Here is a 55,099-nt window from a genome sequence, read left to right as displayed (position 1 = left end):
AGCGCGCAACTCGGCGCTGTTCTACGGCGCCTCGACCCTGTTCAAGCCGGCCGGCACCGCGCTGCTGGCGCGCGAAATGTTCGCCCGTCGTGGCCGCCCGCTGCGGCTGAGCATCGGCGAGCCGATGCAGCTGGGCAAGGGCGGTGACCCGGGCGCACAGCTGCTGGCGGTGCGCCGCGCGCTGTACGCGCTGGGCCGCAACGGCGCGGCCGGCAATGCCGCTGCGTGCGCAGGCCCCGAGCCATTGGCGTCTCCGGTGCCGCCTTCGCAGGTCGCCGCCGGCATTGCCGCGGCCACCCAGCTGGGCCAGACCGCCGATGGCAAGCAGATCCTGTTGGCGACCTGTACCGCCGATTCACCGCTGCTGCTGGAACTGGGCCGCCTGCGCGAGCTGACCTTCCGCCAGGTGGGCGAGGGCACCGGGCGCAGCCGCGACCTGGACGACTACGATCCACAGTACGAGCACATCGTGATCTGGGACCCGGCGGCGCAGCGCATTGCCGGTGCCTACCGCATCATGCGCGGCGCCCAGGCCCTGGCCCGGCACGGCCTGTCCGGGCTCTACAGCGCGTCGCTGTTCCGCTATTCCGACGATGCCATCACCCACATTGCCGAGGGCCTGGAGCTGGGCCGCAGCTTCGTGGTGCCCGATTACTGGGGCAGCCGCAGCCTGGACTACCTGTGGCAGGGCATCGGCGCCTACCTGCAGTGCCGGCCGGGCATCCGCTACCTGTTCGGCGCGGTCTCGATCAGCGCAGCGCTGCCGCGCGATGCGCGCGAGCAGCTGGTGGCCTACTACCAGCGCTACTACGGCGGAACCGCCGGGCTGGCCGAATCGAACCGCCCCTTCCAGTACTTCGCCGCACCGCCAAGTTTCGGCGAGCTGGATGCGGGTGCCGCGTTCGATGTGCTCAAGGCCAACCTGGCCGCACTGGGTACCGGCGTGCCGACGCTGTACCGCCAGTACACCGATCTGTGCGAACCCGGCGGCGCGCGCTTCCTCGCCTTCGGTATGGACCCGGACTTCAGCGATTCGATCGACGGCCTGATCGAAGTGGACCTGTGCGCGATCCGGCCGAACAAGCGCAAACGCTATCTGCGCGACGCGGGTGCGCCGGCATGAGCACGCTGGCGAACCTGTCGCCGCACCGGCGCGCAGTGTTCGTCTCCGACGTGCACCTGGGCTCACGTCATTGCCACGCCACCGAACTGGCGCGGTTCCTCTCGCAGCTGCGCTGCGAGCGGTTGTACCTGGTCGGCGACATCATCGACCTGTGGTGGATGGCGCATCGCCGCGCCAACTGGCGGCAGTCGCACAGCGAAGTCATCCAGGCCCTGCACGCGCTGCGCCGTGCAGGGACCGAGATCATCTACATTCCCGGCAACCACGATGCCTCGCTGCGCCAGGTGTGCGGGCTGATGTTGCCGGCCATGCAGGTGCGCCGCCGTGCCATCCACGTGACCGCCGATGGCCGCCGGCTGCTGGTCGCGCATGGCGACGACTACGACGGCGTGACCCATTTCGGTGGCCTGCAGGAAAAGTTCGGCGACTGGCTGTACTACCGCATCCTGACCGGCAACCAGGCGCTGAACGCGGTACGGCGCCGGCTTGGCATGCGCTACTGGTCGCTGTCGGAGTTCCTGAAGAAGCGCAGCGGGGCCGCCGAACGCTACATCGAGCGCTTCGTGCAGGCCGGGCTGGACGACGTGCGCCGGCGCGGCCTGGATGGCATCGTCTGCGGCCACATCCACCGCGCGGCGCTGGTCGAACGCGATGGCCTGGTCTACGCCAACGACGGCGACTGGGTGGAGAGCCTGACCGCACTGGCCGAGGACCATGATGGTGCGCTGCGCCTGCTCGACCACAACGGCCAGACCCTGGTGGAACTGCCAGGCGCGCGGTTGTCGCAGGCGGCGTAACCCGCGTCTGTCCTACTGCAGAGCCGAGCCCATGCTCGGCTGACGTGGCGCAGAACGAAGCGCAGCCGAGCATGGGCTCGGCTCTACATGCACCGCCCGCAAGCCGCTAGCATCGGCCCATGGACTCCCTGACCCAGATCGTGCTCGGTGGCGCCGTCGCCGCTGCCATCGCCCCGCCCGGACATCGCCGCGCGGCCCTGCTCGCTGGTGCCGCGCTTGGCACCCTGCCGGACCTCGACGCGCTGTGGCTCGGTTTCACCGCAGCCGATCCGGTGGCGAACATGATCGAGCACCGCAGTTTCAGTCATTCGCTGCTGGTACTGCCATGGGTGGCGGCATTGATCTGGTGGCTGTTCAAGCGCTTCGGCAATGGCCGCGTCGCGCAGTCACCGCTGCGCTGGTTCTGGGCGATCCAGCTGGCGCTGGTCACCCATCCGGTGCTGGATGCGTTCACCGTGTATGGCACCCAGTTGTGGTGGCCGCTGCGCCCGCATCCGACCATGGGATCCAGTGTCTTCATCATCGACCCGGGGTATACGGTGTGGCTTCTGCTGGGCTGCGTGCTGGCCTGGTTCGGCCGCGCCCGGCCCTGGGCGGGCAAGGTGCTGGGCGTGGCCCTGCTGCTCAGCAGTGGCTACCTGGGCTGGGGCCTGATCGCCAAGTCACAGGTCGACCGTGCCGCACAGCAGAGCCTGGCCGCGATGGGCCTGGGCGATGCGCCGCGCTTCTCGGTACCGATGCCGTTCAACACCCTGCTGTGGCGGGTGGTGGCGATGACGCCCAATGGCTACGTGGTGGGTGACCGCTCGCTGGTGGCCGACCACCGGCCGATGCGGTTCGAAGGCCATGCGTCCAACGTACAGGCCTTGCGCGAAGCGCAGGCCATCCCGGCGGTGCAGCAGCTGACGTGGTTCAACCGCGGTTTCATGCGTGCGCAGGTGGTTGACGGCCGGTTGGTGCTGAGTGACCTGCGCATGGGGCTGGAGCCGGACTACACCTTCAACTTCGTCGTGGCCGGGCAGGCCGACGGGCAGTGGCGGGCGATCGTTCCCGAGCAGGTGCGGGTGGACTACAGCAGTCCCGCCGCGCGTGCCGACGCCGGTCGCCGCCTGGCGGCGATGTGGCAGCGGATCTGGCAGGAGCCGGCGGCGGCGCCGGGCGCGGCCGACCACACCGCTGTGCATTGATCAGTGGATCCACGCATGGCGTGGCTCTACGGCCCCGATCGGCAGCAGAACACCGGATCAATACACCGTGGCGCGGCCCTGGACGAACGAGTAGAAGAACACGGCGTTCGGGTCGTTCTGCACCAGGCGGAACTCGCGGCGCATGCCTTCCACGGTTTCCACGTCCACCGAGCCGGCCTGCAGCAGCTGGTCGGCGGCCGACAGCAGGAGCTGTTCCCAGAACGCGATCATCGTCTTTCGACGCGCCGGTTCGCGGTTGTCCAGGTGGATGGTCTTGATCTCGGTGTGCACGTCGCGGAAGCCGCCGGCCAGCAGCAGGTTGCCCAGCTTTGCACCGACGAACGGGTCACCGCCATGGTCGTACTGGAAGTCGTTGAAGGCCATCCAGTAGCGCCAGATGTGCGGCGAGTACGGGTCGAGCAGGAACGAGGCATTCATCACTTCGGTGATGTAGACCGGCGAACCCGGAGCCAGCACGCGGCGCACTTCGCTCAGCACCCGCGCCGGTGAAGGCACGTGTTCCAGCACCCAGCACAGGAACGCCGAGTCGAAGCTGCGTGCCTCGAACGGCAGCTCGCCGGCGTCGGCCTGCTGCAGGGTGTATCGGTCGCTGCACCACGGCGTGCGCGCCAGGTTCTCGCGCGCGGTGGCCAGCTGCGTTTCACTCAGGTCCACGCCGGTCACGTGCAGCTCGGGGAAGCGGCGTAGCAGGATCTCGGTCTGCGCACCGACGCCACTGCCGACTTCCAGCAGGCGCCGCGCGCCGCCGTAGTCGATCTGGCCGAAGATGCTCGATTCCAGCAGCCGGGCCTGGGTCATCAGGCGCTGCTGTTCGGTGCCGGAAAATCCGTGCAGATAGGTCGGGGAGGAAATCGGCGGGGTCATGGGGCGGGCTCTTGTAGCGTCGAGCGTGCTCGACGGCTCTGGAAATTCAGTCGAGCAAGCTCGACTCGACGGCATGGCAGTACGCTCAGGCAGCAGATGACAACGCGGGTTCCCCGGCGATCAGGCGGTCGAAGTATTCCGTGGTCAGCGCGATCTGGCCCTGCGGGTCTTCGGCACGGTTGACCACGGCGCGGAAGGCGGCGTTCTCCGGCCGGTCCTTGGCATACCAGCCTAGGTGCTTGCGCGCGATGCGCACGCCCTGCGGCTCGCCATAGAACGCATGCAGCGCATGCAGGTGGCCGAGCAGGATGTCGCGCACTTCCGCCAGCGACGGCGGTGGCAGTTCCTCGCCGGTGGCAAGGTAGTGCGCCACTTCGCGGAAGATCCACGGCCGGCCCTGCGCGGAGCGGCCGATCATCACTGCATCCACCCCGGTCTGCTGCAGCACGTGGGCGGCCTTCTGCGGTGAATCGATGTCACCGTTGGCGATCACCGGGATGCGCAGCGCAGCCTTGATCTCGCCGATGGTGGCGTACTCGGCCTGGCCGGTGTAATGCTGGTCGCGGGTGCGGCCATGCACGGCCAGTGCGGCGATGCCGCTGGCCTCGGCGATGCGGGCGATCACCGGGCCATTGCGATGGTCGCAGTCCCAACCGGTGCGGATCTTCAGCGTGACCGGCACGTCCACTGCGTTGACCACGGCTTCGAGGATGCGCGCCACCAGCTGCTCGTCGCGCATCAGCGCCGAGCCCGCCCACGCGTTGCACACCTTCTTGGCCGGGCAGCCCATGTTGATGTCGATGATCTGCGCGCCGTGGTCGACGTTGTAGCGCGCGGCCTCGGCCAGCTGCTGCGGCTCGGTGCCGGCGATCTGCACGCTGATCGGGGCCGGCTCGCCGTCATGGTCCATGCGGTGGATCGACTTTCGCGTGTTCCAGAAGCGCGGGTCGCTGATGGTCATTTCCGAGGCGGCCAGTCCCGCACCCAGCCGTTTGCACAGCAGGCGGAAGGGCTTGTCGGTGACGCCGGCCATGGGTGCCAGCACGACGTTGGGGGCAATGGTGTACGGGCCGATCTGCATGCGCCCATTGTAGGGCGCGGGCGGCGGTACGGCCGTGCCGGGCGCGGTCCGGTTCAGGCCGATCGGCACCGACCTCATGCCGTACCGGCATCAGCAGATGCTTGACGGTTGCTTCCGCCGCCCCCACGGGCGGGCGATGGTGGGCGGCTACCCCAGGCTCTGCCAGGCCTGGCGGGTACCCAGCGCGAAGGCCAGCCCCAGGCCCAGGCAGACCAGCGAGCTGACCGCCCAGAAGCGCGTGCCGTTGTACCCCGGCCGGAACAGCGCCAGGCCGAAGCCCATCGCGGCACGCAGCAACAGCAGCGCGGCGATGCCGGGCAGGACCAGGCGGCTGGCCGGCAGCGGCGAATGCCAGCCCGCGGCGGCCAGTGCGTACAGGGTCCAGGCCACCAGCACGGCAGTGATGCCGGCGGTCATCAGCGGTGGCCACCAGTGCCCCGCATGCGCCAGCCGGACCACGCGCTGGCCGGCACCGAAGTACCTGTACCACGCGGCGCCGAAGGCGATGCAGCCGATATGCAGCAGCGCCGCCACGGCACTGCCGGCGGCCGCGACCAGCAGCCAGGGGAATCCGTCCATGTCCTGCCCGTGCGAGGAAGCTGCGCGGATGGTGGGCGAGGGGCAGGATGTGGGCAATGCGACAGGCGGTCGCAGGGGCTGGGCAATGGGCAAAAGAATGGCCCGGGTGTCTGCACACCCGGGCCTTGTCATCCACGCGTGGCGTGGAATTACCTGGCTTCAGCGTCGGCCGGGGTGAAGCGCGGCATCGCCGCAGCGGCGCCTTCCTTCTCGGTCGAACGGCCGGCGAACTGGTTGGCGAAGCGCACGTGGCGGGCGAACGGGGCGTCGGCCACCTGCGCCAGCGACGCGGCCAGCGCACCGTTGAAGGCGTCACCGGCACCGGTGGTGTCGATCGCCTGCACCTGTTCGGCACCCACGCGGTAGTACGGCTGGGTATCGCCGCGCAGGTTCTCGTCGGCATGCGACACGAACACGCCCACCGAACCCAGGGTCACCACCACGGTGCCGTTGCCGACCAGCTTGCGGCACAGCGCGTGCAGGCTGGCGCCATCCAGCGCGGCGACGTCGTTGGCATCCACGCGCTCACCGACATGGCGGCCGAGCAGGGCAGCGAACTCGGTTTCGTTCGGGGTGATCACATCGGCCAGCTTGAGCAGGCCGATGGTCGAGGGCGCATCGGCCGGTGCGGTATTGAGCACGGTGGTGACACCGGCCTCGCGGGCCGTGGCCAGCGCCGCTTCGATGGTCTGCACCGGCGATTCCAGCTGCACCAGCACCACCTTGGCGCGGGTCAGCAGGGCCTGCTGCTGTTGCAGGAAATCGGTGCCCAGCGCGGCGTTGGCACCCGGGCCGATCACGATGGTGTTGCGGCCACGCGCGTCCACGTAGATGCCCGCGGTGCCGGTCGGTTCGCTGCTGGCCTCGGCGATCAGCGCGAAGCCATCCTGCGCAGCCAGTTCACGCGCGGTGGCGCCACCGGCGTCATCGCCCAACGCGCACACGAAGTGCGTGTCGGCACCGGCGCGGCAGGCCGCCACCGCCTGGTTGAAGCCCTTGCCCCCGGGGCCGGTGCTGTAGCGGCCGGCAATGGTCGCACCCGGTGCCGGCAGCGACTCACACCGCCACACGTGATCGACATTGAAGGAACCGACGACAACGACACTGCTGCTCATAGGGAATCTTTTCTCAACCAAGGGTTCAACTGAAGTGCGTCAGCACGCCGGCGATGGTCGCCGTCATGAAGGTGGCAATGGTACCGCCCAACACCGCGCGCAGGCCGAACTTGGCCAGGTCGTGGCGACGTTCCGGGGCCAGGCCGCCGATGCCGCCGATCTGGATCGCGATCGAGCTGAAGTTGGCAAAGCCGCACAGCGCGTAGGTGGCGATCAGGCGACCTTCCTCGGACAGGCTCACGCCGGCCACCTGGCCGTTCACGATCTGCGACAGTTCGGTGTAGGCGACGAATTCGTTGATCACGACCTTCTGGCCGATCAGCGAACCGACGGTGGTGGCATCAGCCCACGGGGTACCGATCACCCAGGCGATCGGGGCCAGCACGTAACCGAAGATGGTCGACAGGTTGGTCGGCTTGCCGATGGCAGCGGCCAGGCCGGTCACCTCGCCGATCCAGGTCAACGGGGCGTTCAGCAGCGCGATCAGGGCGATGAAGGCCAGCAGCATCGCGCCGATGTTCAGCGCCAGCTTCAGGCCGTCACCGGCACCGGCAGCGGCCGCGTCGATGATGTTGCTGGAGGTCTTTTCGACTTCCATCTTCACCGTGCCGCGGGTCAGCGGGGTGCCGGTTTCCGGAATCAGCAGCTTGGCCACGACCAGGGTGGCCGGTGCGGCCATGATGCTCGCTGCCAGCAAGTGCTTGGCGTAGAAGGCCTGCTGCGCCGGGTCGCCACCGCCGAGCATGCCCACATAGGCCGCCAGCACGCCGCCGGCGATGTGGGCCATGCCGCCGATCATCATGGTCAGCAGCTCGGACTGGGTCATCCTGGCGATGTACGGGCGCACGGTCAGCGGCGCCTCGGTCTGGCCGATGAAGACGCTGGCGCAGACGCTGGTGGTTTCCGCGCCGGACACGCGCATCACCTTGGTGATCGACCACGCCATCACGCGCACGATCGCCTGCATGACGTTGAGGTGGTACATCACCCCCATCAGCGCCGAGAAGAAGATGATGGTCGGCAGCACCTGGAAGGCGAAGATGAAGCCGTAGTTCTTGGTGTCCATCAACGAGCCGAAGATGAAGCCCGAGCCTTCATTGACGAAGCTGAGAACCCTGACGAAGCCCTTGCCCAGCGCATCGAACACGTCGCGGCCGCCCGGCACCAGGATCACCAGCGCCGCGAACGCGATCTGCAGGGTGATACCGGTGGCAACCAGCTTCCAGTCAACCGCACGCTTGTTGTTGGAAAACAACCAGGTGATGCCGATCAGCACCGCCAACCCGAACAGGCCGAAGCCGATCCTGCCCAAACCTTCGACCATGTGAGTGACTCCCCTGGGGCGTCGCGAAAAACGGGAAGCCTAGTGCAGGGCAGGGGCCGGGGCAAGAAAAAGCAGCGTGCGCGCATCTATCGGTACCGATCAGGCCAGCAACGGCAAGGGCTTGCGGCCGGCGGCGGCAGGTAGAATGGGGCTCGATCCCGGCCCGGATGCGGGCCCGCAGCAGGAGATTCGCATGCAATACCGTCGCCTGGGCTCCACCGGCCTGCCGATTTCCGCCCTGTCCTTCGGCGCCTGGGTGACCTTCGGTGACCAGATCCCGCGCGACGAGGCCCGCAACCTGGTGGCCGCCGCCTGGGACCACGGCGTCAACTTCTTCGACAACGCCGAGGGCTATGCCAACGGCCGCGCCGAACAGGTGATGGGCGATGTGATCGCCGACCTGCGCCTGCCGCGCGACGGCATCTGCGTCTCCAGCAAGGTGTTCTTCGGCAGCGCCAAGGACCCACGGCCGACCCAGCGCGGCCTGTCGCGCAAGCATGTGACCGACGCCTGCCATGCGGCGCTCAAGCGCCTGCGGGTGGACTACCTGGACCTTTATTACTGCCATCGCCCGGATCCGGACGCGCCGGTCGCCGAGACCGTGCATGCCATGGATACCCTGGTGCGGCAAGGCAAGATCCTCTACTGGGGGACCTCGGAGTGGTCGGCGGTGCAGATCCAGCAGGCGCTGGACATCGCCGAGGCGCGCAACCTGCAGGGCCCGTCGATGGAGCAGCCGCAGTACAACCTGCTGCACCGCGAACGGGTCGAGGTCGAGTACGCGCCGCTGTATGCCGGTGCCGGCCTGGGCACCACCATCTTCTCGCCGCTGGCCTCGGGCCTGCTGAGCGGCAAGTACGACCAGGGCATTCCGGCCGATGCGCGGCTGGGCCGCGAGGGCATGGAATGGCTGCAGGCGCTGGTGCTGGGTGACGACGCCGAGGCCCGCCTGGCCCAGGTGCGCCGCTTCAGCGAGGTGGCGCGTGCGCTGGGGCAGGCGCCGGCCACGCTGGCCATCGCCTGGTGCCTGCGCAACCCGAACGTCTCCAGCGTGATCCTCGGTGCCAGCCGGGTCAGCCAGCTGCTGCAGAACCTGCAGGCGCTGGAGGTGCTGGAGCAGGTCGACGCCGCCGGCTGGGCCGACGTCGAAGCCGCCTTCGCCTGAACCCCGGGGCCGACCGGGCCTCGGGGGCGTCGGGGGCCTCGGTAGAGTCGACTCTACACGGCTGCGTCGCCATTTGATTGACATGATCTATCGAATTTCAGAATTCGATCATTAATCTCATCAATCAAATTGAGAATGGTTGTTGATTGTCAACTGAGAATCATTATCATTTGACTCGTCCCTCGCACGAGTCCAGATGCTCATGAATGCTCAACCTGTACTGCTGCGCCCCGAAACGCTGACCCTCCGCGATCGTCCGGTCCGTGTCGTTCCGCCGGAAGAGGTCATCGACAGCGAAGCCCTGCTCAAGGGCCGTCGTGAAATCCTGATCCAGCACGGCGACCGCTTCTATCGCCTGCGGCACACCAGCAACGACAAGCTGATCCTGACCAAGTAATCGCGGCCTGGTCGCCCGCCCCCCTCCCTCCTGCCGGCCGCGCCGGCAAGGTGGGCGACCCGTCCGCTCCCGCTCTCTCCCCCTCGGTCTACCGCGTGCACCCTCCGGGTGTGCCGGTAACCGGGGGTTCCCCTGCCTGACCGAACGAACCCGATGACCCGCCCTACCGCCCTTTGCCTTGCCGTCTGGATGGCCCTGCCGCTGTCTGCCCATGCTGCTGCCGCGGCCACCGCCGCGCCCGATGCGCGCGAATTCGACCGTGTGCAGGTCACCGCCACCCGCACCGAGCGGGCGGTGAGCGATGTGGCGGCCACCGTGGACGTCATCGACCGCGAGCAGATGGACCGGCACCTGGTGCAGGACATCAAGGATCTGCTGCGCTACGAGCCGGGCCTGTCGGTCAGCCGCAGCGCCCCGCGCTTCGGCCTTGGCAGCATCCGCATCCGTGGCCTGGACGGCAACCGCGTGCGCGTGCAGACCGACGGCATCGCCATGCCCACCAGCTTCAACATCGGCTCGTTCTCCAACGCCAACCGCAATTTCACCGATCTGGATACGCTCAAGCGCGTGGAGATCGTGCGCGGCCCGGCCAGCTCGCTGTATGGGTCCGACGCGCTCGGGGGTGTGGTGGCCTTCGTCACCAAGGATCCGGCCGATTATCTGAAGGATGGCAAGGACAGCTACGTCGGCCTGAAGTTCGGCTACGACGGTGAGTGGAAGGGCCTGCTCGGCGGCGTGACCAGCGCGTTCGGCGGCGAACACTGGAGCGGCATGGTCAACATCAACCATCGCCAGGGCCAGGAAACCGGCAACAAGGGTGATGTACGCAGCCTCGACAATACCCGCACCGCGCCCAACCCGCAGGACCGCGATGGTCGCAGTGGCCTGGCCAAGCTGGTCTATGCGCCGAGCGAGGACCAGCGCTTCCGGCTGACCGTGGAAGGCAACGAAGACAACACCGATACCAACGTGCTGTCCTCGATCGACCGCACCACCACCACCGGCATGAAGGCGCGCGATACGCAGAACCGCACCCGCGTGTCGTTCGCCCATGAAATGGATGCGCTGGACAAGGGCTTCGCCGACAGCCTGTATTGGCAGCTGTATACCCAGCACAGCGAAACCACCCAGATCACGGATGAGGACCGCGCCAACCGCAGCCGCCGCCACCGCGAGTTCAGCTTCGACCAGCGCGTCTACGGCCTGCAGGCGCAGTTCAACAAGGCGTTCAGCACTGGCAGCGTCGAACACGCGCTGACCTACGGTTTCGAGGGCGCGCATACCGAGATCCGCCAGAAGCGCGACGGCTACCAGGTGCTGGCCAATGGCCAGACCAGCACCACCATCCTGCCCGACGCCTTCCCGGTGCGCGATTTCCCGATCAGCAAGACCACCGAGCTGGGCCTGTACGCACAGGACGAAGTGCGCATGGCCAACGGCAAGCTGTCGCTGGTGCCGGGCGTGCGCGTGGACCGCTACGAGCTGAAGCCGGAGGTGGACAGCATCTTCGCCGAAGACAATCCCGGCGTTGCGGTGGCCAGGCTGACCAAGACCAGCGTCTCGCCGAAGCTGGGCATGGTCTATCGCTTCACCGACGAATGGTCGCTGTTTGCCGGCTATTCGCATGGCTTCCGCTCGCCGCCGTACAACGACGTCAACCTGGGCTTCACCAACTTCGCCTTCGGTTACACCGCCATTCCCAATCCGGACCTGAAGCCGGAAACCAGTGACGGCATGGAGCTGGGGCTGCGCTTCCTGTCGCCAGCGGCCTACGTCAGCCTCAGCGGCTACTACAACGAGTACAAGGACTTCATCGAGTCGCAGTCGCTGGTCGGCACCAACGCCCAGGGCCTGATGGTGTTCCAGTCGCGCAACATCGCGGATGCGCGCATCTACGGTGCCGAGATGAAGGCCGGCGTCGACTTTGGCCAGATCAGCCCGGCGTTGCAGGGCTGGGCCCTGCGCAGCTCGGTGGCCTGGTCGCGCGGTGACAACAGGACCGAAGACACCCCGCTGGATTCGGTCGACCCGCTGCGTGGCACCATCGGCCTGATGTACGACACCGACACCTGGGGCGTCGAACTGGCCGGTACCTTCGTCAAGCGCAAGGACCGCGTCACCGCCGCCACGGTGTACCGCCCGGCCGGCTACGGCGTGGCCGACCTGATGGCGCACTGGAACTTCGCCCCGGGCGCCACCTTCAACGTCGGCGTGTTCAACCTAGGCGACAAGCGTTACATCGACTGGTCCAACGTGGGTTCGACGCTGTCGCCGGGCAGCCGCGTGCTGGACCGCTATACCAGCCCGGGCCGCACCCTCTCCGCCAGCCTTGCCGTTTCCTGGTGACCTCATGAGCCGAGCCTTGTCCGCACGCAGGAACGACGCCATCGCCGCGCAGGGCAGCGCGGCCTGGCCGACGCCGGCACAGCTGGCCACGCTCGGCACCGTGTTGTGCCTGTACCGCGCCGACGGCAACGAGCTCGGTGGCTGGCGCCAGGCAGTACGCGTGCATGCCTGCCAGGGCGTGGACAGCGAGGGCGTGCGCGAAAGCCTGTGCTTCCTCGATGCCCGCGGCCGCTGCGTGTGGCGGCTGTACCTGTTGCCCGACAGCGATTTCCTGGCCTGGGACCGGCTGGTCGCGGCGCTGCCGCCGGGCCCGGAGCATGACAGCGAGGGCAGTGTCGGCGAACGCCTGTGGCGGCGCCTGGCCGGCCATCTCGGTGGCCAGCGCTGGCGACTGTGCGCGCTGCGCCTGCATGCCGCCGACGACGGCCGCACCCTGGCTGCAAGCCTGTCGACGTTGTCCTCGCTGGGCGCAGCCACCGCGCGTCGCATCGCGCGGCTGGAAGGTGCCGAAGGCGAGCTGGCGATCGACGATTGCTGCTGCGCCGATGCTGCACGTCGCTCGGCGCCGCGGGTTCCCGGCGACCTGCCGCTGATCCGGCTGTAACCCTTTCCCGATGGAACGCCTGTCGGCCACGGACGGCCTCTCACTGCATCTGCAACCCCGAAGGAAGACCCCGATGAAGCTCCAGACAGCCAGCGTCCTGCTGCTGCTCGCCACCAGCGGCGTGGCCAGCGCGCAGCCCTCCGGCATCGCCCGCGACCACGACAGCATCCTTGCCATGCAGGGCGAGTACACCGTCGATTTCGCATTCGACGAGACCGTGCTGCTGAAGCCCGGCTACGAGCGCGCCCCGGCGATGCGCAGCGGCGGCAACGAACTGGTGATCGTGGTCGAGGACACGCCGAAGCGCATCGTGCTGCAGCACCTGCTGCTGGACGAGAAGAGCGGCCACATCACCAAGCACTGGCGCCAGGACTGGGTCTACGAAGCACCGAACCGTTTCGAGTTCAGCGCCGACCAGACCTGGCAGGTACGCCGCATTCCCGCGGCGGTGAACCAGGGCGCCTGGACCCAGTGCGTGTACGAAGTGAGCGACGCACCGCGCTACTGCGGCACCGGCAAATGGAGCTACACCAACAACGTGCCGAGCTGGACCAGCGACCTCAGCTGGCGCCCGTTGCCGCGCCGTGAGTACACCAAGCGCAGCGACTACAACGCGCTGGCCGTCGTCAACCGCCACACGCTCACGCCCAATGGCTGGACCCACGAGCAGTTCAACACCAAGGTGCAGCGCAACGCCGACGGCAGCCAGGTGGAGATCGCACGCGAGTTCGGCTTCAACGACTACGTGAAGACCACCGAGGTCGACTTCACCCCGGCGCGTGACTACTGGAAGGCCACTGCCGGCTACTGGGCCAAGGTGCGCCAGCGTTGGGACGGCTTCCTCGGCCAGGCCCCGGGCGTGCACCTGAAGACCAAGATCGATGGCATGGCGATGATTATTCCGCTGTTCACCCAGGCCGAAGCGATCCAGTCCGGCAAAAAGGTGAAGGACAAGCAGATCGACGAGGTGTTCGCCAAGTACGTGGAAAAGGCGCCGAAGGAAGGCTGATCGCCGCGATGGAGAGAGGTGCCGGGGGTACCCGGCACCGCATTCACCGGCTGCCGGTGGGGGCCGGGCTTGCTCGGCACGCCATCCGGAGGCGCAACTGATTCAGGCCTCGCGCAGTGCCAATGCCGGCGGCGTATGCAGGATCGCCCGCGTACCCCACCAGCCCGCCAGCAGGCTCAAGCCGATGCCGACCACGCCGCCGATCAGCAGGCCCGGCCACGGCGGCAGCAAGGGCAGCTCGAACACCTTCTGCGACACCGCCACGCCGATCGCTGCGGCCGCGCCCACCGCCAGCAACGCCGCCAGCGTGCCCAGCGCGCCGAACTCCACCAGCACCGCGCCGCGCAGCTGGCGCCGGGTCGCGCCCAGCGTGCGCAGCACCGCGCTGTCGTAGCGGCGCTCGCCGGCGGTGGCCTGCAGCGCCGCCAGCAGCACCAGCACGCCGGCCAGCAGGCTGAACACCATCACCAGCTGCACTGCCTGCGCCACGCGCTCCATCACATCGCGCACCTGCGAGATCACCGCGTCCACGTCCAGCAGCGACAGGTTCGGCTGCGCGCGCACCAGCTCGCCCAGCCCGGCCGCGTTGCCGGACGGCAGATGGAAGGCCGACAGCAGGTTGTGCGGGGTATCGCCCACCGCATTGGGGTTCAACAGCACGAAGAAATTCGGGCGGAACGTGTTCCAGTCCGCCTTGCGGATGCTGGTGACGGTGAACTCGCGCTGCTGCTCGCCTACGGAAATCGTAATGCGATCACCCAGGTGCGCGCCGTAGCGCCGCGCCCAGCCGGTTTCCACCGAGGCTTCCGCCGCGGTGCTGCCGGCCTGCCAGAAGCGGCCCTCCAGCAGCGCATTGGCGGGTGGGAAGCTGCTGCGCCAGCTGAAGTTCAGCGGCCGGTTCTCGTCGTCGTCCTCGCGCGGGCCGTTGTTCGCGCCGTTCCCCTCGGCGGCGGCCTGGTCCACGCGCAGCGGCGGCTTGCCGTTGATCGCGATCAGGCGGCCGGTCGCCATCGGCTCGATACTGGCGTCGCCGGCGCCCAGTCCACGCAATGCGGCCAGCACACCGTCGCGTTGTTCGGGCTGGATGTTGATCAGGAAGTAGTTCGGCGTATCCGCAGGCAGGCGCTCGCGCCACTGCTGCAGCAGGCCGGGTCCGGTCACCGCCAGCAGCAACAACGCGCACAGCGACAGCGACAGCCCCACCAGCTGCATCACCGCCAGCAGCCGGCGCCGGGTCAGCGCGGCCAGGCCCAACCGCCAGTTGCCATGCAGGCGGTGCTGCAGGCCGCGCAGCAGCTGCAGAAGCACGAAGCCGACCGCACCGGCCGCCAGCGCCAGCGCGGCCAGGCCGCCCAGCACCCACAGCGCCAGTTTCAGATCGCCGGTGACCTGCACCGCCAGCAGCAGGCTGGCCGCCAGCGCCGCCACATAGGCCAGCAGCGACGCCGGCGGCAGGGCGGCGAAGGAACGGTTGAGCACCCGCATCGGCGGCACCCCGCGCAGGCGCAGCAGCGGTGGCAGGCCGAAGCCGAACAGCAGCAGCAGGCCGATGCCGGCACCGGTCAGCGCCGGCATCGCTTCCGGCAGCGGCAGGCGCTGCGGCACCAGGCTGCCCAGCACCTGCACCAGGCCTTCCTGCGCGGCCATGCCCAGGCCGATGCCGAGCGCACAGGCTGGCACCGCCAGCATCAGCAGCTGCAGCGCCAGGCCCAGCAGGATGTCGCGCTGGCGTGCGCCCAGGCAGCGCAGGATCGCCACCTGGTCGATGCGACGCAGGGCGAAGCGGTTGGCCGCCAGCGCGGTGGCCACACCGGCCAGCAGTACCGCCAGCAGCGCGCTCAGGCCGAGGAAGCGCCCGGCCAGATCGAATGCCTGGCGCACGCCACGCTGGGTGTCGTCCACGCTCAGCAGGCGCAGGCCTTTCACCTGCGGCAGCAGCCACTGGCGCAGCGCCGCGATCGGCTCCGCTGCGCCGGCGAACATCAGCCGGTAGTTGATACGGCTGCCCGGGCCGAGCAGGCCGGTGCCCTCCACATCAGCGCGGTTGACCAGCAGGGTGGGCGAGAGAGTCAGCAGGTCGCCACCGCTGTCCGGCTCGGCCTCGATGATGCCGGCGATGCGCAGCGTGCCGGCGCCGAACTCGAGGTCATCGCCGGCCTTCAGCCCCAACCCCTGCAGCAGGCGTGGGTCGGCATAGGCCTGGCCCTTGGGCGGCATGCCGGCATCGGCGATCAACGCACCGCCGGGCGTGGCCCGGACCCGCAGCGTGCCGCGCAGCGGATAACCCGCCTGTACCGCCTTGATGCTGGCCATCTGGCTGGCATCGCCGTTGAACAGCACGCTGCCGAAGCTGGCGATGCGGGTATGCGCCAGGCCGCGCTGTTGCGCCTCGTCGGCGAATGCCTGCGGCGGATCATCGCGCCCGGCGATGCCGAGGTCGCCGCCGAGCATTTCCGCCGCGCTGCCGGTCAGCGCCAGGTTGACCCGGTTCACCAGCGTGCCCACCGCAGTCATCACCGCCACGCCCAGCACCAGCGCGGCGAACACGGTCAGCAGGTCGCCGGCCAGCGCCTCGCGGCGCAGCGCGCGCCACGCGTGGCGCAGCACGTTCATGCCTGTGCCCCACGCTCGACCGGCAGCAGGCGGCCGTCATCGATGCGGTGGATGTACTGGCAACGCTGGGCCAGGCGCAGGTCGTGGGTGACCAGGACCAGGGTGGTGCCGCTGCCGGCGTTGAGTTCGAACAGCAGGTCGCTGATGTGCTGGCCGGTGGCATGGTCCAGCGAGCCGGTCGGTTCGTCGGCGAACAGGATGCGCGGGCGGGTGACGAAGGCACGTGCCAGCGCCACGCGCTGCTGCTCGCCGCCGGACAGCTGGCGCGGGTAGTGGCGGGCGCGATGGGCCAGGCCGACCTGCGCCAGCACCTCGTCCACCCGCGCCCGGTCCTCGCGTCCGGCCAGTTCCAACGGCAGCGCGACATTCTCGGCGGCAGTCAGCGCCGGCAGCAGGTGGAAGCTCTGGAACACGAAGCCGACCGCACGCGCGCGCAGCTGGGCCCGTGCTTCTTCATCCAGGTCGCCCAGGTTCTGGCCCGCCAGCGCGACGTGGCCGCGGCTGGGCAGGTCCAGTCCGGCCAGCAGGCCGAGCAGGGTGGTCTTGCCGGACCCCGAAGCGCCGACGATGGCCACACTGGTGCCTTCATGGACGGTCAGGGTGATGTTGTCCAGTATGTGGACTTCACCCTCCGGGCCCTGCACGGACTTGCCGACCTGGTCGACGGCGATGGCGACGGGCGTGCTGCGGGGGGACAGGCTGTCGATGAGGAGACTCCAATGCGCAAGACGGGATGGAGCCGGCGAGCCGGCGCGATGATGGTGCTGCTGCTGGGATTGCTGCTGCCCGGGCTGGCCGGAGCCAAAGACCCGGCAGGTACGGTGCTGGTGCTCGGCGATAGCCTCAGTGCTGCCCACAATATCCCTGCCGACGCCGGCTGGGTCAGCCTGTTGCAGCAGCGGGTCAGGCAACAGTCGAAAACACCGGCGCGCATCGTCAATGCCAGCATGAGCGGGGAAACCACGGCCGGCGCGCTGACCCGCCTGCCGGGCCTGTTGGCGAAGGAAAAGCCGACGGTGGTGGTGATCGCGCTGGGCGGCAACGACGCGCTGCGCGGGCTGACCCCGGCACAGGTGCAGGGCAACCTGGAAAAGATGGTACAGGCCAGCCAGAAGGCCGGCGCCAGGGTGCTGCTGCTGGGCATCGACGTGCCGCCCAACTATGGGCCCGCTTACCGCCAGCGCCTGGCGGCGGCCTACAAGGCGCTGGCCACGCAGTACAAGGTGCCGCTGCTGCCGTTCCTGCTGGAGGGCGTGGCCCTGCAGCCGGGCATGATGCAGGCCGATGGCCTGCACCCCACGGCGCAGGCGCAATCGAGGGTGCTGGACAACGTCTGGCCACTCCTGCGGCCCCTGCTCTGAACGATTTACAACCCTCTTGACGGAACTTCACATCGCGTCCACCGTCGATCCGGCATGTTTCACAAAGCTGAAGTTAGAGGGAATCACATGCGTCAGACGAAGGAGACCTCCGGCTTGGTGCTGGTGGTCGAAGACAACCGCAACATCTCCGAGATGATCGGGGAATACCTGGAAGGTCGCGGCTTCGAAGTCGACTATGCACAGGACGGCCTGGATGGCTACCGCCTTGCGGCGGAGAACAGCTATGACGTCGTGGTGCTCGACCTCATGTTGCCGCGCCTGGATGGCATCGAAGTATGCCGTCGCCTGCGCAACGATGCGCGCAAGTCCACCCCGGTGCTGATGCTCACGGCACGCGACACGCTGGACGACAAGCTCACCGGCCTCGGTTTCGGCGCCGATGACTACCTGACCAAGCCGTTCGCGATCCAGGAGCTGGAAGCCCGCCTGCGCGCGCTGATCCGCCGTGAACGCCGCCAGGTGGGTTCGGAAGTGCTGAAGGTCGCCGACCTGGTGCTCGATCCGGTCAGCATGCGGGCCACCCGTGCCGGTACCGAACTGCAGCTGTCGCCGATCGGCCTGCGCCTGCTGACCATCCTGATGCGCGAATCGCCGCGCGTGGTCACCCGCCAGGAGATCGAACGCGAGATCTGGGGCAATGGCCTGCCGGATTCGGACACCCTGCGCAGCCATCTGTACAACCTGCGCAAGATCATCGACAAGCCGTTCGACCGTCCGCTGCTGCACACCGTGCAGAGCGCCGGTTACCGCATTGCCGATATCGCCCAGCCGATGGCCTGATCGGGGCCAGGCCGGTGCAGCATCAGGCCCGGCCGGGCAACGACCCCCGCACCGGGCACGGATGACCGGCCGGCACTGCCGCCGGTCATCCTCCGTGCACGACTACGGCGCAGCGCGCTGCCTATAATCGCAGCGCTCTGACCGGGACCCCGCAATGCCGCACGGCCTGCCGCGCAAGATCCGTATCGCCTTCATCCTGCAGGCAGTCCTGGCCAGCCTGGGCATCCTGCTCGGTGCCTGGCTGGTTTCGCTGGTGATCAAGCACAGCCTGGTCGGCGCCGCCCTGCGCGAGGAAGCGGCCTATTACTGGACGCTGCACGAGGCCTCGCCGGTGCAGCCACCGCCCAACACCCAGAACATCCGCGGCTACCTGCTGGAAAGCGGGCAGTCGGCGCTGTCGTTGCCGGCCAACCTGCGCAACCTGGAACCCGGTTTCCACGAGCTGCCCAAGGATGACCAGCTGGTACTGGTCGATGTGCGTCCGGCCGGCCGCCTGTACCTGGTGTTCCTGCGTTCGCGTGCGGAGATGCTGGCGTTCTGGTTCGGCATCGTGCCGGTGCTGCTGACCCTGTTGGCGGTGTATGGCGCCAGCTGGGTCACCTACCGGGCCTCCAAGCGCCTGGTGTCGCCGGTGAACTGGCTGGCACGGCGCGTCTCGCGCTGGGACCCGGGTCACCCGGAGGCGGCCGACCTGGAACCGAACAAGCTGCCCGCGGACATGCAGGGCGAGACCCGGCAGCTGGCGGCCGCGCTGCATTCGCTGGCCAACCGGGTCAGCGCGCATGTGGCGCGCGAGCGCAATTTCACCCGCGATGCGAGCCACGAGCTGCGCACGCCGTTGACCGTCATCCGCGTGGCCAGCGACATGGCCCTGGGCGATGAAACCCTGCAGCCGCGCCTGCGCCGCAGCCTGCAGCGCATCCAGCGCGCCGGCCGTGACATGGAAGCGGTGATCGACGCGTTCCTGATCCTGGCCCGCGAGGCCGACGTCGAACCCCAGATCGAGCTGTTCGACGTCAACGACATCGTCCGCTACGAGGTGGACAACGCCAACGAACTGCTGGGTACGCGTCTGGTGTCAGTGCACCTGCACAGCGAAGGCCCGGTGCACCTGCACGCCCCGCCGCGGGTGCTGCAGGTGGTGGTCAGCAACCTGGTGCGCAACGCCTGCAGCTACACCGACGAAGGGCGTATCGACGTGCACGTGCTCAATGACCGGGTGGTGGTGCGCGACACCGGCATCGGCATGTCCGCCGAGGCGCTGTCGCGCGCGTTTGAACCCTTCTACCGCGCCGAGCCGAGCCGCCCGCAGGGCACCGGCCTGGGCCTGTCGATCGTGCGCCGGCTGTGCGACCGCTTCGGCTGGAAGGTCAGCCTGGCCAGCCAGCCGGGCAAGGGCACCGAAGCCACGGTGGTCTTCCGGTAACGCGGCGACCTGCCGGGGTCGGATCCCGTTGCGGCGCAACCGGCTCTGACCCCATCCCGCTGAAATGTCGGTAGATCCACGCCATGCGTGGATGGGGTGCGGTAGCGCCGGGCCATGCCCGACGTCCACAGTGCCTCAATTGCAGTTGACCTTCGGCGCCAGCGCCTTGGTCCAGATCGCATAGCCGGCCGGGGTCATGTGCAGCATGTCCTCGCGGAACAGCGTCGCGTCCGGCTGTCCATCGGCGCCGAGCATCGGCGTGTAGATGTCGGTGAAGCCGGTGTTGGGCAGCCTGGCCAGCGCAGCCTTGATCAGCGCGTTGGCTTCGTTGATCGCCGGCAGCAGGTGCGCGCGCGACGGGCTCGGCTTGATCGACAGGTACTCGACCCTGGTCTTCGGCAGGTCGCGGTGCACGCGCTGCACGAAGGCGACCACGTCATCTCGCACCTGCATGGCGCTGCGGCCGCTGTTGAGGTCGTTGTCACCGGCGTAGAAGAACACCTTGCACGGCGCATACGGCACCACGATCTGGCCGGCATACCAGGTGCTGTCGCGCACTTCCGAACCGCCGAAGCCGCGGTTGAACACCGGCTGGCCGGGGAAGTCGGTGGCCAGGCTCTCCCAGAAGCGGATCGAGGAGCTGCCGATGAACTCGATGCCACCACGGGGCGGCGGGTTGGCCTGGTCGGCGCTGGCGAAGCGGGCCATGTCGCCGGCCCAGGCCACATTGGAGACCTGTTCGGGCACCTGCGGCGGCCTGGCCGGGCTCAGGGCCTGGGCAAGCGGTGCGGCAGTCAGCAGGCCCAGCATCAGCAGGCAGGTACGGCGACGGGACATCAGGCGCTCCAGCAGGCAAGGGGAGCTCCATCATAGAAGCACGGCCCAGCCCGGTGCTTGCCCCTGGCAGGCCGTTCAGCGGGCCGGTGCGGGGTGCGGTTGGCGGCCTTGTGGCAAAATGGCGGCCATCTGCCTATTCCTGTGCACCCATGATTTCCTGCCGTGCGTCTGAGCGGTCGCTGCGCCGCGCCCCTGTTGCTGGATGTTCCACCCGTGGCTGATCAGTTCGGCCACATGCCCCGCGGCCCGCGCCGCATCTTCCAGGCCGCCCGCTGGTCCTGGCAGGGCCTGCGCGCCGCCTGGCTGCACGAGTCCTCGTTCCGGCTGGAGGTATACCTGCTGGTGATGCTGACTCCGGTCGCGATCTGGCTGGGCCAGACCCCGGTCGAACGCGCGCTGCTGATCGGCTCGATGCTGCTGGTGCTGGCGATGGAGCTTGCCAACTCGGCCATCGAAGCGGTGATCGAACGCTACGGCAGCGAGATCCACGAGCTGGCTGGCCGCGCCAAGGACATGGGCTCGGCAGCGGTGTTCGTGCTGATGATGAACGTGCTGCTGTGCTGGGCGCTGGTCGTGGTTCCGCACGCGCTGGCCGGCAGCTACGGCTGAAACCCCATTCCCCCACTGCCTTGAAGAGTTTCCATGTCCTTTGAGTTCCTCGCCGACCCCAATGCCTGGGTGACCCTGTTCACGCTCAGCGCGCTGGAAATCGTGCTCGGCATCGACAACCTGGTGTTCATTTCCATCGCGGTCAGCAAGCTGCCGGAAGAGCGTCGTCCGTTCGCACGCAAGCTGGGCATCGCGGTGGCCTGCATCACCCGCATCGGCCTGCTGGTCTCGCTGGCCTACCTGGCGCACATGGCGGCCAACCTGTTCACCGTGGCCGGCATGGGCATTTCCATCCGCGACCTGGTACTGATCGTTGGTGGCCTGTTCCTGATCATCAAGGGCTGCATGGAGATCAAGGAACTGATCAGCGGTGGCGAGGACGAAGACCCCAGCACCACCAAGGCCTCGGCCGTGTTCGGCTACGTGATCGCCCAGATCGCGGTGATCGACATCGTGTTCTCGCTCGACTCGGTGATCACCGCCGTGGGCATCGCCGACCACATCCCGGTGATGGTGGCGGCCATCCTGCTGTCGGTGCTGGTGATGCTGCTGGCCGCCAACCCGCTGGGCCGCTTCATCGACGCCAACCCGACCGTGAAGATGCTGGCCCTGGCCTTCATCCTGATGATCGGTGCGGTGCTGATCCTGGACGGCCTGGACGTGCACGTGCCCAAGCCCTACATCTACGCCGCGATGGGCTTCTCGGTGCTGGTGGAGTGGCTGAACCTGCTGATGCGCCGCCGCGCCCGCGAACACAACGTGCCGGGCGCCGGCAACTGGTAAGCGCGCCATTGGCACGTGTGTCACCCAGAACCCCCGGCCTGGCCGGGGGTTCTGCGTTGTGGGGCGCGGCTCTACAACGAACGGCGCTGCGGTTTTTGCACTTGCGGCGGCGTTCCGGCCTCCACTTGTGAATCAGGATCAACAGTGTTTTCCCGGGCCGAGGCTTAATCCGGCGCAGCAAAGCGCGCAGGCTACGCACTCCCGATTCCCGCCCCCCAGGAAACCCCCCATGAATTCCAGAGCCGCCTTGCTGGCGCTTGCCGTTGGCGCCTTCGCCATTGGAACCACCGAATTTGCCCCGATGGGCCTGTTGCCGGTCATCGCCGACGGCGTGGGCGTTGGCATCCCCACCGCCGGCATGCTGATCACCGCCTACGCCGTGGGCGTGATGCTGGGCGCGCCGGTGATGACCCTGCTGATGGGCCGTTTCGGCAAGCGCACCGCGCTGATGCTGCTGATGTCCATCTTCGTGGTCGGCAACCTGCTGTCCGCGCTGGCACCGAATTACGGGCTGCTGCTGCTGTCGCGCCTGGTCACCAGCCTCAACCACGGCGCCTTCTTCGGCATCGGTGCGGTGGTCGCCGCCAGCCTGGTGCCGAAGGAAAAGCAGGCTGCGGCCGTGGCCACCATGTTCATGGGCCTGACCATCGCCAACATCGGCGGCGTGCCGCTGGCGACCTGGGTCGGCCAGCAGCTGGGCTGGCGCCTGTCCTTCGCCGGTACTGCGGCGCTGGGCCTGATCGCAATCACCGCGCTGGGCTTCGCGCTGCCGGCATCTGCACCGGGGCCGCGCCCGGACGTGCGCCGCGAACTGAAGGCGATCCTGCAGCCGCCGGTGCTGCTGGCGATGGCCACCACCGTGCTTGGCGCAGGTGCGATGTTCACCCTCTACACCTACGTCGCACCGGTGCTGACCGAATTGACCGGCGCCTCCAATACCTTCATCGCGATCTCGCTGGCGCTGATCGGCATCGGCTTCACCCTCGGCAACGGCATCGGTGGGCGCATGGCCGACTGGTCGCTGGATGGCGCCACACGGATCCTGCTGGCCGTCCTGGCGGTGCTGATGTTCGTGCTGCCGCTGGCCTTCATGAGCCATGCCACCGCCGCCCTCGGTGTGCTGCTGTTCGGCGCGGCGACCTTCGCCCTCGTACCGCCGCTGCAGATCCGGGTGATGCAGGCGGCCAGCGAGGCGCCGGGCCTGGCGTCGTCGATCAACGTCGGTGCGTTCAACCTGGGCAATGCCGTGGGTGCCGCGCTGGGCGGTGCGGTGATCAGCTCGGGCCTGGGCTATGCCGCGATTCCGGTGGCCGGTGGCCTGCTGGCGGCATCGGGCCTGCTGCTGGCATGGCTGGGGCGTCCCCGCACTGCGGTGGCTGAGGCCTGCTGAGGGGAGAGGGTTTACGGCAGGGCTTGCAGCCCTGCACCCGCCGAATCAACGTCAACGGCAAAAGCCTGCATTCCGTGGGTTGGCGGGGTGGGTCCGGTTGAGGGGGACGCTGCAAGTACGTCCATGTAAGCTCGGTCGCCGCATCCATGCGGCTCACGCCCCCTCAACCGGACCCACCCCGCCTTCGACAGATTCCCGCGATCTGTCGTAACGGCGTTCCGCTCTGGTAGGTGTCGACCTTGGTCGACACGAATGCCTGAAGAACCGGCTTTTGCTTTTCATTTTTTCTTTTGATCCTCCCGCGGTGCGCAGGAAATTGTCCGTGGCCGGGAGGGTGGGTTGGCTGGGGGCGTGAGCCGCATGGATGCGGCGACCGAGCTTACATGGACGTACTTGCAGCGCCCCCCAGCCAACCCACCCTCCCGGCCGACCCCGATAACGCTTCCTTGCCACCCACCGCGGAGGGGGCGGCGCCCGATGGCCGGTCTTTCACCCGAACCGTGGCATGCTCGGTGCCCAGTCCACCCGGAACCTCCGCCATGCGCCTGTTCACCCGTGTCCTGCCCCTGATGCTGCTGGCCTCCCTGCTCTCCGGCTGCGGCTACAACGCCATCCAGCAGAAGGATGAGGCGGTCAAGGCCAGCTGGTCCGAAGTGCTCAACCAGTACAAGCGCCGCGCCGATCTGGTGCCCAACCTGGTGCAGACGGTTAAGGGTTTTGCCAGCCAGGAAGAGCGCGTGCTGACCGAAGTCACCAACGCCCGTTCGCGCGTCGGCCAGATCAACGTCAACGCCGACGACGAAGCCTCGCTCAAGCAGTTCCAGCAGGCCCAGGGTGAACTCGGCAGCGCACTGTCGCGGCTGCTGGTGGTCACCGAGAACTACCCGGTGCTGAAGTCCGACCAGAACTTCCGCGACCTGCAGGCCCAGCTGGAAGGCACCGAAAACCGCATCACGGTTGCGCGCGGCCGCTACATCCAGCAGGTGCAGGACTACAACACCTACATCCGTTCGTTCCCCCAGGTGATCACCGCCAAGATCTTCGGCTACAAGACCAAGCCGAACTTCACGGTGGACAACGAAGCGCAGATTTCCAACGCGCCAGCGGTCGATTTCGGCAACGCGCCGCAGCAGCAGCCGGCGCCGCAGCCGGGCCATTGACCGATGCGCCTGGCCACTGCGCTGCTGGCCCTGCTGCTGTGGCTGCCGTTGGCAGCGCAGGCACAGCCGCTGGCGCCGATTCCTGCGCTGGACTCGCCGGTGGTCGATACCACCGGCACGCTGGACGCCACGCAGAAGCAGGCGCTGGTGCAGCAGGCGATCGAGCTGCAGCAGCGCAAAGGCAGCCAGCTGCAGGTGCTGGTGGTGCCCACCACCCAGCCGGAGGACATCGCGCAATACACCACGCGGGTCTTCGACCAATGGCAGATCGGCCGCAAGGGCGTGGATGACGGCGTGCTGCTGGTGGTGGCCAAGGATGACCGGCGCGTGCGCATCGAGCCGGGCTACGGCCTTGAAGGCGCCATTCCCGATGCCATCGCCAACCGGGTGATCCAGGAATACCTGGTCCCGCGCTTCCGCAGCGGCGACTATGCCGGCGGCATCACCGATGCCACGGCGGTGCTGGTCAAGCTGATCGACGGCGAACCGCTGCCGGCACCGGTCAGCGGTCATCGCGGGCGCGAGCCCGGTGGTGGTGGCGATACCTGGTTCCTGGCGCTGTTCATCGGCGTGTTCGCCGGCAGCATCCTGCGCGGCGTGTTCTCGCGCGTGCCGCGTCCGCTGCGCGGCCTGCTCGGCGGCGCGGGTGCGGCGCTGGCAGCATTTTTGTTCACCTCCACGCTGCTGGCCAGTGGCCTGGCCGGCGTGGTCGGCCTGATCGTGGCGATGCTGTCCGGCCACCCGGGTCGCTTTGCCGGCGGTGGCGGTTGGGGCGGTGGCAGCTGGGGTGGCGGAGGCGGTTTCGGCGGGGGCGGTGGATTCGGTGGTGGTGGTGGCTGGGGCGGTGGCGGCGGCCGTTCCGGTGGCGGTGGCGCTTCGGGAGGCTGGTGATGATCCAACGTCTGTTCCGCCATGTATTCTCGCCCTCGGTGCGGCGTGCCTTCCCGCCGGCCACATTGCAGGCGATCACCGAGGCCATCGCGGCCGGTGAGCAGCGCCACGGCGGGCAGGTGATGTTCGCGGTGGAAGCGGATCTGCCGCTGGGGGCGCTGTGGCACAGGGTGACCCCGCGCCAGGCCGCCGAGCATGCCTTTGCGCGCCTGCGAACCTGGGATACCGCCCACAACAACGGCGTACTGATCTACCTGCTGCTGGCCGATCACGCGATCGAGATCGTTGCCGATCGTGGCCTGCACGGCCGGGTCAGCCCGGCGCAGTGGCAGCGGGTCTGCACCCACCTGCGCGAGGGCCTGCGCGGGGCCCATCCGGTCGAGGCATTGCAGGATGCCATCGACGAGGTCTCCAGCCTGATCGAAGGGCACTTTCCGGCCGCCACGCGGTCCGAGCATGACGCGTTGCCTGACGCGCCGCAGATCCTGGACTGAACCCTGATCTGCGGCGTGGTCCTCCGCCCGTGCCGGCCCCGGCCCCGGGCGGGGCAGGGACGCTAAAATACCCGTACTCCCGCCAGGCGTTTTCCATGATCTATTTCCACGACATCGACCCCATCGCCCTTTCGCTGGGGCCGATCAAGGTGCACTGGTACGGCATCATGTACCTGCTCGGCTTCACCGCAGCGTGGCTGCTGGGCCGCACGCGCATTGCCGCGGGGCGCCTGCCGGGCGTCGATGCCAACGGCTTCTCCGACCTGCTGTTCTACGCCATGCTCGGCGTGGTGCTGGGCGGGCGCATCGGCTACATGCTGTTCTACGCGCTGGGCGATTTCCTGCACAACCCGCTGCTGCTGTTCAAGGTGTGGGACGGCGGCATGAGCTTCCACGGTGGCCTGCTCGGCGTGCTGGGCGCCTGCTGGTGGTGGTCGCGCAAGCACAAGCTGCATTTCTTCGACACCATGGATTTCATGGCGCCGCTGGTGCCACTGGGCCTGGGCTTCGGCCGCATCGGCAACTTCATCGGCGCCGAGCTGTGGGGCAAGTACACCGACGGGACCTGGGGCGTGGTGTTCCCGTCCGGCCTGCCGGCCCCGCTGAACCAGCTCGACCACGCGACGCTGCAGGCGCAGTTCGCCACCGGCGCATTGAACCCGTACGCCCGCCATCCGTCGCAGCTGTATGAAGCGTTCCTGGAAGGCCTGGTGATGTTCGTGGTGCTGTGGGCGGTGTCGGCCAAGCCGCGCCACCGCTACCTGGTGGGTGGCCTGTTCGCGTTGATGTACGGCCTGTTCCGCTTCGCGGTGGAGTTCGTGCGCATGCCGGACAACGGCGTCTACGTGGCCTTCGACTGGCTGACCCGTGGCCAGATCCTCAGCCTGCCGCTGATCGCCTTCGGCCTGGTGCTGCTGGTGATGTCGCGCCGCGCGCCGGTATTGCAGCCGCAGTTGCCGGTGGCTGCCGAGGGCAAGCCATGAAGCCCTACCTGGACCTGCTGGCGCACGTGCTCGAGCATGGCGCCGAGAAGAGTGATCGCACCGGTACCGGCACCCGCAGCGTGTTCGGCTGGCAGATGCGCTTCGACCTCACCGAAGGCTTTCCGCTGGTCACCACCAAGAAACTGCACCTGCGCTCGATCATCCACGAGCTGCTGTGGTTCCTGAAGGGCGACACCAACATCGGCTACCTGAAGGACAACCAGGTGCGCATCTGGGACGAGTGGGCCGACGAGAACGGCGACCTCGGCCCGGTCTACGGCAAGCAGTGGCGCAGCTGGGCCACCGCCGACGGCCGCCAGATCGACCAGATGCAGTGGCTTGTGGACGAGATCAAGCGCAACCCCGATTCGCGCCGGCTGGTGGTCAGTGCCTGGAATGTGGGCGAGCTTTCGCAGATGGCGTTGATGCCATGCCATAACCTGTTCCAGTTCTACGTGGTGGACGGCAAGCTCAGCTGCCAGCTGTACCAGCGCAGCGGTGACATCTTCCTTGGCGTTCCGTTCAACATCGCCAGCTACGCGCTGCTGACCCACATGGTGGCGCAGGCCACCGGCCTGGGCGTGGGCGACTTCGTGCACACGCTGGGCGATGCTCACCTGTACTCGAACCACTTCGAGCAGGCCCGCGAGCAGCTGTCGCGCGCGCCGCGCGCGCTGCCGAAGCTGTGGTTGAACGCTGAGGTGACCGACCTGTTCGGCTTCCAGTTCGACGACATCCGCATCGACGGCTACGATCCGCACCCGGCGATCAAGGCGCCGGTGGCGGTATGAGTGCCCTGAAGCTGTCGATGATCGTGGCGCTGGACCGCAACCGTGGCATCGGCCAGGGCAATGCCATGCCCTGGCACCTGCCGGATGACTTCAAGCACTTCAAGGCGCTCACCCTGGGCAAGCCGATCCTGATGGGGCGCAAGACGGCCGAGTCGATCGGCCGCGTGCTGCCGGGGCGGACCAACCTGGTGCTGACCCGCAGCGGCCAGGTGCCGTTCGAGGGCATGCGTGCGGTGGCGTCGCTGGACGAGGCGAAGGCGATTGCCGAAGGCGAGGGCGCCAGCGAGCTGTGCATCATCGGCGGCGGCGAGATCTTCCACCAGTTGCTGGACCAGGCCAGTGACCTGTACCTGACCTGGGTCGATGCCGAAGTCCCCGCCGATACCCATTTCCCCGAAGTGGACGTGCAGGACTGGCAGGAAATGAGCAGCGAGCCGCACCCGGCCGACGAACGCCATGCGTACGCGTTCCGCTTTGTGCACTACGTGCGCCGCTGATCGCAACGCACCTGTAGAGCCGAGCCATGCTCGGCTGCTTTCCGCGGACACATCCCGGAGCCGAGCATGGCTCGGCTCTACAGGATTGCCTACGGCATCCGGTAATGCCCGATGATCGCGTGCTGGAACAGCAGGTTCTCTTCGCGCGTGCCGCGCGCGATGTTGTGCAGCACCAGCGGTGTGCCGTTGGCCAGGCGCCGGTCAGAAACGATGCCCACGTGCAGCAGGCCGTTGCCATTGAGCTTCCAGGCAACGATGTCGCCGGCCGCGTAGTCGGGGGCGAGGGCCGTGACCGGTTGCTGCCAGTCCTGGCGCTCGAACCAGCGCATCAGGTTCGGTACACGACGATGATCGATGTTGCGGTCCGGCCGTGACAGGCCCCAGATCGCCGGATAGGCACTGAAACTGCCGCGCATGTCCTCATGCACGCGTGCCTGCAGGTCCAGGCCCAGATCGCGCAGGGCGCGCACCACCACGTCCGTGCACACGCCGCGATCCAGTGGCACGTCGCCGCCGGGATAGGCCAGTACCTGGTAAGCAGGATCGTAACGGATGGTGACGCCGACCTGCGCGCGGGCTGCGGCCACCAATGGCGGCGAAGGGGCCTGCGGCTGCGTCGGCGCATGTGCGGCACCATCCGCAGCCGTGGTAGCAGGCGGCGAGCCGGGCTGGCAGCCGCTGGCCAGGGCCAGCGTCAGCAGCACCGTCCCTGGTGCCCAGCCGCGCCGCGTCACGCCTGCGGCGGGGGACTGTTGTGGGTGCCGCCACCCGCGCCGCCCCCTCCGCCACCACGACGGCGACGGCGGCGTGGGCCACGGTTGCCCGGGGTGGCAGCGGCGTTGCCGCCCTGTTCCTTGCCCTGCGTCGCAGCGCCGGGGCGCTCGTGCGCCGGTCGCGCCGGCGGGCGGGCGTTGGGCACGGGTGCCGGTACGTCGCGGCCCGGAACCTGCACCACGCGCAGCTCGTCGGTATCAAGCTGGAGCGCGGTCAGCTTGCCGCCCCAGACCGCGCCAGTGTCGATGGCGTGCACGCCCTGGGTGATGGTCAGGCCCAGCGCCGACCAGTGGCCGCAGACGACCTTGAGGTCGCGCTCGACCCGGCCGGGCACTTCGAACCAGGGATACAGCCCCTGTTCCTGCGTGCCCGGCGTGCCCTTGTCCTCGATGCCGATGCGCCCCCGCGGGGTGCAGTAGCGCATGCGGGTGAGCACGTTGATGATCGCGCGCGAGCGGTCGTAACCGGACAGGTTCGGGGCCCAGCTCGGCTTGTCGCCGTACATGTTGCGGAACAGCTTGCGGTAGCCGGCGCCATGCAGTTGCACCTCGACCTCGGCGGCATGCTTCTCGGCCATCTGCGTGGTCCACTTCGGCGCCAGGCCGGCGTGCACCATCATCCAGCCCAGCTCGCGGTCCACGTGCACCAGCTTCTGCAGGCGCAGCCAGTCCAGCAGTTCGTCGCGGTCCTCGGCCTGCACGATGCGCAGCAGGTCCGGGTTGACCTTGCGCTGTTCCTCTTCGGTACGCGAACCGACGGCCAGCAGCGAAAGATCATGGTTGCCCAGCACCACCACGCTGTGCTCGCGCAGCGAGTGCACCAGCCGCAGCGTTTCCAGCGACTGCCCGCCGCGGTTGACCAGGTCGCCGCAGAACCACAGGGTGTCCTGCGCCGGGTCGAAGCGGATCTTCTCCAGCAATCGCTGGGTGACGTCATAGCAGCCCTGCAGGTCGCCGATCGCCCACACACTCATCGTTCGGCCTCCGTGTCAGTGCAGGGTACGCGGCACGGCCAGCACGAAGGGTGCGACCGGCGCGGCAAATTCGGTGCCATCGTCGGCGACCATGTCGTAGTGCCCCTGCATGGTCCCGTGATCGGTCCCCAGCATGACACCGGACGTGTAACGGAAGTCTTCACCGGGGCGCAGCCGCGGCTGCTCGCCGATCACCCCGTCGCCATCGACATGCTCGACACGACCATTGGCATCGGTGATGCGCCAGTGGCGCGCGACCAGGCGTGCCGCGACCCGCCCCTGGTTGTGGATGCGGATCGTGTAGGCGAACGCAAAGCGACCGTCTTCCGGCGCGGATTGATCGTCGAGGAAGCGCGGCGCGACTTCGACGGAGATGGCATAAACGTCAGCGTCTTCCATACCGGCAGTGTAATCAGGAGGCATTGGCCAAAGCGATGAATTCGGCCACGTCCAGCTGTTCGGCGCGGGCATCGGGACGCACGCCGGCGGCGATGAACTGCTCGGCGGACACCACGTTGTTCAGGGCATTGCGCAGGGTCTTGCGGCGCTGCCCGAAGGCGGCCTTGACCACCTCGGCGAAGCGCTTGTGGTCGTTGATGTTGATCGCGGCCGGGTCACGCGGCACCAGACGCACCACGGCCGAATCGACCTTCGGCGGCGGCCGGAACGCGCCCGGCGGCACCACGAACAGCGAGGTCACCTGGCAGTAGGCCTGCAGCATCACGCTGAGGCGGCCATACACCTTGCTGCCGGGGCCGGCCGCCATGCGGTCGACCACTTCCTTCTGCAGCATGAAGTGCATGTCGCGGATGACCGCGGCATGCTCCAGCGCATGGAACAGGATCGGCGAGGAGATGTTGTAGGGCAGGTTGCCGACCAGGCGGATCGGCTGGCCGGCAGCCAGTTCGGTGAAGTCCACGCGCAGCACGTCGCGATGAACGATGGTCAGCTCGCCCAGCGGCTCGGCGGCGGCGGTCAGCGGCGCGATCAGGTCGCGGTCGAACTCGATCACCGTCAGCGTGGGGTGCACGCGCAGCAGCGGCAGGGTGATCGCGCCCTGGCCAGGGCCGATCTCGACCAGGCGGTCGCCGTCTTTCGGGTTGACCGCCATCACGATCTTGTCGATGTAGTGGCGGTCGGCCAGGAAATGCTGGCCAAGCTGCTTCTTGGCCGGTGCGGTGAACACCGGGCCGGAGGGGGAATGCGGGGAATTCATGCGCCCAGTGTACGTTGCCGCGCAAGCTGCGCACACAGCGTCGTTGCCGCCTGCAGGCTGGAGGGATCGGCGATGCCGCGGCCGGCCAGCTCCAGCGCGGTGCCATGGTCCACCGCCACGCGCGGATAGGGCAGGCCCAGGGTCAGGTTCACCGCCTGTTCGAAGCCGGAATACTTCAGTACCGGCAGGCCCTGGTCGTGGTACATCGCCAGCACGGTGTCGAAGCCGGCCAGCTTGGCGGGCAGGAAGGCGGTATCGGCCGGCAGCGGCCCGACCAGGTCCATGCCCTCCGCGCGCAGGCGCTGCAGCAGCGGGATGACCAGATCCAGTTCTTCGCGGCCCAGGTGGCCGTCTTCGCCGGCGTGCGGGTTCAGGCCGAGCACGGCGATGCGCGGCGCAGGCAGACCGAACTCACGGCGCAGTGCGGCGTGCACCGTGCGCAGCGTGTGCTCCAGGCCGGGCGCGGTGATCGCATCGGCCACCTCGCGCAGCGGCAGGTGGGTGGTGGCCAGGGCCACGCGCACGATGTGGTTGGCCAGCATCATCACCACCTTTACCCCGGCCTGGTCGGCCAGCAGTTCAGTGGTGCCGCTGTAGGCGATGCCGCCTTCATTGATGACCGCCTTGTGCACCGGGCCGGTCACAACACCGTGCAGTTCGCCGGACAGGCAGGCCTGGCCGGCGCCGAGCAGCGCGCCGATGACCGCGCCGGCATTGGCCGGATCGGCCTGGCCGAAGCGGCTGGGCGCAGCGTTGCGGACAGCGCGCAGGCGCAGATCGCCGGGGGCGCGTGCTTCGGCGTCCTCGGGCAGCAGCTGCAGGGGCAGGTTCAGCGCGGCCGCGGCCGCGTGCAGGGTGTCCGGATCGGCGAAGGCCAGCAGCCGGCAATCTTCACGCGGCTGCTGGACGAGGCGGACACATAGCTCCGGGCCGATCCCGGCGGGCTCGCCCGGTACCAGAGCGAGCTCGGGGCGCATCGTTCAGGACTGCGGCGGGGTGGCGGTGTTTTCCGCGCGGTCGCCGCTGCGGAAGCTGACGTAGGCTTCGCCACGCAGTTCCTGCAGGAAGCGGTTGTACTCGTCTTCCAGCTTGCGGCGGCCGATGGTCTCGCGGACCTGGGCACGCTGGTTGTCGGTGGTCACGTCGGTCTGGCGGGTCGCCACGCGCTGCACGATGTGCCAACCGGCATCGGTACGGAACGGCTGGCTGACGCCACCGTCCTGGAGGCCTTCCACCTGCTGGCCGAAGGCCGGACCGAACGCGTCGGCCGGGAACCAGCCCAGGTCACCGCCCTGGCCCTTGCTGTTGTTGTCCTCGGAGGATTCCTTGGCAACGGTCTGGAACTCGGCACCACCGGCGATGCGGGCACGCAGGGTGTCGATCTTGGCCTTGGCGGCGGCGTCGGTCTGGTGGTCGTCCACGCGCACCAGGATGTGGCGGCCGTGGAATTCGGTGACCGTATGCTCACCGGCGGCGGCGGAGCTGGCGTCACGCACTTCTACCAGCTTCAGCAGCTGGAAGCCGCTCGGGCCACGGATCGGGCCGACCACTTCGCCGGGCTTCATCTTTTCCATCATCTGGGCAAAGGCCTGCGGGATTTCATCCAGGCTGCGCCAGCCCAGGTCACCGCCTTCCAGTGCATTCGGGCTGTCCGAATAGCGCACGGCTGCAGCGTTGAAGTCCAGCTCGCCCTTGTCCAGCAGGGTCTTCACACCATCGGCCTTCTTCTGGCCGGTGGCGATCTGGTCGGCGTTGGCACCGTCGGGCAGGGCGATCAGGATGTGCGCCAGGTGGTACTGGTTGCCCACCGTGGCCTGCTGCTTCAGCGCGGCGTCGACTTCACCCTCGCTGACGCTGATGCGGCTCTGCGCGAAGCTCTGGCGCAGGCGCTGCACGGTGATCTCGTCACGCACCGAGGCGCGGAAATCGTTGAAGTCGATGCCGTCATGGGCCAGGCGCTGGCGCAGGGCGTCCAGGTTCGAACCGTTCTGCTGGGCGATGGAGTTCATCGCCTGGTTCAGCTCCTGGTCGCTGACCCGGATGCCGCTGCCCTGGGCGCGGGCCACCTGCAGCTTGACCAGCACCAGGCGCTCGAGCACCTGGCGGCTGAGCACGTCTTCCGGCGGCAGCTGGTTTTCGCGGCCGGCGTACTGCGCCTTGATGTTGGCGATCGCACGCTGGAGCTCGCTCTGCAGGATCACGTCCTCATCGACGACGGCGGCGATGCGGTCAAGCGGCTGCGCCTCCTGGGCAAGCACCTGCAGGGGGGCGGACACGCTGGACACCGCCAGCAGCGAGGCGAGAAGAACGGGGAAGCGCTTGGTCATGGGATCAGGTTCGGATCGTAGTCATCCCGGGTCGCCCCGGTGTTGCTCGGCGGCACGAGATAGAGGTCGTCGCGGTTGTAGCCGAGGATAGCACGGCGCAGGGTACGGTCCGTGTCCTGGCCCAGGGAGCTCAGGCCCTTGAGCACGAACTCCAGCTGGATGGCGTTGTTCATCTCGCCTTCGCGGTTGCGGACGTAGCGGCGCGCGACCGCACGCACGGCCAGGCAGCAGCTGTCCCACTGGACGCCGGCGATGATCTCCAGCGGTTCCTTGTCCTGCAGCGAGTAGTAGTAGCGGCCGACCAGGCTCCAGCGCGCATTCAGCGGGTACAGGAACGACAGGTCGGCCTGTTCCAGCAGCGTGCGGTCATGCTTGTTGGCGGTGGCCGGGGCGCCGGAGTTGATGCGGTAACGGTAGCTGAGGTTGATCACGCCATCGTTGGGCATCAGGTAGCGGGCGCGGACGCTGGCCAGATCCTCGCGCTTGTACTTGGGGTCCCACTGGTAGGTGGCACCCAGGGTCCAGCGGTCGTTGATCATGTAGTTGCCGTCAGCGATCCACGCCGACTTGCCCTTCTCCACCGGCGCGCCACCCGGGGTGACGGTCACCCGCGATTCGTCGAAGTACTGGATCTGGCCGATGGAGGCCGAGAAGCGTTCCTTGCCGGTGGTCTGGTCGATGAAGCGGGTGCTCAGCGCCATGGTCAGCTGGTTGGCGTCGTTCTGGCGATCGGCGCCGGTATAGCGAGAATCGCGGAACAGCTGGCCCCAGCTGAAGGTGAAGTCGCGGGTGTCGAAGATCGGCAGCTCGTCCTGATCGCGGTAGGGCGTGCGCAGGTAGAACAGGCGCGGTTCCAGGGTCTGCAGGAAGGACTTGCCACCGATGCGGGTCTCGCGATCGAAGAACAGGCCGGCGTCGATGCTGCCGATCGGCAGGCTGCGGCTGGGCGAGGTGTTGCCGCGCAGCTGTTCCGGTGTGGCGGTGTTCGGGTCGATGCCCTGCGAACGCAGGATCTGGCCGCGGATGCCGTTCACGCCATCAACCAGGCCACGGTCCAGCTGGTAACCGGTATAGCGGTAGGCCAGGGTCGGCGTGACATACCAGGCCGCGCCGCTGATCGGGAACGACACGTAGGGTTTGACATCAAGCCGCGAGCCGCCGCTGACACCGATGCCGTCGGTCTGACGGCTGCCGTTGCGGGTGTACTGCAGGTCGGGTCCCGCATCAGCGCCGTACTTGAAGTTGATGTCGTCGTGGGTGAAACGCACGGCTTCGGCGTAGATGCCGGTTTCCAGCCACGGCAGGACCGGCTTGTCCCAGTTGAAATACAGGCGCGGCTGGCGGTTGTAGGCCAGCGCACCCTCGTTGAGGGTGTAGTCGGTCAGCTGCCAGCGGTCGGCCATGATGCCGGCCGTCCAGTTCCTGCCAGTGCCGTACAGGCCGATGGTGCTCTGCAGGTTCGACGCGGTGACCCCCACCAGGCGGTTGGCGAAGTCTTCCACATAGCGTTCGTCGCTGACCCAGGCCAGGTTGGCGCGGGCCTGCCAGTGGTCGTCGAGGTTGTGGTAGCCGCCGAACATCACCCGGCCGCGGTCGCGGTCGCGCAGTTTGTCGTTGGGCATGAACGCGGTCAGCAGTTCGCCGCGGCCGCCGTTGTAGAGGTAGCGGAATTCGTTGTCGAGCATCAGGCCGCGCCGGCTCATGTAGCGCGGGGTCAACGTGTCGTCGTAGTTCGGCGCCAGGTTGAAGTAGATCGGCTGTGCGTAATCGAAACCGTTGCGGCCGGACATGCCCAGCTGCGGGAACAGCAGGCCGGTCTTGCGGCGGTCGTCGATCGGGAACTTGAAGTACGGCGCCCACAGCACCGGCACCTTGCCGATGCGCAGCACGGCGTTGCGGGCGGTACCGAAGCCTTCGTCGTTGTCCACTTCGATCTGCGGCGCCGACAGCTTCCACACCGGCTGCGACGGGTCGCAGGTGGTGTAGGTGGAGCGGTGCATCTGGCCGACCGCGCCCTGCAGGTCGACCGATTCGGCATCGCCGTTGCCGCGGCGCGACACCAGCTGGTACTTGATGTCGGTGATCTTGTGGGTGTCGCTTTCCTGGTTGCCCTCGGCGCGCTTGGCGACCATGCGGATCGAGGAGTCCTGGTAGCGGACATTGCCGTCGGCGATGTAGTTGCCGGTCTCGGTATCGAAGCTGAGCTTGTCGGTGCCGACGAACTGGTCGCCACGGCGCAGGGCCACGTTGCCTTCGTACTGCGGCACGGTGGTGGTGCCCAGCAGCTGGTCACCCTCGATGTCGGTCGGCTGCTGCTCGCGCGCGGCGCTGGCGGCGGCCTTGTCCTGCCCCGGGACCGGGACAGGGGCATCGGTGAACGCGGGAATCACGTCGGTAGCCGGGCACAGGCCCCAGTTGAGCGGCTTTTCATCGGCCATTGCCGGCAGGCAGATGGCGATGCTCAGAGGCAGGGGAAGCAGGCGGAGGGCTCGGCGCACGCGGTTCGGATTCGGGCGAAAACGGACGGTAGCTTGCCCCATCCCTTGCATAGGGGCAATGAAGGGCGTCGGATCCTGCCGGTTCGGGTTCATCCGGAGACGCTGCCCGGTGGGGGGGGCAGCAGGGCCCGGACATGGGCCACGCTGCACTCGGCAAGGGCCTGCAGGTCATAGCCGCCTTCCAGCATCGAGACCACCCGGCCGGCCGCATGGCGGCGCGCCAGCGCATGCAGTTCGCGGGTGATCCAGGCGAAATCGTCGGTTTCCAGCATCAGGTCGGCCTGCGGATCGCGCAGGTGGGCATCGAAGCCGGCCGAAATCAGCAGCAGCTGCGGCCGGAAGTCGTCGATGGCCGGCAGCATCTCGTCGGCCCACACATTGCGGAAGCGGAAACCGCCGCTGCCGGGGGGCAGCAGGATGTTCATCAGGTTGCCGGCACCGCGGTCGCGGCGCAGGCCGGAGTTGGGGAACAGCCCGGCCTGGTGGGTGCTGTAGTACGAGACCCGGGCGTCGTGCTGGAAGATGTCCTGGGTGCCGTTGCCATGGTGGACATCGAAATCGACCACCGCGATGCGCTCCAGGCCATGACGGTCACGGGCGTAGGCGGCGGCGATGGCGATGTTGTTGAGCAGGCAGAAGCCCATCGCAGTGCTGCTGGTGGCGTGGTGGCCCGGTGGCCGCACCGCGCAGAACGCCAGCGGGTCCTCGCCCAGCATCACCGCATCTACCGCCGCCACGCCGGCGCCGGCGGCATGCACGGCGGCACTGGCCGAGCCGGGCGAGGTCCAGGTGTCCATGTCCAGCTGTCGCAGCGGCGCGGTCTGCGGCTGCAGCACGAAGTCGAGCAGGGCGCTGTCGTGGACCCGGGTCAGTTCGCCGAACTTGGCCGGCGGCGCCTCGCGCCAGTCCAGCTGGCCGGGGAAGGCGGCGTGCAGGGCATCGAGCACATGCTGCAAGCGTTGCGGGCACTCCGGATGGCCAGGGCCGGGGTCATGCAGCAGGCAGGACGGATGGGTGAAGACCAGCATCGTGCCGACTCAGCGCTGGCGCTGCTGTGGCTGCCACAGCGCTTCGCCATGGCCATCGGCACGGGCCAGCACCCGGGCCAGCACGAACAACAGGTCCGACAGCCGGTTGAGGTACTGCAGCGCCTCGCTGCGCACGGCGTCGTGGCGGGCCAGGGTGACCGTCTCGCGCTCGGCCCGGCGGACGATGGTGCGCGCCAGGTGGCAGCGTGCGGCGGCCTCGCCACCGGCTGGCAGGATGAATTCCTTCAACATCGGCAGGCTGGCGTTGTAGTGATCCAGCTGCTGTTCCAGTGCCGACACATCGGCGGCGTGGATCGCGGCGTGGCCGGGGATGCACAGTTCGGCGCCCAGGTCGAACAGCTGGTGCTGCAGATGCACCACCAGCGCGCGCACGTCTTCGGGCAGCGCCGTGGCCAGCAGCAGGCCGAGTGCGGCATTGGCTTCGTCGACAGTGCCGTAGGACGCCACGCGGGCATCATCCTTGGCCACGCGCTGGCCGTCGCCAAGGCCGGTACTGCCGTCGTCGCCGGTGCGGGTATAGATGCGCGAGAGGCGATGACCCATGGCGCGGCTCAGTGCCGGATGTCGCGGCGGGCCTGCTGGAGCTTCAGCACCTGCTCCACGGCCAGCTGCAGGGCGGCGGCCAGCGCCACGTAGATGGCGGTGGTGCGCAGGTACGGCCCGAACCACTGTGCGTAGTTCTGTGCCCAGCCGGCCAGCGTCGGTTCGGCCACGTTGCGGCTGGTCCAGTAGAAGCCGCCCTGCGCGAGCAGGTGACAGACCGCCACCGAGGCCACCAGCAGCAGCGCGCCCTTGGCCAGTACCGGCCAGCGTGCCCCCTGGTAGTTGCGGCCCAGCAGCATGCCGCCGGCCCACAGCGAGAAATACGCCGGCAGCAGCAGCCAGTAGCCCGGCGACACGCAGTAGTGCTGCCAGAAATCCAGGCCGCTGCTGCGGATCACGATCCAGTCCACCAGCACCGCGAACACCATCAGCAGCGGGAACGCCCAGCGGGTCCAGCCAGCCAGGTAGAAGCCGCCGATGAAGAACACCGCCCAGGAGGCATCCGGGATCGCCGCGAAGTGGTTGACCCGGGTCGCCGCCAGCAACAGCACGAGTACGGACAGGACGAAGGCACGGTTGGCGGTGGCGGACATGGCAGCGGGCCCGGAGCGGATTCAGGTTTCATTCTAGCCCGCCGCGCCGGTTGGCGCAGGTCGGGGGCTGTTGGGTGTTCGGGCGGGGCGAGCGCGTATCATGAACACCATGAGTGAACGACATGACGTGCTGATCGTCGGTGGCGGCCTGGTCGGTGCCAGCCTGGCCATTGCCCTGGACCGGTTGGGCCGCGACGTGGGCCTGCTCGAAGCCAGCCCGGCCGGCGAGCTGCCGGCGGTGTTCGACCAGCGCAACCTCAGTTTCGCCGCGGCGACCGTCAACGCGCTGACCGCGTTGGGGGTCATGCAGAAGCTGGCGATGGCGCCGGGCCCGATCCGCCGCATCCATGTCAGCCGCGCCGGCGATTTCGGCCGCGTGCAGCTGGAGGCTTCCGACTACGACCGGCCGTGGTTCGGCCAGGTGGTTGTCGCGCGTGACTTCGGCCAGGCGCTGGAAGCGCGCCTGCAGGAGCTGCCGCAGCTGCGGCGCTACCGGCCGATGCGGTTCCTGGGCCTGGGCGAGGTGGTCGACGGCTACCGCCAGGTGCGGGTGGCCGACGAGACCGGCGAGCGCGTACTGCTGGCACGGCTGGTGGTCGGTGCCGATGGCACGACCAGCGGTGTGCGTGGCGCGCTGGGCATCGAGGTCGACCGGCATGATTTCCAGCAGACCCTGTTCGTGGCCCGCGTGCGCAGCCAGCGTGCGCCGGATGGCACGGCCTGGGAGCGCTTCACCGATACCGGCCCGACCGCCCTGCTGCCGCGCGGTGACCGCCACTTCGGCACCGTGCATGGCGTGGCCCGCGATCAGGCCGATGCGGTGATGGCGCTGGACGATGCGGCCTGGCTGCAGCGCCTGCAGGACGCGATCGGCTGGCGTGCCGGCCGCCTGCTCGAATCCGGTCCACGCAGCGCTTATCCGCTCATCCAGGTGCTGGCGCGCGCATTGGCCGGTGAACGCACGGTGCTGCTGGGCAATGCCGCGCAGACCATCCATCCGCTGGGTGCGCAGGGCTTCAACCTGGGCCTGCGCGATGCGCTGACCCTGGCCGAACTGCTGGAGGATGCGCACGAGGATGCCGGCAGCGATGTGCTGCTGCAGGCCTATGTTGCGCGCCGCCAGGAAGACCGACGGCAGACGGTGGCGTTCTCGGGTGGCTTGGCACGGCTGACCAGCAATCCGGCACCGCTGATGCGGCCGCTGCGCAGCCTCGGCCTGGTGGCCGCGCAACGCGCCTCGGTGCAGTCGATGCTGGTCGGTGGCGCGATGGGCTTCCGCGGCGAAGTGCCGCGCCTGTGCCGCGGAGAAGCCGCATGAGCCGGCGCATGCGCCTTGATGTGGCCATCGTCGGTGGTGGCGTGGTCGGTGCCGCGTGCGCGCTGGCGCTGGCCGATGCCGGCCTGTCGGTTGCGCTGGTGGAAGGTCGTGAGCCCGCGCCGTGGCAGGCCGCACAGCCTGACCTGCGCGTGTTCGCCTTCGCTGCTGACAACGTTCAGCTGCTGAACCGCCTCGGTGTGTGGCCGGCGATCGCGCAGGCCCGTGCCTGGCCCTACCGGCGCATGCAGGTGTGGGATGCGGCCGGTGGCGAAGATCTGCTGTTCGATGCCGATCGCTTCGGCCGTCGTGAACTGGGCTACATCGTCGAGAACGGCCTGCTGCAGGATCGCCTGTGGGCGGCGTTGCCGGCGGCGGGCGTGCAGCTGCACTGCCCGGCACGGGTGGACGCGCTGGAGCAGGACGAGGAGGGCGTGCGCCTGCGCCTGGATGACGGGCGTCGCCTGGAAGCGGCGTTGGCGGTGGCCGCCGACGGCGCCGAATCGACCCTGCGCCAACTGGCCGGGATCGAGGTTGAAAAGCATGACTACCACCAGCGTGGCGTGGTGGCCTACGTGGACAGCGATCTTCCCAACCAGGCCACCGCCTGGCAGCGTTTCCTGCCGGGCGGGCCGCTGGCGCTGCTGCCGGTGGCCGAGCGCCGCAGCTCGATCGTCTGGACCCTGCCCGAGGACGAGGCGGCACGTGTGCTGGCCTTGGACGAGGACGCCTTCAACCGGGAACTGACCCGCGCCTTCGCGGCACGGCTGGGTGAGCTGCGACTGGCGTCACCGCGTGCGGCCTTCCCGCTGCGTCGCCAACTGGCCCGTCACTACGTGGCCGGCCGCGTGCTGGCATTGGGTGATGCCGCGCATGTGGTGCATCCGCTGGCCGGGCAGGGCGTGAACCTGGGCCTGCGCGATGTCGCCGCCCTGCAGCAGTGGCTGGCGCCGTCGGCCGAGCGCCGTGGCCAGCCGCGGCTGTCGCCGCAGCGCCTGCAGCGCTGGGCACGCGAACGGCGCAGCGACAACCAGATCGCCGCCTACAGCTTCGATGCGATCAACCGCCTGTTCTCCAACGACGAGATGCACTTGACCCTGGCCCGTGGCCGCGCGCTGGGCTGTGTCGGCAAATGGCCGCCGCTGGTACAGGCGTTCTGGAAGCGCGCCGCCGGCGTCTGAAGCAAAAAGGGGACGGAGGGGATTAAGTCGTTTGTGCACATACGACTTAATCCCCTCCGTCCCCTTTTTCAATCCACCAGCCAGCCGGCCAGGTCGGTGCGGTCCAGCTTGCCGCGGTGCCTGCGGTCCAGCGAACTGAATTCGTCGGCCAGCGCCGGATTGGCCTGCGCTTCCTCGCGGCTGATGAAGCCGTCGCCATTCACATCCAGCGCGGCGAAATGGATGCGGTACTGGCCGACCACGCTGCTCGGCTCCAGCGAACGCACGGTCACCTGCGCCTCGCCGGCCGGCTGCGGAATCTCGACGCTGCCGCTGACCCGGCCCGCATCCAGCGGTTGCTGGCGGATCGCGCCGCCGGTGGGGCCCAGCGGCTGGCTCTGCGCCGGCGTGGACGGGCCGTGCTGGGCGATGGCCGGTACCGAGGCCATCAGGATGGTCAACAGCAGCGCAGCACGCGGAAGGTTCATGACAGGCTCCTTGCCAGAGGGTACCGGGAGCGTACTCCCGGCAACCTGTGCCGCCGATGACGGATCAGCGCAGCGGCGAAGCCAGCACGGTGATCTCTTCACGATCGTGATAGAGCTGCTTGGCGCGGACCACCAGCGGCTTGCCGGCCTGGTCCTGGAACAGGTCCAGGCACAGCCGGGTTTCGTCCCAGCGCTTCTTCATCGGCAGTTTCAGATTGAAGATCGCATGCCGGCACCAGCCCTCGCGGAACCAGGTGGCCATGCGTTCGGCCACGCGGCGCGGCTGCTCGACCATGTCGCAGACCATCCAGTCCAGCGGCTGTTCCGGGTGCCAGTGGAAGCCATCGGCGCGCAGGTGCTCGACCAGGCCGGTATCCAGCACATGCTGGCGCAACGGGCCGTTGTCGATGCTCAGCACGTGCATGTGCTGGCGCGTCAGCACCCAGGTCCAGCCGCCGGGTGCGGCGCCGAGGTCGGCCGCACGCATGCCGGGCTTGGCCAGCGCCTCGCGTTCTTCCGGCGTCAGCAGGGTCAGCAGCGCCTCGTCCAGCTTCAGCGCCGAACGCGAAGGCGCCTCGGGCAGCAGCTTCAGGCGCGGGATGCCCAGCGCCCACGGTGCGCTGTCGGCCGGGTCGGCCACGCAGACGAAGGCATGGGTGCCATCGACGAACACCACGTGCAGGCGCGGCAGGCGGTTGTTCGGCTTGTCAGTGAGCTTGCCGGCCTTGCGCAGCGCCGGGCGCAGTGCATTGCCGAAGGCACGGGCCAGACCGGACAGTGGCTTGCCGGCGTCCGAATCGGGGTGTTCCACCCACAGGTCGCCGAAGCGCGGCGCATCGGCCAGCACTTCCAGCATCGGGGTGATCCGGTCCGCCGGGTCCAGCTGCGGCAGTTCGGCCAGCACCACCAGCTTCTGCCGCGCGAAGATCAGCTCGCGCCAGCGCAGGCGCGGCGCCAGCGCGGCGGCTTCGTCGCACATGAAAAGCACGTAGCCGTCATTGCGCTGGGTGCGCGCATAGCCGGCGAAACCGGCTTCACCGGCGCGGAACTGCAGCTCGCCGGCCAGCTCGGGCTCGAAGCCCTGCCGGCACAGGCACAGCAGGCCGATGCCGGTTTCAGTAACGGGCGCCATCGCTTTCCCCATAGGCACGCAGCACGCTGCGCGCGGCGTCGCGGTTCAGGCCTTGCACCACTTCGATGCCGCGCTTGTTGAGTTCACCCACCCAGTCGGCCGGCAGCGGGCCTTCATCGAACGGGGTCAGTTCCTCGACGTCGGCCGAGTTGGCACCGATCAGCAGGCGGTCGATGCCGGCCCACACGGTGGCGCCGTAGCACTGGCAGCACGGCTGCGAGCTGGTGGCCAGGGTGACCGGCGACAGCACCGCGTTCAGGCGCGGGGTCTGCAGGCGCTGCTGGGCCAGCATGTAGGCCATGTTCTCGGCGTGCGCCAGCGAGGTCGCGTGCGGCATCACCCGGTTCACGCCGGCGGCGATGACCTTGTCGTCCGGTCCGAACACCACCGCACCGAACGGACCGCCACTGGCGTGCTCGACGTTCAGCCGCGACAGCTCGATCGCCAGCGCGACCTTGGCCTCATCGCCCGGATATCGACGATCCAGGTCGATCTGGTCGTGGATCCAGGCGGGAAGGGTCAGGTGGACTTGCGCGTACAGCATCGCGGGGGTGCCTCGTGTGGGATGGGAAAAAGTGCGGTTGCTTGGGGAAACCGGCGCGCAGTGTAGCCGCACCGGCCTGTACCGCGCGTGGGCCGGGCTCAGCCCGGCGAGCCGGTGCGGATCACCACGTACTGCTTGCGGAATTCCAGCCCGGCCTGCGGCCAACTGGCAGCATAGGCGCGCAGCAGGGGCAGGGCGGCGGCGAAGTCGTGGCCGTTGACCCGGCAATCGGCCTCGCACAGGCCGTCGGCATCGCGCGAGGCGAACAGGCGGATGGCGAGGAAATGGCGGGCTTTCAGCAGCTCGTCGAAGGCCTCCATGCTGCGGGTGAACAGGCAGCAGGGGCAGGAGCCATGATCGTCTTCGCTGCAGGTGGAGGCATCCACGTCCTGTGCACGGTAGTGCGCCAACGGCCCCAGCACCACAGTGCGCTCGTGTTCCTCGCCATTGTCACCGGCCGGATAGGTCAGGCCCATCATCGGCAGGCCCTGTGCGTCTTGGGCGCCGATCGCGGTCTGCAGGGTCACCAGGTCCACCCGGGCCCAGGCCTGGAAGCCGGACAACAGCGATGCCTGCTCATCGGCACCATTTGCGTGCTGGTACTCGAACAGGCCATCGGCGAACAACTGCGGATGCTGGCTTTCAATGACGGTGGAGGTCTGCCAGCCGCCGTTGTCGCGCGCTTGCGCGGCCATTGCATGCGGGGTCAGGCGCAGGCCGCTGTCCAGCAGCAGCGCGTTGCCGTCGATGCGGCTGGCGGTGCCGGTGTCCTGCAGGGCCTGCTGCAGCAGCGGGAGGAGGGCGGTGGCGCTCGTGGTCATGTCAGGCCTGTGGATGGATGGGGCGGAACATCCAGGCAGGGCCTGGGGCTAGCGGTCGAGTGCGTCGAGCTCGGCGCGATATCGCTGCGCGTCGGATTGCTGCTGCTGATCGTTGCCGTGGTCGCGCAGCCAGCTTTCCAGCTCGCGGCGATAGTCCGCGCGGAAACCGGCATTGCCCGGGCTGAAATGCAGCTTGCGTGCCGCCACCTCCACCCGCTCGCGCGCGCTGGCCCGGGCCTGGGCGACGCCGTGCGGTGACTCGTTGGTGAGGATGACGAAGTTGCGTGGGAAGCCCGGCGTGTACTTGACCACGAACGGCTGGTCGCGCGCCGGGATACGGATGGCGTTTTCCAGCGGCCACAGCGAAGCGGTGTTGGTGTGGAACACCACGTCCACGTCGCGGCCCTCGGCGGTACGCAGCACCCCTTCGTAGCGCCAGATGTACTGCTCGTTGAGCGTGGAGCTGGTTCGCTCGGTCTTGACGATCACCGCTTCACCACGCTCGCCCACCACGTTGAGGAAGGCGGCGTTGAGGAAGTGGCCGAGGAACATGTTGAGCATCGCCAGCGGGAACACCACGATGGCGTAGCCCGGAAAGCGCCGCCACCACGAGACCAGCCCGGCCAGCACCATTGCTGCAAAGAACGTCAGCAGCGGATGCTGCGAGATGAACCAGAGCAGGACGGAAAGGGCGGTGATCATCGTCGCGGTCGTGCGGGCGCCATCCAGGCGCCCGCGCAGGCCCTCAGGCCGACCAGGTATCGCGCAGGGTCACGCTGCGGTTGAATACCGGCGTGGCTGCGGTATGGTCGCGGCGGTCGGCCACGAAGTAGCCGGTACGCTCGAACTGGAACGACTGCTCCGGCGCGGCGCTGGCCGCGGCCGGCTCGACATAGCCGGTGACAGTGCGGCGCGATTCCGGGTTGAGGTAATCGCGGTAGGTCTTGCCTTCCGATTCGTCGTCCGGGTTCGGCACCGAGAACAGGCGGTCGTACAGGCGGATCTCGGCCGGTACGCCGTGCACGGCGCTGACCCAGTGGATGGTGCCCTTGACCTTGCGGTTGGCGCCTTCCATGCCCGGACGCGATTCCGGATCCAGCCAGCCACGCAGCTCGGTGATGGTGCCGTCGGCATCCTTGATCACTTCGTCGCAGCGGATGATGCCGGCGCCGCGCAGGCGCACTTCGCCCCCCGGGACCAGGCGCTTCCAGCCCTTCGGCGGCACTTCGGCGAAGTCCTCGCGGTCGATCCACACTTCGCGTGCGAACGGTACTTCGCGGCTGCCGAAGCTTTCGTCCTTCGGGTGGTTGGCGAAGGTCAGCTGCTCTTCGTGGCCTTCCGGCAGGTTGGTCAGCACCAGCTTGACCGGATCGACCACTGCCATGCGGCGCGGTGCGGCACTGTCCAGGTCCTCGCGCAGCGCGCCTTCCAGCACGCTGAAGTCGATCAGCGAATTCTGCTTGCTGATGCCCACGCGCTCGGCGAACAGGCGCATCGCGGCCGGGGTGTAACCACGGCGACGCAGGCCCTGCAGGGTCGGCATGCGCGGGTCTTCCCAGCCGTCCACCAGCTGTTCGGTGACCAGCGCCATCAGCTTGCGCTTGCTCATCACCGTGTAGTTGATGTTCAGGCGCGAGAACTCGATCTGGCGCGGCTTGGCCGCTTCGCGCGGCAGGCCGGCATCGACCAGCGGCTGGGTCAGCGCGTCGTCATGGGCGAAATCGACGTTGTCCACGCACCAGTCGTACAGCGGGCGGTGGTCTTCGAATTCCAGCGTGCACAACGAGTGGGTGATGCCTTCGATCGAATCACCCAGCGCGTGGGCGAAGTCGTACATCGGGTAGATCGGCCACGCATTGCCGGTGTTCTGGTGCTCGACGTGCTTGATGCGGTACAGCGCCGGATCGCGCAGGTTGATGTTGCCGCTGGCCATGTCGATCTTCGCGCGCAGGGTGCGCGCGCCATCCGGGAATTCACCGGCGCGCATGCGGCGGAACAGGTCGAGGTTTTCCTCGACGCTGCGGTCGCGCCATGGCGACGGGCGGCCCGGCTCGGTCAGGGTGCCGCGGTAGGCGCGCACTTCCTCGGCCGACAGGTCGCAGACGTAGGCCTTGCCCTGTTCGATCAGCTTCTCGGCGGCCAGGTAATAGGCCTGGAAATAGTCCGAGGCGTGGCGCAGCTCGTTCCACTCGAAGCCCAGCCAGCGCACGTCGTCCTGGATCGCGGCCACGTATTCCGGATCTTCCTTGGCCGGGTTGGTGTCATCGAAGCGCAGGTTGCAGACGCCGCTGAATTCACCGGCGATGCCGAAGTTCAGGCAGATCGACTTGGCGTGACCGATGTGCAGGTAGCCGTTCGGCTCCGGCGGGAAGCGGGTCTTGATCGCCTGGTGCTTTCCGCTGGCCAGGTCCTCGCGCACGATCTGGCGGATGAAATCGCGCTTCTCGTGGCTGTCGGCGGGGGTCTCGGGGCTGGCGGGGGTGTGCTCGGACATGAGTCGGCGAAAAGAAAGGCAGAAAGACCAACAGTCTAGCGCGTACGGGGCAGGGCTGCCCGGTGGGGTGTGGAGATGCCGGCCCCGCCCTCTGGTAGTGCCGGCCGCTGGCCGGCAACTCTCCGATCCCGCCCCCGGCACCATTCAGCCCCCGGGCGTATGCTGGAGCCCTGCCCCGAGGAGCCGCCGCATGCACATCGTGTACAAGGCCGACAACCTGTTCGACGCCCATCTGGTCAAGCACGCGCTGGAGAACGCCGGCATCCCCGCCTTCGTGTTCGGCGAGCAGCTGCTGGGTGGCATGGGCGAGCTGCCGTTGTTCGGTGTGTTGCGGGTCGGCATCCCCGACGCGGCGCGGCCGCAGGCGGAGGCCATCATCGCGGCGCTGGACTTGGGCCAGGCCGCCGCCGACCCCATTTCCGATGCAGACGATATGGCCGGACTGCCGGCGTAGGAGCGCATCATGTTGGGAATTGGCCAGGGCATCCTCGGCATCGGGGCCTTCAAGCAGCGCCTGCCGCGCCCGGAAGAGGCATTGCCGGGGCGCGAGCAGCCATTGCCGCTGCACAGCAACCAGCACTTCGTGAACAGCCATCCGCTGAAGGACCGCTTCGCCGGCCTGCAGCAGATCCGCTTCGCGCTGGGCTGTTTCTGGGGCGCCGAGCGCAAGTTCTGGACCGAGCCGGGCGTGTACAGCACCTCGGTCGGCTACGCCGGCGGCATCACCCCGAACCCGACCTATGAAGAAGTGTGCTCGGGCCTGACCGGGCACACCGAAGTGGTGCAGGTGGTGTTCGACCCGGCGGTGGTGAGCCTGGAACGGCTGCTGCAGCTGTTCTGGGAAAGCCACGACCCGACCCAGGGCATGCGCCAGGGCAACGACACCGGCACCCAGTACCGTTCGGCGATCCACGCCACCGACGAGGCACAGTACGCTGCCGCGCTGGCCAGCCGCGAGGCCTACCAGGCCCAGCTGGATGCGGCCGGCTACGGCCCGATCACCACCGAGATCGTGTACCCGGCACCGGCGTACTACTACGCCGAGGACTATCACCAGCAGTACCTGGCGAAGAATCCGAACGGCTACTGCGGCATCGGCGGCACCGGCGTGAGCTGCCCGATCGGGTTGGATGTGGAGGCGCCGCGCTGACGCGCGGTGGTCCGCCTGCGGCGGGCAACGTCAACGGCTGAAAGCCAAAGCCAAAGCCAAAGCGGCTCTGGGTTGCTGCTTGTTGGGTGGGGCGGTGTGGGTTGGCAGGACACGCCGTGAACCCGTCCCTGGGGGCTCGATGGCGCCATCCATGGCGCCAACGGTCCTGCCAACCCACACCGCCCCACCCCCGACAGTTTCCCGGTGACGGTGGGAAAGAGCATTGGGTTACTGACGAACTGATGGAAAACAAAAAGGACGCGGCCTTCGCCGCGTCCTTTTTGTTTGGTTCTGCATTGCCCTTGTAGAGCCGAGCCATGCTCGGCTCCAAGCAAGCGAAGCGCGCGACCCGCGTTTGCTCTTCTTTCTTCCGTGGCGGGTGGCCACCGGAAACTGTCAGAGGGCGGGCGGGTTGGGTTCGCGGGAGTGTCCGCCGCATGGATGCGGCGGCCAAGCCTCCAGGGATGGATTCACGGCGTCTCCCGCGAACCCAACCCGCCCGACCCAGCGCGGCTTTTTGCTCTTTGCGACCAACCGACCTGCCACGAGGGGCTCAGCCGTTGGCCGGAATCCTCACAGTGCCGCGCGGATCCGCTCGCGCAGCGCTTCCAGATCCTTGGCAAACGCATCGATACCGGTCGCCAGCTTCTCGGTGGCCATCGGATCGGCCGCCAGGTCTGCTGCGAACGTCGCCGCATCGATCGGGGGCACCGCCGCGCCATCAGCGGCACCGGCCACCAGCTTGCGCGGCAGCGCGCCGTGGTCGGCGTCCAGCTTCTCCAGCAGGTCCGGCGAAATGGTCAGGCGGTCGCAGCCGGCCAGCGCTTCGATCTGTGCGGTCGAACGGAACGAGGCGCCCATCACCACCGTCTTCGAACCGCGGCGCTTGAATTCGGCATAGACGCCGCGCACGAACTTCACGCCCGGGTCTTCGTCGATGCTGGCCGGGGTCTGGCCGTTGGCCACGTACCAGTCCAGGATGCGGCCGACGAACGGGGAGATCAGGAACGCGCCGGCCTCGCTGCAGGCCAGCGCCTGGGTCGGGTTGAAGATCAGGGTCAGGTTGCAGTCGATGCCTTCGGCCTGCAGGATGCGCGCGGCTTCCACGCCTTCCCAGGTCGCGGCGATCTTGATCAGGATCTTCTCGCGCGGCACCCCGGCATCGGCGTACATCTGGATGAGCTGGCGGGCCTTGGCCACGGTGGCGGCGGTGTCGTGGGCCTGGTCGGCGTCCACTTCGGTGGACACGCGGCCCGGCACCAGCGTGCTCAACAGCGCGCCGACGCCGATGGTCAGGCGGTCGGCCACGGCGTGCACCACGGCTTCGCGGTCGCCGGCCTGCTGGCGGCCCCAGGCCAGTTCGCGTTCGATCAGTTCGGCGTAGACCGGCAGGTCCAGCGCCTTCTTCACCAGGGTCGGGTTGGTGGTGCAGTCCACCGGCTGCAGGCGCTTGATCGCCTCGTAGTCACCGGTATCGGCAACGACCACGGACAGTTCGCGCAGCTGGGACAGTTTGGACGGGGTACTCATTACGGCTCCTGGTGCAGGGGGATCGAATCGCGCGCGGTGCGCAGCGGTAATCAGGGGCGGTCGTTGTGGACCGCGGTCACGCGCAGGCGCAGCTTGCGGCCGCCGGGCGCGTTCCAGTCGATGCTCTGGCCGATGGCCAGGCCGAGCAGGGCACTGCCGACCGGGGCCAGCACGGAGACCTTGCCTTCATCGACATTGGCTTCGCGGGGGAAGACCAGGGTCAGGACGTGCTTTTCGCCCGACACTTCATCTTCGCACTCCACGCGCGAATGCATCATGACGATGCCTTCGGGAATCTGGTCCGGTGCCAGCACGGTGGCCCGGTTGAGTTCTTCAGCAAGCGCGAGCGCGGCAGGCGTCTGGCTCAGCGCAGGGGATTCGAGCATGGCGTCCAGGCGGTCCATGTCGAAGGTAGAAACGGTGATCGACGGCGGCAGGCCGCTGGCGGTATTCATGGTGAAGCTCCTTGGTTGAAAGCCATGCAAAAGGCGGCACCTGCTGGCGCCGCCTGTCTGTATTGTGGGGACAAATGCGGCCGGAATCGACTCCTGCCGATTCCGGGCCGGTGCTGCGGGGGCTCAGCCGTTCAGCGCGGGGCCGGGCAGGGCCGGTGCATCGCTGCCGGCATCGAGCGCCTCCAGCGTGAACAGTGCCTGCGGCAGGCGCTTGAACTGGTCGGCCAGCTCCATCAGGAAGTCGTTCATGGCCGAGCTGCGGCGCCAGATCATGGCGATGCGGCGGCTGGGACGGCCTTCGCCGGTGAAATCGAGCAGCCGGATGTTGTTCGAGCGCGGCACCGGCGGCTGCACCGACAGGCTCGGCAGCAGGGTGATGCCGACGTCGGCAGCGACCATCTGCCGCAGCGTTTCCAAGCTGGTGGCGCGGAATTCGGACTTCTCGTTGGCGCCGAACAGGCGGCAGACTTCCAGCGCCTGGTCGCGCAGGCAATGCCCGTCTTCCAGCAGCAGCAGCTTCTGCGTGGCCAGTTCCTGCACGTCCAGGTGTTCGCGGCGGGCCAGCGGGTGGCGCCCGGACACGGCCAGCAGGAACGGTTCCTCGAACAGGAATTCGGCATGCAGCTGGTCGTCGATCACCGGCAGGGCCAGCAGTGCGGCGTCGAGCTTGCCTTCGCGCAGGCGGTCCAGCAGCACGTCGCTCTTTTCCTCGACCAGCAGCAGTTCCAGCTCCGGGAAGCGCTCGCGGATGCGCGGGATCACATGCGGCAGCAGGTACGGGCCGAGGGTCGGGAAGATGCCCAGGCGCACCGTGCCGGCTTCCGGATCGCGGCTGCGTCGCGCCGCTTCCTTCAGCTGTTCCACTTCGGACACGATCACCCGCGCCCGTGCCGCCGCTTCCTGGCCGGCCGGGGTCAGCATCACCTTGCGCGGTGCGCGTTCCACCAGCGGCAGGCCCAGCTCTTCTTCCAGCTTGCGGATCTGCGTCGACAGCGTGGGCTGGCTGACGAAGCAGGAGGCGGCAGCCCGGCCGAAATGCTTGTGGTCGGCCAGGGCTACCAGGTACTTCAGATCACGTAGGTTCATCCTTACACCCCAGGGGTAACGGACCGGCTGACGGCGTGGTTACCCGACAGGCAGACAATGTTCCCGGTGATCTGGGAACGGTGGATCAGGCTGCTTCAGCAACGGCACCGCTGCTGTTGCTCACCGACGAGCGGATCAGGTGGTCGAACGCACTCAGTGCGGCGGTCGAGCCGGCGCCCATGGCAATGATGATCTGCTTGTAGGGCACCGTCGTGCAATCGCCAGCGGCGAACACGCCCGGCAGGTTGGTCTGGCCGCGGTCGTCGATGACGATCTCGCCGCGCGGCGACAGCGCCACCACATCCTTCAGCCACTCGGTGTTGGGCAGCAGGCCGATCTGCACGAAGATGCCTTCCAGCTCGACGCGGTGGGCATCGCCGCCGACGCGGTCCTTGTAGACCAGGCCGGTGACGCGGCTGCCGTCGCCCAGCACTTCGGTGGTCTGCGCGCTGGTCAGCACGGTCACGTTGCCCAGGCTGCGCAGCTTCTTCTGCAGCACTTCATCGGCGCGCAGGCTGGAATCGAACTCCAGCAGGGTTACATGCGACACGATGCCGGCCAGGTCGATGGCCGCTTCCACGCCGGAGTTGCCGCCGCCGATCACCGCCACGCGCTTGCCCTTGAACAGCGGGCCATCGCAGTGCGGGCAGTACGCCACGCCCTTGTTGCGGTACTGGTCTTCGCCCGGCACGTTCATCTGCCGCCAGCGCGCGCCGGTGGACAGGATCACCGAACGCGACTTCAGTACCGCGCCGTTTTCCAGCTGCACCTGCACCAGGCCGTCTTCGCCGGCCGGCACCAGCGCACTGGCGCGCTGCAGGTTCATGATGTCCACCTCGTACTCGCGCACGTGCTGCTCCAGTGCCGTGGCCAGCTTGGGGCCCTCGGTCTCCTTCACCGAAATGAAGTTCTCGATCGCCATGGTGTCCAGCACCTGGCCACCGAAACGCTCGGCGGCGATGCCGGTACGGATGCCCTTGCGTGCGGCGTAGATCGCCGCTGCAGCGCCGGCCGGGCCACCGCCCACCACCAGCACGTCGAAGGCGTCCTTGGCGGCGATCTTCTCGGCATCGCGCTTGCCGGCGTTGGTGTCCAGCTTGGCCACGATCTGCTCGAGGGTCATGCGGCCCTGGTCGAAGATTTCACCGTTGAGGTACACGGTCGGCACCGACATGATCTCGCGCTTCTCGACTTCGTCCTGGAACAGGGCGCCATCGATGGCCACGTGCTGGATGCGCGGGTTGAGCACTGCGGCCAGGTTCAGCGCCTGCACCACGTCCGGGCAGTTCTGGCAGGACAGCGAGAAGTAGGTTTCGAACCGGTAGTCGCCTTCCAGGTTCTGCACCTGCTCGATCAGCTCGGCAGTGGCCTTGGACGGGTGCCCGCCGACCTGCAGCAGCGCCAGCACCAGCGAGGTGAACTCGTGGCCCATCGGCAGGCCGGCGAAGGTCAGGTGGATGTCCTGGCCCGGGGTGCCCAGGTCGAAGGACGGCACGCGGCCCTGGCCATCGCGCAGCACCTGCAGCGAGATCTTGTCCGACAGGCTGTCCAGGGTCTGCAGCAGTTCCAGCATTTCCTGCGACTTGGCGCCGTCGTCGGCGTGCGCGGTGATCTGGATCGGGCGGGTCACGCGCTCCAGATAGGTCTTCAGCTGCGACTGCAGGTTGGCGTCCAACATCGGTCTTCTCCTGGCTTCAGGCAAACAGAGGGCGTGGCACCGCTGTACAAGGTAGCGGACCAGCTGGGGGTAGGGGTGAACCCAAGACAGCGACCGTGGAAGGGGCTGGCTGGCCAAGGCGGGCGAGCGTTGGCTGTCTTGGGTTCACCCCCACGCCGGCGGGGGGACCGGCACGGGGATGAAGGGCGCGCCGCGGCGTGGGGCCACGGCAGGCCGGTACTGCCTTAGATCTTGCCGACCAGGTCCAGCGACGGGGTCAGGGTCTTCTCGCCTTCCTTCCACTTGGCCGGGCAGACCTGGTTCGGGTTGGCGGCGGTGAACTGGGCAGCCTTCAGCTTGCGCAGGGTCTCGGACACGTCACGGGCGATCTCGTTGGAGTGGATCTCCAGGGTCTTGATCACGCCTTCCGGATTGATGATGAAGGTGCCGCGCAGGGCCAGGCCTTCTTCCGGAATGTGCACGCCGAAAGCGTTGGTCAGCTGGTGGGTCGGGTCGCCGACCAGCGGGAACTGGGCCTTGCCGACGGCCGGCGAGGTCTCGTGCCACACCTTGTGCGAGAAGTGGGTATCGGTGGTGACGATGTAGACCTCGGCGCCGGCCTTCTTGAACTCGGCGTAGTGGTCAGCTGCGTCCTCGATCTCGGTCGGGCAGTTGAAGGTGAAGGCGGCCGGCATGAAGATCAGGACGGACCACTGGCCCTTCAGGCTGGCGTCGGAAACCTTGATGAACTCGCCGTTGTGGTAAGCGTTGGCTTCGAACGGCTGGATCTGGGTGTTGATGAGGGACATCATTTTTCCTCTTGGTGAAGGGAGTGGGTGAATCGACAGGAGCTAGGTTACCCATTCGCTGGCGATAAGAACAATGCATTGATTGCATCTATTTGATAGGTGGAGTCTATCAAAATGCACTGAGCAGGCACTGAACCCGGCCGCTTTCATCCTGCAACTGCCTGTGTGACAAGGAAAATCTCGCCGGACCGCTGCCTGGGGCCGATAGCCCCTCCTTATCCCGTCCGGCGGAACCTGAACGGATTCCGATTTTGTAGAGCCGAGCCCGCGCTCGGCTGCTCCAGAAGCAGCCGAGCGTGGGCTCGGCTCTACAATTGCGGAATGTCTTTCCAACCCGAACCCACCCTGCGCCAGATCGTGGCCGACGCCAGTGCCCGCTTGGGCGGCGTCGAAGCCCGCCATGAGGCGGAGCTGCTGCTGCTGCATGTGCTGGAACGCCCACGCAGTTGGCTGTTCGCGCATGCCACCGATCCGCTGGCCGGCGCCGACCAGTCCGCCTTCGAAACGCTGTTGGCCCGCCGCATGGCCGGCGAGCCGGTGGCCTACCTGACCGGCCGCCGCGGATTCTGGACGCTGGATCTGGAGGTCGACCCGGCCACGCTGATCCCGCGCCCGGAGACCGAACTGCTGGTCGAGCTGGCGCTGGAACGCCTGCCGCAGGACCGTGCGCTGCGGCTGGCTGACCTGGGCACCGGCAGCGGCGCGATCGCCCTGGCGCTGGCCAGCGAGCGGCCACAGGCACAGGTGCTGGCCACCGATGCCAGCCCGGGTGCGCTGGCCGTGGCCGCGCGCAATGCTGCGCGCCATGAATTGCGCAACGTTCGTTTCGCCGAGGGCGGGCACGACTGGTATGCACCGCTGCAGGGGGCACGTTTCGACCTGATCGCCAGCAATCCGCCGTACATCGCCAGCGACGATCCGCACCTGCGACAGGGCGACCTGCGCTTCGAACCGGCCTCCGCGCTGGCGTCCGGTGTGGACGGCCTGGATGACATCCGCCGCATCGTCGACGGTGGCCAGGCCTACCTGCTGCCCGGCGGTTGGTTGCTGATCGAGCACGGATGGGACCAGGGCGCGGCGATCCGCGCGCTGTTCGACGCCGCCGGTTTTGCCGAGGTGCAGACCGTGCAGGACCTGGAGCAGCGCGACCGCATCACCCTGGGCCGGCGACCGGCCTAGAATGGGGGTTCTCCTGCCCCGGCAGGGCATCACCCTGGAGCTGCAAGCATGCGTACGCTGTACCCCGCCATCACCCCCTACGACGTCGGCACCCTGAAGGTCGACGACCGCCACACGCTGTATTTCGAACAGTGCGGCAACCCGGACGGCAAGCCGGTGGTGATGCTGCACGGTGGCCCGGGCGGTGGTTGCAGCGACAAGATGCGCCAGTTCCATGACCCGTCCAAGTACCGCATCATCCTGTTCGACCAGCGTGGTGCGGGCCGATCCACCCCGCACGCGGACCTGGTGGACAACACCACCTGGGACCTGGTCGCCGATATCGAGAAGCTGCGCGAGCACCTGAAGGTCGATCGCTGGCAGGTGTTCGGTGGCAGCTGGGGCTCGACCCTGGCCCTGGCTTATGCCGAGACCCATCCGCAGCGCGTGACCGAACTGGTCCTGCGCGGCATCTTCATGCTGCGCCGCTGGGAGCTGGAATGGTTCTACCAGGAAGGCGCCAACCGCCTGTTCCCGGATGCGTGGGAGCATTACCTGAAGCCGATCCCGTCGGTGGAGCGGCATGACCTGATCTCGGCCTTCCACCGCCGCCTGACCAGCGACGACGAAACCACCCGCCTGGAAGCGGCCAAGGCCTGGGCGGTGTGGGAAGGCGCGACCAGTTTCCTGCACGTCGATGACGACTTCATCAACAGCCACGAAGACCCGCACTTCGCCCTGGCCTTCGCCCGCATCGAGAACCACTACTTCGTCAACGGTGGCTTCTTCGAGGTGGAAGACCAGCTGCTGCGCGACGCGCACCGCATCGCCGACATCCCGGGCGTGATCGTGCATGGCCGCTACGACGTGGTCTGCCCGCTGGCCAACGCCTGGGACCTGACCAAGGTGTGGCCGAAGGCGAAGCTGGAAATCACCCCGGCCTCGGGCCATTCGGCGTTCGAAGCCGAGAACGTGGACGCGCTGGTGCGCGCCACCGATAGCTTCGCCTGATCGGTAGTGCCGGCCGCTGGCCGGCAATGCCTTGCCGGTCCGTTTCGCCGCCGCCCGATGTGGCTCGC

Annotated in this window: 54 protein-coding genes and 1 pseudogene (1 of these 55 cut by a window edge); 26 read left to right on the top strand and 29 right to left on the bottom strand. The window is 68.0% G+C overall.

Translation table 11 applies throughout. The annotated features are described in order from the left end of the window. The 3 genes from olsF to AC5P7F_RS20020 all read left to right on the top strand — a co-directional run. Positions 1-1,123, top strand: the 3' portion of a protein-coding gene (gene olsF / locus AC5P7F_RS20030) for a bifunctional ornithine lipid synthase OlsF (protein WP_046428847.1). The gene continues 593 nt to the left of window position 1, outside the view; the window shows 1,123 of its 1,716 coding nt (coding positions 594-1,716); its start codon lies off the left edge, out of view; the stop codon is at positions 1,121-1,123. Continuing rightward, the gene (locus AC5P7F_RS20025; protein WP_005412268.1) at positions 1,120-1,920 is read left to right on the top strand and encodes a UDP-2,3-diacylglucosamine diphosphatase; all 801 of its coding nucleotides are present in this window, start codon (positions 1,120-1,122) and stop codon (positions 1,918-1,920) included. The genes olsF and AC5P7F_RS20025 overlap by 4 nt, the downstream gene beginning before the upstream one ends. A gap of 119 nt (positions 1,921-2,039) precedes the next feature. Beyond that, positions 2,040-3,107 carry a metal-dependent hydrolase gene (locus AC5P7F_RS20020; RefSeq protein ID WP_046428852.1) on the top strand — a complete coding sequence of 356 codons (1,068 nt, stop codon included), beginning with the start codon at positions 2,040-2,042 and terminating at the stop codon, positions 3,105-3,107. A gap of 57 nt (positions 3,108-3,164) precedes the next feature. Here the strand turns inward: AC5P7F_RS20020 and AC5P7F_RS20015 are convergent, their stop codons facing one another. The 5 genes from AC5P7F_RS20015 to AC5P7F_RS19995 all read right to left on the bottom strand — a co-directional run bounded on the left by AC5P7F_RS20015 (position 3,165) and on the right by AC5P7F_RS19995 (position 8,091). Next, positions 3,165-3,992, bottom strand: a complete 828-nt coding sequence (locus tag AC5P7F_RS20015) for a methyltransferase domain-containing protein (protein ID WP_164077291.1) — start codon at positions 3,990-3,992, stop codon at positions 3,165-3,167. An 85-nt stretch (positions 3,993-4,077) separates the two neighbouring features. Continuing rightward, on the bottom strand, positions 4,078-5,073 hold the full coding sequence (gene dusB / locus AC5P7F_RS20010) for a tRNA dihydrouridine synthase DusB (protein ID WP_046428891.1): 996 nt from the start codon (positions 5,071-5,073) through the stop codon (positions 4,078-4,080). A 147-nt stretch (positions 5,074-5,220) separates the two neighbouring features. After that, positions 5,221-5,652, bottom strand: a complete 432-nt coding sequence (locus AC5P7F_RS20005; RefSeq protein ID WP_049406097.1) for a hypothetical protein — start codon at positions 5,650-5,652, stop codon at positions 5,221-5,223. Positions 5,653-5,801: 149 nt separating this feature from the next. Next, positions 5,802-6,767 (bottom strand): ribokinase, encoded by a 966-nt coding sequence (locus tag AC5P7F_RS20000; protein WP_014645967.1) that lies wholly within the window; start codon positions 6,765-6,767, stop codon positions 5,802-5,804. Positions 6,768-6,792: 25 nt separating this feature from the next. Continuing rightward, on the bottom strand, positions 6,793-8,091 hold the full coding sequence (locus AC5P7F_RS19995) for a nucleoside transporter C-terminal domain-containing protein (RefSeq protein ID WP_164077290.1): 1,299 nt from the start codon (positions 8,089-8,091) through the stop codon (positions 6,793-6,795). A gap of 193 nt (positions 8,092-8,284) precedes the next feature. Here AC5P7F_RS19995 and AC5P7F_RS19990 point away from each other — a divergent pair, with 193 nt between their 5' ends. The 5 genes from AC5P7F_RS19990 (at position 8,285) to AC5P7F_RS19970 (ending at position 13,612) form a co-directional block, all read left to right on the top strand. After that, on the top strand, positions 8,285-9,256 hold the full coding sequence (locus AC5P7F_RS19990) for an aldo/keto reductase (RefSeq protein ID WP_014645969.1): 972 nt from the start codon (positions 8,285-8,287) through the stop codon (positions 9,254-9,256). 202 nt (positions 9,257-9,458) lie between these two features. Beyond that, positions 9,459-9,653 (top strand): hemin uptake protein HemP, encoded by a 195-nt coding sequence (gene hemP / locus AC5P7F_RS19985; protein WP_005412278.1) that lies wholly within the window; start codon positions 9,459-9,461, stop codon positions 9,651-9,653. Between the two features lie 153 nt (positions 9,654-9,806). Further along, positions 9,807-11,999: a TonB-dependent hemoglobin/transferrin/lactoferrin family receptor gene (locus tag AC5P7F_RS19980; RefSeq protein ID WP_321210599.1), complete on the top strand. Its 2,193-nt coding sequence runs from the start codon at positions 9,807-9,809 to the stop codon at positions 11,997-11,999. 4 nt (positions 12,000-12,003) lie between these two features. After that, entirely contained in the window at positions 12,004-12,603 is a 600-nt protein-coding gene (locus AC5P7F_RS19975; protein ID WP_032956720.1) for a hemin transporter, read from the top strand. A gap of 73 nt (positions 12,604-12,676) precedes the next feature. Beyond that, positions 12,677-13,612 (top strand): DUF6607 family protein, encoded by a 936-nt coding sequence (locus AC5P7F_RS19970; protein ID WP_164077289.1) that lies wholly within the window; start codon positions 12,677-12,679, stop codon positions 13,610-13,612. A gap of 102 nt (positions 13,613-13,714) precedes the next feature. Here AC5P7F_RS19970 and AC5P7F_RS19965 read toward each other — a convergent pair whose 3' ends face one another. Together AC5P7F_RS19965 and AC5P7F_RS19960 are read right to left on the bottom strand one after the other, a co-directional pair. Then, positions 13,715-16,225 carry an ABC transporter permease gene (locus tag AC5P7F_RS19965; RefSeq protein ID WP_049440166.1) on the bottom strand — a complete coding sequence of 837 codons (2,511 nt, stop codon included), beginning with the start codon at positions 16,223-16,225 and terminating at the stop codon, positions 13,715-13,717. Further along, positions 16,222-16,869, bottom strand: coding sequence for an ABC transporter ATP-binding protein (locus tag AC5P7F_RS19960; RefSeq protein WP_075076551.1), 648 nt, complete (start codon positions 16,867-16,869; stop codon positions 16,222-16,224). Before AC5P7F_RS19960 ends, AC5P7F_RS19965 begins: the two co-directional genes overlap by 4 nt. A gap of 75 nt (positions 16,870-16,944) precedes the next feature. On the opposite strand from AC5P7F_RS19960, the gene AC5P7F_RS19955 reads away from it, so the two are divergent. The 3 genes from AC5P7F_RS19955 to AC5P7F_RS19945 all read left to right on the top strand — a co-directional run bounded on the left by AC5P7F_RS19955 (position 16,945) and on the right by AC5P7F_RS19945 (position 19,813). Then, entirely contained in the window at positions 16,945-17,586 is a 642-nt protein-coding gene (locus AC5P7F_RS19955; protein WP_032956728.1) for an arylesterase, read from the top strand. 87 nt (positions 17,587-17,673) lie between these two features. Next, complete coding sequence (locus AC5P7F_RS19950; RefSeq protein ID WP_002811889.1) at positions 17,674-18,387, top strand: response regulator transcription factor; 714 nt, start codon at positions 17,674-17,676, stop codon at positions 18,385-18,387. A 154-nt stretch (positions 18,388-18,541) separates the two neighbouring features. Further along, a complete protein-coding gene (locus AC5P7F_RS19945) occupies positions 18,542-19,813 on the top strand; it encodes an ATP-binding protein (RefSeq protein WP_164077288.1) in 1,272 nt (423 codons plus the stop codon). A gap of 135 nt (positions 19,814-19,948) precedes the next feature. Here the strand turns inward: AC5P7F_RS19945 and AC5P7F_RS19940 are convergent, their stop codons facing one another. Then, positions 19,949-20,650, bottom strand: coding sequence for an SGNH/GDSL hydrolase family protein (locus tag AC5P7F_RS19940; RefSeq protein ID WP_014645976.1), 702 nt, complete (start codon positions 20,648-20,650; stop codon positions 19,949-19,951). Between the two features lie 213 nt (positions 20,651-20,863). On the opposite strand from AC5P7F_RS19940, the gene AC5P7F_RS19935 reads away from it, so the two are divergent. From AC5P7F_RS19935 to AC5P7F_RS19895, 9 genes are all read left to right on the top strand, one after another. Beyond that, positions 20,864-21,259 (top strand): diacylglycerol kinase, encoded by a 396-nt coding sequence (locus AC5P7F_RS19935; protein ID WP_014036025.1) that lies wholly within the window; start codon positions 20,864-20,866, stop codon positions 21,257-21,259. Between the two features lie 33 nt (positions 21,260-21,292). Continuing rightward, positions 21,293-22,042, top strand: a complete 750-nt coding sequence (locus AC5P7F_RS19930; protein WP_005408127.1) for a TerC family protein — start codon at positions 21,293-21,295, stop codon at positions 22,040-22,042. Between the two features lie 229 nt (positions 22,043-22,271). Beyond that, a complete protein-coding gene (locus AC5P7F_RS19925) occupies positions 22,272-23,432 on the top strand; it encodes an MFS transporter (protein WP_014645977.1) in 1,161 nt (386 codons plus the stop codon). A gap of 539 nt (positions 23,433-23,971) precedes the next feature. After that, on the top strand, positions 23,972-24,592 hold the full coding sequence (locus AC5P7F_RS19920) for a LemA family protein (RefSeq protein WP_005415338.1): 621 nt from the start codon (positions 23,972-23,974) through the stop codon (positions 24,590-24,592). A 3-nt stretch (positions 24,593-24,595) separates the two neighbouring features. Continuing rightward, complete coding sequence (locus AC5P7F_RS19915; protein ID WP_049420663.1) at positions 24,596-25,483, top strand: TPM domain-containing protein; 888 nt, start codon at positions 24,596-24,598, stop codon at positions 25,481-25,483. Beyond that, positions 25,483-25,977, top strand: a complete 495-nt coding sequence (locus AC5P7F_RS19910; RefSeq protein ID WP_032955917.1) for a TPM domain-containing protein — start codon at positions 25,483-25,485, stop codon at positions 25,975-25,977. Before AC5P7F_RS19915 ends, AC5P7F_RS19910 begins: the two co-directional genes overlap by 1 nt. Before the next feature lie 95 nt (positions 25,978-26,072). Next, positions 26,073-26,960 carry a prolipoprotein diacylglyceryl transferase gene (lgt, locus tag AC5P7F_RS19905; protein ID WP_046428907.1) on the top strand — a complete coding sequence of 296 codons (888 nt, stop codon included), beginning with the start codon at positions 26,073-26,075 and terminating at the stop codon, positions 26,958-26,960. Next, positions 26,957-27,751 (top strand): thymidylate synthase, encoded by a 795-nt coding sequence (locus AC5P7F_RS19900; protein ID WP_164077906.1) that lies wholly within the window; start codon positions 26,957-26,959, stop codon positions 27,749-27,751. The genes lgt and AC5P7F_RS19900 overlap by 4 nt, the downstream gene beginning before the upstream one ends. Positions 27,752-27,756: 5 nt before the next feature. After that, the gene (locus tag AC5P7F_RS19895; protein WP_481462551.1) at positions 27,757-28,248 is read left to right on the top strand and encodes a dihydrofolate reductase; all 492 of its coding nucleotides are present in this window, start codon (positions 27,757-27,759) and stop codon (positions 28,246-28,248) included. A gap of 89 nt (positions 28,249-28,337) precedes the next feature. On the opposite strand, the gene AC5P7F_RS19890 is transcribed toward AC5P7F_RS19895, so the two are convergent. From AC5P7F_RS19890 to AC5P7F_RS19845, 10 genes and pseudogenes are all read right to left on the bottom strand, one after another. Continuing rightward, entirely contained in the window at positions 28,338-28,982 is a 645-nt protein-coding gene (locus AC5P7F_RS19890; RefSeq protein ID WP_164077905.1) for a DUF1287 domain-containing protein, read from the bottom strand. Next, the gene (locus AC5P7F_RS19885) at positions 28,979-29,995 is read right to left on the bottom strand and encodes a symmetrical bis(5'-nucleosyl)-tetraphosphatase (RefSeq protein ID WP_014645985.1); all 1,017 of its coding nucleotides are present in this window, start codon (positions 29,993-29,995) and stop codon (positions 28,979-28,981) included. Before AC5P7F_RS19885 ends, AC5P7F_RS19890 begins: the two co-directional genes overlap by 4 nt. 15 nt (positions 29,996-30,010) lie before the next feature. After that, positions 30,011-30,394 (bottom strand): Co2+/Mg2+ efflux facilitator ApaG/CorD, encoded by a 384-nt coding sequence (gene apaG, locus AC5P7F_RS19880; RefSeq protein ID WP_008268668.1) that lies wholly within the window; start codon positions 30,392-30,394, stop codon positions 30,011-30,013. Positions 30,395-30,407: 13 nt separating this feature from the next. Further along, positions 30,408-31,211 carry a 16S rRNA (adenine(1518)-N(6)/adenine(1519)-N(6))-dimethyltransferase RsmA gene (rsmA, locus tag AC5P7F_RS19875; RefSeq protein WP_014645986.1) on the bottom strand — a complete coding sequence of 268 codons (804 nt, stop codon included), beginning with the start codon at positions 31,209-31,211 and terminating at the stop codon, positions 30,408-30,410. Then, the gene (pdxA, locus tag AC5P7F_RS19870; protein WP_046428925.1) at positions 31,208-32,188 is read right to left on the bottom strand and encodes a 4-hydroxythreonine-4-phosphate dehydrogenase PdxA; all 981 of its coding nucleotides are present in this window, start codon (positions 32,186-32,188) and stop codon (positions 31,208-31,210) included. Before pdxA ends, rsmA begins: the two co-directional genes overlap by 4 nt. An 18-nt stretch (positions 32,189-32,206) precedes the next feature. After that, a pseudogene (locus tag AC5P7F_RS19865) lies at positions 32,207-33,538 on the bottom strand (peptidylprolyl isomerase); the annotation flags it as partial. Then, positions 33,535-36,036 (bottom strand): LPS-assembly protein LptD, encoded by a 2,502-nt coding sequence (gene lptD / locus AC5P7F_RS19860; RefSeq protein ID WP_197602846.1) that lies wholly within the window; start codon positions 36,034-36,036, stop codon positions 33,535-33,537. The pseudogene AC5P7F_RS19865 and the gene lptD, both read right to left, overlap by 4 nt. Positions 36,037-36,125: 89 nt before the next feature. Further along, positions 36,126-37,064, bottom strand: a complete 939-nt coding sequence (locus AC5P7F_RS19855; RefSeq protein ID WP_014645990.1) for a histone deacetylase family protein — start codon at positions 37,062-37,064, stop codon at positions 36,126-36,128. Between the two features lie 9 nt (positions 37,065-37,073). After that, entirely contained in the window at positions 37,074-37,628 is a 555-nt protein-coding gene (locus AC5P7F_RS19850; protein ID WP_049404150.1) for a cob(I)yrinic acid a,c-diamide adenosyltransferase, read from the bottom strand. Between the two features lie 8 nt (positions 37,629-37,636). After that, positions 37,637-38,221: a hypothetical protein gene (locus AC5P7F_RS19845; protein WP_014645992.1), complete on the bottom strand. Its 585-nt coding sequence runs from the start codon at positions 38,219-38,221 to the stop codon at positions 37,637-37,639. A gap of 109 nt (positions 38,222-38,330) precedes the next feature. Here AC5P7F_RS19845 and ubiH point away from each other — a divergent pair, with 109 nt between their 5' ends. Both ubiH and AC5P7F_RS19835 read left to right on the top strand, forming a co-directional pair. Further along, positions 38,331-39,539: a 2-octaprenyl-6-methoxyphenyl hydroxylase gene (gene ubiH, locus AC5P7F_RS19840; protein ID WP_014645993.1), complete on the top strand. Its 1,209-nt coding sequence runs from the start codon at positions 38,331-38,333 to the stop codon at positions 39,537-39,539. Then, on the top strand, positions 39,536-40,717 hold the full coding sequence (locus AC5P7F_RS19835) for a UbiH/UbiF family hydroxylase (protein WP_126411748.1): 1,182 nt from the start codon (positions 39,536-39,538) through the stop codon (positions 40,715-40,717). Before ubiH ends, AC5P7F_RS19835 begins: the two co-directional genes overlap by 4 nt. A 68-nt stretch (positions 40,718-40,785) precedes the next feature. Here the strand turns inward: AC5P7F_RS19835 and AC5P7F_RS19830 are convergent, their stop codons facing one another. The 6 genes from AC5P7F_RS19830 to AC5P7F_RS19805 all read right to left on the bottom strand — a co-directional run bounded on the left by AC5P7F_RS19830 (position 40,786) and on the right by AC5P7F_RS19805 (position 46,175). Then, positions 40,786-41,184, bottom strand: coding sequence for an EF-hand domain-containing protein (locus AC5P7F_RS19830; protein WP_164077904.1), 399 nt, complete (start codon positions 41,182-41,184; stop codon positions 40,786-40,788). Positions 41,185-41,248: 64 nt separating this feature from the next. After that, positions 41,249-42,316 carry a 23S rRNA (cytidine(2498)-2'-O)-methyltransferase RlmM gene (gene rlmM, locus AC5P7F_RS19825; protein ID WP_046428937.1) on the bottom strand — a complete coding sequence of 356 codons (1,068 nt, stop codon included), beginning with the start codon at positions 42,314-42,316 and terminating at the stop codon, positions 41,249-41,251. Continuing rightward, positions 42,300-42,860 (bottom strand): nucleoside deaminase, encoded by a 561-nt coding sequence (locus AC5P7F_RS19820; RefSeq protein WP_004154307.1) that lies wholly within the window; start codon positions 42,858-42,860, stop codon positions 42,300-42,302. Before AC5P7F_RS19820 ends, rlmM begins: the two co-directional genes overlap by 17 nt. A gap of 98 nt (positions 42,861-42,958) precedes the next feature. Next, positions 42,959-43,681 carry a DUF6348 family protein gene (locus tag AC5P7F_RS19815; RefSeq protein WP_053495537.1) on the bottom strand — a complete coding sequence of 241 codons (723 nt, stop codon included), beginning with the start codon at positions 43,679-43,681 and terminating at the stop codon, positions 42,959-42,961. 48 nt (positions 43,682-43,729) lie between these two features. Beyond that, a complete protein-coding gene (locus AC5P7F_RS19810; protein ID WP_164077903.1) occupies positions 43,730-44,383 on the bottom strand; it encodes a hypothetical protein in 654 nt (217 codons plus the stop codon). Positions 44,384-44,426: 43 nt separating this feature from the next. After that, positions 44,427-46,175, bottom strand: coding sequence for a glutamine--tRNA ligase/YqeY domain fusion protein (locus AC5P7F_RS19805; protein ID WP_197602845.1), 1,749 nt, complete (start codon positions 46,173-46,175; stop codon positions 44,427-44,429). Positions 46,176-46,365: 190 nt separating this feature from the next. On the opposite strand from AC5P7F_RS19805, the gene AC5P7F_RS19800 reads away from it, so the two are divergent. Both AC5P7F_RS19800 and msrA read left to right on the top strand, forming a co-directional pair. Next, positions 46,366-46,629, top strand: a complete 264-nt coding sequence (locus AC5P7F_RS19800) for a putative signal transducing protein (RefSeq protein ID WP_014646000.1) — start codon at positions 46,366-46,368, stop codon at positions 46,627-46,629. A gap of 30 nt (positions 46,630-46,659) precedes the next feature. Further along, on the top strand, positions 46,660-47,325 hold the full coding sequence (gene msrA, locus AC5P7F_RS19795) for a peptide-methionine (S)-S-oxide reductase MsrA (RefSeq protein WP_032956996.1): 666 nt from the start codon (positions 46,660-46,662) through the stop codon (positions 47,323-47,325). 573 nt (positions 47,326-47,898) lie between these two features. Here msrA and AC5P7F_RS19790 read toward each other — a convergent pair. The 5 genes from AC5P7F_RS19790 to ahpC form a co-directional block, all read right to left on the bottom strand. Then, positions 47,899-48,855 (bottom strand): transaldolase family protein, encoded by a 957-nt coding sequence (locus AC5P7F_RS19790; RefSeq protein WP_164077522.1) that lies wholly within the window; start codon positions 48,853-48,855, stop codon positions 47,899-47,901. 50 nt (positions 48,856-48,905) lie between these two features. Beyond that, entirely contained in the window at positions 48,906-49,310 is a 405-nt protein-coding gene (rnk, locus tag AC5P7F_RS19785; protein ID WP_014036052.1) for a nucleoside diphosphate kinase regulator, read from the bottom strand. A 123-nt stretch (positions 49,311-49,433) separates the two neighbouring features. After that, the gene (locus AC5P7F_RS19780; protein ID WP_014646003.1) at positions 49,434-50,396 is read right to left on the bottom strand and encodes a LysR substrate-binding domain-containing protein; all 963 of its coding nucleotides are present in this window, start codon (positions 50,394-50,396) and stop codon (positions 49,434-49,436) included. A gap of 85 nt (positions 50,397-50,481) precedes the next feature. Continuing rightward, the gene (gene ahpF, locus AC5P7F_RS19775; protein WP_014646004.1) at positions 50,482-52,074 is read right to left on the bottom strand and encodes an alkyl hydroperoxide reductase subunit F; all 1,593 of its coding nucleotides are present in this window, start codon (positions 52,072-52,074) and stop codon (positions 50,482-50,484) included. A gap of 224 nt (positions 52,075-52,298) precedes the next feature. Next, on the bottom strand, positions 52,299-52,862 hold the full coding sequence (ahpC, locus tag AC5P7F_RS19770) for an alkyl hydroperoxide reductase subunit C (RefSeq protein ID WP_005408159.1): 564 nt from the start codon (positions 52,860-52,862) through the stop codon (positions 52,299-52,301). A gap of 321 nt (positions 52,863-53,183) precedes the next feature. Between ahpC and prmC the strand changes: the two genes are divergently transcribed. Together prmC and pip are read left to right on the top strand one after the other, a co-directional pair. Beyond that, the gene (gene prmC / locus AC5P7F_RS19765; RefSeq protein WP_164077521.1) at positions 53,184-54,041 is read left to right on the top strand and encodes a peptide chain release factor N(5)-glutamine methyltransferase; all 858 of its coding nucleotides are present in this window, start codon (positions 53,184-53,186) and stop codon (positions 54,039-54,041) included. 48 nt (positions 54,042-54,089) lie between these two features. Then, positions 54,090-55,031 (top strand): prolyl aminopeptidase, encoded by a 942-nt coding sequence (pip, locus tag AC5P7F_RS19760; RefSeq protein WP_014646006.1) that lies wholly within the window; start codon positions 54,090-54,092, stop codon positions 55,029-55,031. The last annotated feature ends 68 nt before the right edge of the window (positions 55,032-55,099 follow it).

This window comes from Stenotrophomonas sp. YJH_SMC_105-26 (genome assembly GCF_059368915.1).
The sequence above is the reverse complement of the archived record's forward strand: the minus strand, read 5'-3'. Positions and strand labels throughout refer to the sequence as shown.

What these genes read in the sequence shown, in the direction of transcription:
- AC5P7F_RS20025 (WP_005412268.1), top strand. Translation starts at nt 1,120, where the DNA reads ATGAGCACGCTGGCGAACCTGTCGCCGCACCGGCGCGCAGTGTTCGTC.
- AC5P7F_RS20020 (WP_046428852.1), top strand. Translation starts at nt 2,040, where the DNA reads ATGGACTCCCTGACCCAGATCGTGCTCGGTGGCGCCGTCGCCGCTGCC.
- AC5P7F_RS20015 (WP_164077291.1), bottom strand. Translation starts at nt 3,992, where the DNA reads ATGACCCCGCCGATTTCCTCCCCGACCTATCTGCACGGATTTTCCGGC.
- dusB (WP_046428891.1), bottom strand. Translation starts at nt 5,073, where the DNA reads ATGCAGATCGGCCCGTACACCATTGCCCCCAACGTCGTGCTGGCACCC.
- AC5P7F_RS20005 (WP_049406097.1), bottom strand. Translation starts at nt 5,652, where the DNA reads ATGGACGGATTCCCCTGGCTGCTGGTCGCGGCCGCCGGCAGTGCCGTG.
- AC5P7F_RS20000 (WP_014645967.1), bottom strand. Translation starts at nt 6,767, where the DNA reads ATGAGCAGCAGTGTCGTTGTCGTCGGTTCCTTCAATGTCGATCACGTG.
- AC5P7F_RS19995 (WP_164077290.1), bottom strand. Translation starts at nt 8,091, where the DNA reads ATGGTCGAAGGTTTGGGCAGGATCGGCTTCGGCCTGTTCGGGTTGGCG.
- AC5P7F_RS19990 (WP_014645969.1), top strand. Translation starts at nt 8,285, where the DNA reads ATGCAATACCGTCGCCTGGGCTCCACCGGCCTGCCGATTTCCGCCCTG.
- hemP (WP_005412278.1), top strand. Translation starts at nt 9,459, where the DNA reads ATGAATGCTCAACCTGTACTGCTGCGCCCCGAAACGCTGACCCTCCGC.
- AC5P7F_RS19980 (WP_321210599.1), top strand. Translation starts at nt 9,807, where the DNA reads ATGACCCGCCCTACCGCCCTTTGCCTTGCCGTCTGGATGGCCCTGCCG.
- AC5P7F_RS19975 (WP_032956720.1), top strand. Translation starts at nt 12,004, where the DNA reads ATGAGCCGAGCCTTGTCCGCACGCAGGAACGACGCCATCGCCGCGCAG.
- AC5P7F_RS19970 (WP_164077289.1), top strand. Translation starts at nt 12,677, where the DNA reads ATGAAGCTCCAGACAGCCAGCGTCCTGCTGCTGCTCGCCACCAGCGGC.
- AC5P7F_RS19965 (WP_049440166.1), bottom strand. Translation starts at nt 16,225, where the DNA reads ATGAACGTGCTGCGCCACGCGTGGCGCGCGCTGCGCCGCGAGGCGCTG.
- AC5P7F_RS19955 (WP_032956728.1), top strand. Translation starts at nt 16,945, where the DNA reads ATGCGCAAGACGGGATGGAGCCGGCGAGCCGGCGCGATGATGGTGCTG.
- AC5P7F_RS19950 (WP_002811889.1), top strand. Translation starts at nt 17,674, where the DNA reads ATGCGTCAGACGAAGGAGACCTCCGGCTTGGTGCTGGTGGTCGAAGAC.
- AC5P7F_RS19945 (WP_164077288.1), top strand. Translation starts at nt 18,542, where the DNA reads ATGCCGCACGGCCTGCCGCGCAAGATCCGTATCGCCTTCATCCTGCAG.
- AC5P7F_RS19940 (WP_014645976.1), bottom strand. Translation starts at nt 20,650, where the DNA reads ATGTCCCGTCGCCGTACCTGCCTGCTGATGCTGGGCCTGCTGACTGCC.
- AC5P7F_RS19930 (WP_005408127.1), top strand. Translation starts at nt 21,293, where the DNA reads ATGTCCTTTGAGTTCCTCGCCGACCCCAATGCCTGGGTGACCCTGTTC.
- AC5P7F_RS19925 (WP_014645977.1), top strand. Translation starts at nt 22,272, where the DNA reads ATGAATTCCAGAGCCGCCTTGCTGGCGCTTGCCGTTGGCGCCTTCGCC.
- AC5P7F_RS19920 (WP_005415338.1), top strand. Translation starts at nt 23,972, where the DNA reads ATGCGCCTGTTCACCCGTGTCCTGCCCCTGATGCTGCTGGCCTCCCTG.
- AC5P7F_RS19915 (WP_049420663.1), top strand. Translation starts at nt 24,596, where the DNA reads ATGCGCCTGGCCACTGCGCTGCTGGCCCTGCTGCTGTGGCTGCCGTTG.
- AC5P7F_RS19910 (WP_032955917.1), top strand. Translation starts at nt 25,483, where the DNA reads ATGATCCAACGTCTGTTCCGCCATGTATTCTCGCCCTCGGTGCGGCGT.
- lgt (WP_046428907.1), top strand. Translation starts at nt 26,073, where the DNA reads ATGATCTATTTCCACGACATCGACCCCATCGCCCTTTCGCTGGGGCCG.
- AC5P7F_RS19900 (WP_164077906.1), top strand. Translation starts at nt 26,957, where the DNA reads ATGAAGCCCTACCTGGACCTGCTGGCGCACGTGCTCGAGCATGGCGCC.
- AC5P7F_RS19885 (WP_014645985.1), bottom strand. Translation starts at nt 29,995, where the DNA reads ATGAGTGTGTGGGCGATCGGCGACCTGCAGGGCTGCTATGACGTCACC.
- apaG (WP_008268668.1), bottom strand. Translation starts at nt 30,394, where the DNA reads ATGGAAGACGCTGACGTTTATGCCATCTCCGTCGAAGTCGCGCCGCGC.
- rsmA (WP_014645986.1), bottom strand. Translation starts at nt 31,211, where the DNA reads ATGAATTCCCCGCATTCCCCCTCCGGCCCGGTGTTCACCGCACCGGCC.
- pdxA (WP_046428925.1), bottom strand. Translation starts at nt 32,188, where the DNA reads ATGCGCCCCGAGCTCGCTCTGGTACCGGGCGAGCCCGCCGGGATCGGC.
- AC5P7F_RS19855 (WP_014645990.1), bottom strand. Translation starts at nt 37,064, where the DNA reads ATGCTGGTCTTCACCCATCCGTCCTGCCTGCTGCATGACCCCGGCCCT.
- AC5P7F_RS19850 (WP_049404150.1), bottom strand. Translation starts at nt 37,628, where the DNA reads ATGGGTCATCGCCTCTCGCGCATCTATACCCGCACCGGCGACGACGGC.
- AC5P7F_RS19845 (WP_014645992.1), bottom strand. Translation starts at nt 38,221, where the DNA reads ATGTCCGCCACCGCCAACCGTGCCTTCGTCCTGTCCGTACTCGTGCTG.
- ubiH (WP_014645993.1), top strand. Translation starts at nt 38,331, where the DNA reads ATGAGTGAACGACATGACGTGCTGATCGTCGGTGGCGGCCTGGTCGGT.
- AC5P7F_RS19835 (WP_126411748.1), top strand. Translation starts at nt 39,536, where the DNA reads ATGAGCCGGCGCATGCGCCTTGATGTGGCCATCGTCGGTGGTGGCGTG.
- AC5P7F_RS19830 (WP_164077904.1), bottom strand. Translation starts at nt 41,184, where the DNA reads ATGAACCTTCCGCGTGCTGCGCTGCTGTTGACCATCCTGATGGCCTCG.
- rlmM (WP_046428937.1), bottom strand. Translation starts at nt 42,316, where the DNA reads ATGGCGCCCGTTACTGAAACCGGCATCGGCCTGCTGTGCCTGTGCCGG.
- AC5P7F_RS19820 (WP_004154307.1), bottom strand. Translation starts at nt 42,860, where the DNA reads ATGCTGTACGCGCAAGTCCACCTGACCCTTCCCGCCTGGATCCACGAC.
- AC5P7F_RS19815 (WP_053495537.1), bottom strand. Translation starts at nt 43,681, where the DNA reads ATGACCACGAGCGCCACCGCCCTCCTCCCGCTGCTGCAGCAGGCCCTG.
- AC5P7F_RS19810 (WP_164077903.1), bottom strand. Translation starts at nt 44,383, where the DNA reads ATGATCACCGCCCTTTCCGTCCTGCTCTGGTTCATCTCGCAGCATCCG.
- AC5P7F_RS19805 (WP_197602845.1), bottom strand. Translation starts at nt 46,175, where the DNA reads ATGTCCGAGCACACCCCCGCCAGCCCCGAGACCCCCGCCGACAGCCAC.
- AC5P7F_RS19800 (WP_014646000.1), top strand. Translation starts at nt 46,366, where the DNA reads ATGCACATCGTGTACAAGGCCGACAACCTGTTCGACGCCCATCTGGTC.
- AC5P7F_RS19790 (WP_164077522.1), bottom strand. Translation starts at nt 48,855, where the DNA reads ATGAGTACCCCGTCCAAACTGTCCCAGCTGCGCGAACTGTCCGTGGTC.
- rnk (WP_014036052.1), bottom strand. Translation starts at nt 49,310, where the DNA reads ATGAATACCGCCAGCGGCCTGCCGCCGTCGATCACCGTTTCTACCTTC.
- AC5P7F_RS19780 (WP_014646003.1), bottom strand. Translation starts at nt 50,396, where the DNA reads ATGAACCTACGTGATCTGAAGTACCTGGTAGCCCTGGCCGACCACAAG.
- ahpF (WP_014646004.1), bottom strand. Translation starts at nt 52,074, where the DNA reads ATGTTGGACGCCAACCTGCAGTCGCAGCTGAAGACCTATCTGGAGCGC.
- ahpC (WP_005408159.1), bottom strand. Translation starts at nt 52,862, where the DNA reads ATGTCCCTCATCAACACCCAGATCCAGCCGTTCGAAGCCAACGCTTAC.
- prmC (WP_164077521.1), top strand. Translation starts at nt 53,184, where the DNA reads ATGTCTTTCCAACCCGAACCCACCCTGCGCCAGATCGTGGCCGACGCC.
- pip (WP_014646006.1), top strand. Translation starts at nt 54,090, where the DNA reads ATGCGTACGCTGTACCCCGCCATCACCCCCTACGACGTCGGCACCCTG.